The organism is Streptomyces ovatisporus, from assembly GCF_042653885.1.
Lineage (GTDB): Bacteria > Actinomycetota > Actinomycetes > Streptomycetales > Streptomycetaceae > Streptomyces > Streptomyces ovatisporus.
In genome coordinates, this window is sequence record NZ_JBHSFH010000003.1 from 250,079 (window position 1) to 307,749 (window position 57,671).

Below are 57,671 nucleotides of genomic sequence, written 5' to 3' on the forward strand. Positions count from 1 at the left end.
AGGGCCCCCGCCGCCTCCGCGCTGCCGGGGTGCGAGCGGGCCGGACCGGGCGTGCAGGTGTCCGGTCCGTCAGCAGCAGTCCGGCGGCAGTCCCGCGGGGAGGCGTTCACCGCCGAAGACCTGGACGGTGGGTTCGTCGCCGCCGAGCGCGGCGACGGCCAGCAGCAGTGAGCCGGCCGTCCACGTGGTCAGCTCCTCCGGCCAGACGGCGTCGTCCTCGAAGACGTAGCCCGTCCAGTAGAGGCCGTCCTCGGCACGCAGATGCTGCACCCATTTCAGTATCTGCAGCGCCCGGTCCGACTCCCCCATCGCCCAGAGCGCCAGGGCCAGTTCGGCGCTCTCGCCCCCGGTGACCCAGGGGTTGGGCAGTACGCAGCGCACACCCAGGCCGGGCACGACGAACCGGTCCCAGCCCTCGTCGATGCGGGCCCTGGCGGCGTCACCCCGCAGGACGCCGCCGAGCACGGGGTAGTACCAGTCCATGGAGTAGCGGGACTTGTCCAGGAACCGTTCCGGGTGGCTCCGCACCGCGTGGCCGAGCAGCCCCAGGGCCAACTCCCAGTCGGGCTGCGGCTCTTCGCGGTGTTCGGCGATCGCGAGTGCGCAACGCAGCGCCTGGTGCACCGAGGAGGAGCCGGTGAGGAGGGCGTCGGTGACGGGCGTGCCGTCGGGTTCCTGTTTCCAGCCGATCTGCCCGCCGGGCTGCTGGAGCTGCAGCACGAACTCCACCGCGGCGGCGACGGACGGCCACATGCGGTCCAGGAAGGCGTCGTCACCGGTGGCGAGGTAGTGGTGCCAGACGCCGACGGCGATGTACGCGCAGAAGTTGGTCTCGCGGGCCCTCTCGGTGGGCCGGGCGGCGTCCCCGTCGGCGTAGGCGGCGTACCAGGAGCCGTCGGGGAGCTGGTGCTCCGCGAGCCAGTGGTATGCGGCCCGGGCCCGCTCGTGCTCCCCGGCCGTGTCCAGGGCCATGGCGGCCTCGACGTGGTCCCAGGGATCGAGGTGGCCGCCGCGGAACCACGGTATCGCCCCGTCCGGACGCTGCACCGCCAGCAGTCCGTCGACCGTCTGCCCGGCCTGCGCGGCGGTCAGCACGCCGTCCAGCACGAGCCGTTCCGTACGCTCCGGGCTCGTCACGCCTTCCCCCGGCCCGGCGTCCGCGCCTGAGCGGTGGCAGCGGTGCCTGCCTCGGGCACCGCGGTGGTCCCATCGGCCGCGGCGGGCGCCGCAGTTACGTCGGCGGGCAGGTGCGGCTTCGTCGCGTACGCCACGAAGCTCTTGCCGATGAGCGGGTCCAGCGCCCTCTCCGCCAGCCGCGTCGCGAGCGGCTTCTTCATGATGTCCCAGACCAGCAGCTTGTGGTAGGCGCGCACCGGCAGCGCCGCCTCGTCGCCGTCGCGCTCCACGCCGAAGGCGCACTTGAGCCACCAGTACGGTGAGTGCAGCCCGTGCGCGTGGTGCGTGCCGTACGGACGCAGGCCCGACTCCCGCATCTTGCGCAGCAGTTCGTCGGCACGGTAGATGCGGATGTGGCCGCCCTCGACCTCGTGGTACGCGTCGCTGAGTGCCCAGCAGACCCGCTCCGGCCCGTACCGCGGCACGGTCACGGCGATCCTCCCGCCCGGCCGCAGCACGCGGACCATCTCGGCCAGCACGCCCTTGTCGTCGTGGATGTGCTCCATGACCTCGGAGATGATGACGACGTCGAAGCTGTCGTCCGGGAACGGCAGCGCGAGCGCGTCCCCCTCCATGGCCGTGGCGCTCGCTCCCGCGGGCGCCTCCCCCGCCTCGGCCATGGCGGCGAACCAGGAGGCGACTTCACGGATCTCGTCCGCGTTGCGGTCCAGGGCGACGACGCGCGCTCCGCGCCGGTAGCACTCGAAGGCGTGCCGTCCGGCACCGCAGCCGAGGTCCAGTACGCGGTCGCCGGGTGCGAGCGGGAAGCGGGAGAAGTCGACGGTCAGCACTGTGTCTGCCTCTGCTTTCGGCGAGTTGGCGGAGCGGACGGGCGTGGTCGCGGACGGGCGTGGTCGCGGAGGGCGCGCGGGCTGGGGACGGGCTGATGACGGGCTGAGGACTCCGGAGCGGCTCAGCGCGGCACGCCCAGCGCCCGCTCCTCCCGGCGTGCGGCGTGCGGGCGTTCGGCGACGGCGGCGCGGTAGTGCGCCGCGGTGCCCCGCGCCGCCTGCTCCCAGGTGAAGCGGCTCAGCACACGTTCGCGTCCCGCGGCTCCGAGCCGTGCGCGGAGCGCGGGGTCGCCCAGCAGACGGCCGAGCGCCGCGGCCAGCGCACCGGCGTCGCCGGGCGGCACGGCCAGGCACGTCTCACCGTCGTCGCCGGCGACTTCGGGCAGTGCGCCGCCGGTCGTCGCAACCAGCGGTGTGCCCGTCGCCATCGCTTCCACCGCGGGCAGCGAGAAGCCTTCGTACAGCGAAGGCACGCAGGCGACTTGGGCCGTACGCACGAGACCGGCGAGCTCCGCGTCGCTGATGCCCTTGACGAACTCCACGGCGTGCTCGACTCCGTAGCGCCGCATCGCCGCCGCCACGGGGCCCTCCGAGGGGCGCTTGCCGACCACGACGAGGTGCGCGTCGTGAACTTCCGTACGCAGCTTGGCCAGTGCGTCGACGAGGTGCACGAGGCCCTTGAGGGGCACGTCCGCGCTGGAGGTCGTCACGATCCTGCCGGGCACCTCGGGAACCGCCGGATCGGGCGAGAACAGCTCGGTGTCGGCGCCGATGTGGACGACGTGGATGCGGTCCGGGCGCACGCCGAGGTGGTCGGTGATCTCCTGCCCGGACGTGCCGGAGACGGTGAGCACCGACGGCAGCCTCCTGGCCACGCGCCCCTGCATCCGCGTGAAGCCGTACCAGCGGCGCACGGACGCGCGGGCCTTGCGGCTGGTGGCCGCGTCCAGCTCCAACTGCCGGTCGACGGTGATGGGATGGTGGATGGTGGTCACCAGTGGGGCGCCGATGTCGCCCAGAAGTCCGTAGCCGAGAGTCTGGTTGTCGTGCACCACGTCGAACTCGCCGCGCCGGGAGGCCAGATGGCGCCGGGCGCGCAGGGAGAACGTGAGCGGCTCCGGGAAGCCGCCGGTCCACATCGTCCCCACTTCCAGCAGGTCCACCCAGTCGCGGTACTCACCTCGGCCGGGAGTACGGAAGGGATCGGGCTGGCGGTACAGGTCGAGGCTGGGGAGCTCGGTGAGGGTGACGCCTTCGTCGAGCACCGGGTAGGGCTGCGCACCCAGCACCTCGACGGTGTGGCCCAGCCGGGCCAGTTCACGGGACAGGTGGCGCACGTAGACGCCCTGGCCGCCGCAGAACGGGTTCCCCTTGTAGCTCAACAGGGCGATGCGCAGAGGTCTTTCGCCGCCGCCCCCGTACGGAGCGGACGCGGAGGCCGGGCCCGGACGCACGGTGGGAGCGGGTCCGGCGGGCAGGTCCGGCTCCGGGACCCGGGCGGGGGATCCACCGGGGCGGGCCCCGGCAGTTGCACCGGTACGGGCGTCCCGTACGGCCTCTGCGGTCACTCACGGCCCCCTTCATGGCTGTGCTTCGCCGGAGCGTAGCCGCCGGCGGCCCCGCACGCTGGCGGAAGGCCGGGCCGGCCGGGCCGCTCCGACCCTCGGGGCAAGAATTTACCGGCCAGTCACTTTCTCCGAGCACCGGGAGCGGGTGATTCGCGCCACCCGGCGCCCACCTGGGGAGATCCGCCGCACCGGCAGGGCGGCGAACATCACGGAAAGGCGGGGCACGGGACGAACCGGCCCAAGCCTTCGCGTGCTCGGCAGGCCGTCCGGCGAGCGCGGCCGGCCGTCCGGCGCGAAGGCGTTCCCGGACACGTCGCGTCCGTCCTGGCGGTCTCCGGCAGGACCGCATCGCCCGCGCCTCGGCGAACTCCTCGAACCGGGCCTCACGGCACCGCCGGAGGGCATGCCCGGGACCGCCAGCTCACACCGGCGGCGGTCCCGACACCGGAGTGAAGCGGACGGGCGTACCGGGCACCGCCTGCGCCACGGCGGCGAGGGCCTCCCGCGGTACGACGCCGATCACCGGATAGCCGCCGGTGACGGGGTGGTCGGCGAGGAAGACGACGGGACGTCCCTCGGGCGGCACCTGAAGGGCACCGGACACCATGCCCTCGCTGGGCAGTTCGGCCTCCTCGGCGCGCTCCAGGACAGGCCCTTCGAGCCGCAGGCCGACGCGGTTGCTGTCGGAGGAGACCCGGTACTCGCCGGTGATCAGGGTGCGCAGCGCCTCTCGCGTGAACCAGTCCGCGCGGGGCCCGTAGACGACGGGAAGCAGCAGCTCCCGGGGCGGGGCGGCCCACGGTGCGGCGTCCGCGTGGACGCCGCCCGCGCCGTAGCGGCGCTCCCCGCGGCCGTCGGGCGCCGGGCCACCGCCGAGCGGCAGGCGGTCGCCGTCCCGCAGAGGCTGCGGGCCGAGCCCGGAGAGCAGGTCGGTGGAGCGGCTGCCCAGGACGGGCTCCGCGTCGATGCCTCCCGAGAAGGCCAGACAGCAGCGCACCCCCCACTCGGCGGGCCCCACGTCCAGCACCGCGCCGGCGGGGAGCCTGAAGGGGACGCCCCAGGGCGCGGGCCTGCCGTCGACGCTGACCGCGCAGGAGGCCCCGGTCACCACGGCCCGGACCGCCGCGGCGTCCTCGGCGACCGCGCGCAGGGCGCAGCCGCTCACCGTGGTCTCCAGGGTTGCGGCGCCGTCCGGGTTGCCCAGCAGCCTGTTGGCGAGCAGATGGGCCGGCTCGTCCAGGGCACCGGACCGGGGCACTCCGAGGTGCGCGTGGCCCGGGCGGCCCAGGTCCTGGACGGTGGTGAGCGCTCCGGCCCGGACGACGTGCAGTTCCACGGCGCTCACCGGCCCTCCCCCCGACCCGGCTCCGGTCCCGGCTGCGGCCGGGGGCCGGGCTCCGGGACGAAGCGGACCCGCGTGCCCGGTGCCAGCAGAGCCGCCGGTTCCCGCTCCGTGTCCCACAGCACGGTGCGTACCGCGGTGCCGATCAGCTGCCACCCGCCGGGCGAGGAGCGCGGATAGACGCCCGTGTACGGCCCGGCGAGCCCCACGGCGCCCGGCGGGACCCTGGTGCGGGGATCGGAGCGGCGCGGCACGTGGTACTTCTCGGGCAGCCCCGTCAGGTAGCCGAAACCGGGTGCGAAGCCGCAGAAGGCCACGCGGAAGTCGGTGGCGGCGTGCACCCGGGCGACCTCAGCGGGTGCGAGTCCCCACATCGCGGCGACGTCGGCCAGGTCCGGCCCGTCGTAGCGGACGGGGATCTCCACGGCGGACTCGCCGCTGCGGACGAGCGGAGGGATCTCCCAGCCGGGCAGCTGAGCCGCGAGCCGTTGCGGCTCGGCCAGCCCGTCCAGCAGCACGGTGCGCGCCCCGGGCACGATCTCCGTGATCTCCGGCAGCCGGCCGGCGTCGCGGCGGCGGAGCACCTCGGCGTGGAACGCCTCGGCCACCTCCCCGTCCGGAAGTTCGACGAGCAGTGCGTGCCGGCCCACGGGGAGTACGAGCGGGCGGGGCGCGGCGCCGGCCGGGCGGCTCCCCTCCCCGGCGTCTCTCGCGTCCTTCGCGTCCGGGCCGGTCACGCGAACGCCCGCACCGTTATGCCCGCGCCGTCCAGCTCGGCCCGGATCCGGCGCGCCAGTCCGGCGGCGCCGGGGGTGTCCCCGTGCAGGCAGAGCGAGCGGGCGGGCAGCCGCAGCGGCTCGCCGTCGACGGCGGACACCTCCTCGCCGCGTGCTATGGCGAGGCAGCGCGCGACGACTCGCTCCGCGTCGTCCAGCAGCGCGCCCGGCTCACTGCGGGGCACGAGCGTGCCGTCGGGGCGGTAACCGCGGTCGGCGAACGCCTCGTTGATCGCGGGGAGGCCGGAGGCAGCGGCGGCGGCGTGGAGTTCGGAACCGGGGAGCCCCAGCACGGGCAGGGGCGTACCGGCCAGGCGGACGCCCTCGACGACGGCTGCCGCCTGCCCGGGGTCCCGTACACAGCGGTTGTAGAGCGCACCGTGCGGCTTGACGTAGCCGACGGCGGCGCCCGCCGCGCGCGCGAAGATCTCCAGGGCGCCGATCTGGTAGGCGACCTCGGCCGCCAGGTCGGCCGGGGGCACGTCCATGGAGCGGCGGCCGAATCCGGCCAGGTCCCGGTAGGAGACCTGGGCGCCGATGCGTACTCCGGCAGCTGCCGCGTGCTCGCAGACCCGGCGCATGATGACGGGGTCGCCGGCGTGGAAGCCGCAGGCGATGTTGGCGCTGGTGACCGAGGTGAGCAGAGCGTCGTCGTCGGTGAGCTGCCACCGCCCGAAGCCCTCTCCGAGGTCGGCGTTGAGGTCGATCATCCCAGCTAACCTAAGGGATTGTTGAACAATACGGCAAGGGGGTTGTTGTCTTGCCTGCTCTTGTGGGATTCACTGGGGCCGACCAGCCGCACGAAAGAAGATCACCATGACCGCCGACTCCGGCTCCGGCCTGGAGCTGTCCGAACTCGCCGCCGACCGGGCCCTGTTGGGCCGCACCAGCACGGCCGAGCGCGTCGCAGGCATTCTGCGGGAACGTATCGCACAGGGCTTCTTCCTGCCCGGCGTGCGGCTCTCGGAGGAACGCATCGGCGGCGCCCTCGGCGTCTCCCGCAACACTCTCCGTGAGGCGTTCCGGCTGCTGACGCACGAGCGGCTGCTCGTCCACCGGCTCAACAAGGGCGCGTTCGTACGCGTCCTCTCGGCGGCCGACATCGCGGACATCTACCGGGTGCGGAAGCTCGTCGAGTGTGCGGCCGTGCGCGGGCTGGGCGAGCCGCCCCACCCGCTCAAGGACGTCTCCGCCGCGGTCGAGGCGGGAGAGCAGGCGGCAGCCCGCAGCCGGTGGAACGACTGCGGCACCGCGAACATCCATTTCCACCAGGCCCTCGCCGGACTCGCGGGCAGCGAACGCACCGACGACCTGATGCGCGGCGTACTGGCCGAACTGCGCCTGGCCTTCCACGTGATGGACGATCCCCGGCGTTTCTACGAGCCCTACCTCACCCGCAACCGCGAAATCCTCACCGCACTCGAGGACGGCGACGCGACGGCGGCCGAGCGCATGCTCGGCTACTACCTGGAGGACTCCCGGCGCCAGGTGATCGAGGCGTACCCGGAGCAGCCGCCGCACGGCTCCGGGGCCGGGGTTCGTTGAACGATCCACCTGGCGGGCGGCTGCTGCGTCCGCCCGTGCGTCTGCTCGCGCGCCGTGGCCGCTTCCCGCCGGACGGGCCGCCGCGTCCTCGTCCGACCGCACGCGTCCGACCGCACGCGTCAGGCGGCACACCTCCCGCGGCCTGCGGCACGTCGTGGACGGGCCGCCGTCCGTCCGACGCCGAACTCGCCGACGGGCCGGACGAGTTCGCCGAGGCCGCGGACGTACGCCCCGACGGCGGGCTGCACTTCCCCGGCCGCTTCGCCTTCGCCGAGGGAAGAGCCGCCCCGGCGGCGGGCGGCGGGGCCCGGGAGGCGGACGGCTAGAGTGTCGGTGCAGACATCGCCGCCGATCGAGGGAAGCCGGTGGAATTCCGGCGCTGACCCGCAACCGTGAACGGCGCCCGAGAGCACGGGAGACCGTGCGGGCCCGTGAGCCGGAGCACCCGGTCGGCGGCAGGGCTCGCGGAGCTGTGGCATCCGGCCGGGGACGGCGGGAGCGGCGGCTCCCACCGTCGAGGTTTACGGAGCTGAGCCGGGTGTGCCGCATGACGGAGCGCGCAGGAGTACGCGCCCGGCGGGCGGGGCGGCCGAGCGCGGCTGCGTACCGCTCACCGAAAGGCACCCCCATGTTCGTGCGCCGGAGCTTCGCCGTCATAGCCGCAGCGTCAGCGCTCTGCGCCGTCACGGCGCCGGCGGCATCCCCCGCCGCCGCCGCAGGAGCCGGCGCGGGAGCGCGTGCTTCGACCGCCTCCGCCGGCAAACTGCCCGACGGCCTGTACGGGAAGGCCGACCCGAAGTACGACGGCGTCTGGCGCCAGTCCGTCGCCCTCCTCGCCCAGGACGCCGCCGGCGCGAAGCCCGCGGCGAAGGCGGTGGAGTGGCTCGCGGAGCAGCAGTGCGACGACGGCTCCTTCACCGCGTACCGCGCAGACCCCGGCGCCGGGTGCGACGCGAAGAAGACCCCCGCCGACACCAACGCCACCGCTCTGGCCGTGCAGGCGCTCTCCGCCGTGGGCGGCCGGAGCGCGACCGTCCGCGAGTCGCTGGCGTGGCTGGGATCGGTGCAGAACAAGGACGGCGGCTGGGGATACAACCCCGGCAGTCCCACGGACGCCAATTCGGTCTCGGTCGTCATGGGCGCCTACTCGGCGGCCGGCCGCGAGCCGGAGCGGATACGCAAGGGCGGCGCCTCCCCGTACGACGCGCTGGAGACGCTCCAACTGGGCTGCGACGCCGAAGCGTCCGGGCGCGGCGCCTACGCCTATCAGCCCGGCAAGAAGGGCGAACTCGCCGCGAACGACGACGCCACAGCCGCCGCCACGCTTGCGGGGTTCGGCTCGGGCCTGCTCGTCGGCGACGGCGGCCGGAACGGAGCGGCGGACGGCGAGTCGCGGAAGTCGCGGCCCGTCGAGCCGTTGAAGTGCGGCGACGGCGACGGGAAGCAGCCCGGCGGCCGGACCGAGGCGGCGGAAGCAGGTGCCGCGTATCTGGCCTCCGTGCTGAAGAAGGGCGGCGGTCATCTGCGCGCTGTGACACCGGGAGCAGAGGGAGGCCCCGACTACGCGAACACCGCCGACGCCGTCATCGCCCTCGCCGCCGGCGGTCACCGGGCCGAAGCGGAGAAGTCCCTGGACTGGCTGGCCGGCGAACTCGGGAAGTGGGACAAGTCCCGCAACGACCCTGCCGCGATCGGCGGCGTCATGCTGGCCGTGCACGCGACGGGGGGCGACGCCGCGAAGCTCGGGGGTGTCGGCCTGCTGAAGCGCCTCAACGCCACGGGCCCGCAGCCCGCCCGCGTGCCGGAAGAGAACGGGGGTGGTGACGAGGACGGCCAGGAGGGCAGCAGCTCTGTCGCCACCTGGTCCCTGGTCGGTGCCGGGCTCGCGGCCGGTGCGGGCGTCGGGTTCCTGCTCAGCGGGCGGCGGAAGCGTCAAGGACTGTGAGGGGGCGGGGCTCGGGGCGCGGCGCACGCCTCGTCCGACTCGGCCTCGTACTGGCCGCGTCGTTCCTGGCCGGTACGGGACCGGCCGCGGCGGCGGGCGCCACTCCCGTGCAGGACGAGGGCAGTTACCGGTACTGGTCGTTCTGGGAGCAGAGCAGCGAGGGCAGTTGGAAGTACGCCACGAAGGGGCCGTCCGTGCTGCGTCCCGAGGACGGTGCTGTGCTCGGTTTCCGGTTCGCCCTGAGTGAGGACTCGCAGGACGCGGCAGAGCCACGCGGCCGGACCGGATTCGGCGCGGCCTGCGCCGACACCGACGCGCGGCAGGGCCGCAAACGCATCGCCGTACGCATCGACTTCGGCACCGCCGCTCATGCGCCGGACGGCGAGACCCCGCCGAAGTCCCGGACCGCCTGCGCGCGGGTCCCCGGGGACGCGAGCGCCGCCGAGGCGCTCGCCGCGGTGGCCGAGCCGTTGCGCTACAACTCGGTGGCGCTGCTGTGCGCCGTCGAGGGCTACCCGGAGCGTGGATGCGGCGAACAGGTCCGGGGAGGGGAGCAGTCCACGGAGGACGGCCGACCGTCCGGAAGTGCCGCCGCCGGCAAGGGCGATGCCGGCAGCGGCGACGGGGGAGCGGGGGCCGGTGCGGGAGGTCTCGGACCTCTCGCGGGGATCGGCGCGGGTGTCGCCGCGGTCGCCGTCCTCGCCGCAGCAGCCGTACGGCAGTCACGCCGCCGCAGGTGACGCGATGACCGGGCCGCACCCCTCCCCGCAGCCGGTCGTCCCGGGCGGCCTGCCGGACACCGGCGTCGGTGCCCTGCTGCACCGGCTGCGCGCACCCCGGGCACGGCGCGGTGCGGCCCTGCACCCCGGGGCGTGGTGGCTGTGGGCGCTGGGCCTGGCCACCGCGGCGTCGCGCACGACCAACCCGCTGCTGCTGATGCTGCTGTGCGCGGTGGCGGGTTACGTCGTCGCCGCCCGCCGTACGGATGCTCCCTGGGCACGCTCGTACGGTGCGTTCCTCAAGCTCGGACTCGCGGTCCTGGCGATCCGGCTCGTCTTCGCCTTCTTCCTCGGCTCCCCCATCCCCGGCAGCGTCGTGCTCGTCACCCTGCCCGAAGTGCCCCTGCCCGCCTGGGCGCAGGGCGTACGCATCGGCGGCAGGGTCACGGCGGAGGGGCTCGTCTTCGCGCTGTACGACGGCATGAGGCTGGCCGCCCTGCTCGTCTGCGTGGGTGCCGCCAACGCGCTCGCCAATCCGGCACGTTTGCTCAAGTCCCTTCCCGGCGCGCTCTACGAGGCGGGAGTGGCCGCCGTCGTCGCCATGACGTTCGCGCCGAACCTGATCGCCGACGTGCAGCGGCTCCGCGCCGCACGCCGCCTGCGCGGTCGCGCCGACAAGGGCGTACGGGCGCTGCTGCAGGTCGGACTGCCCGTGCTGGAAGGCGCGTTGGAGCGTTCCGTCGCGCTGGCTGCCGCGATGGACTCGCGGGGCTACGGACGCAGCGCCCCGGTGTCCCGCGCGCTGCGACGCACCACCGCGGCTCTCACGCTCTGCGGGCTGCTGGGCGTCTGCACCGGCATGTTCGCGCTGCTCACCGCCCAAGGAGCCGCCTACGGACTGCCGTTGCTGCTGGGCGGGGTCGCTCTCGCCCTTGCCGGGCTGCGCCTCGGTGGACGGCGCAGCATCCGCACCCGCTACCGGCCCGAGCGCTGGGGAGCACGCGCGTGGCTCGTCGCCGGTGCCGGTGCGGCAGTCGGCGCCGTACTGGTGACGGCGGGGAGCGCCTTCCCGGAGGCGCTGGAGCCGCCCGCAGTGCCCCTTTCGCCGCCGCCGCTGCCGCTGTGGCCTGCGGCGGGACTCCTGGTGGGCCTGCTGCCCGCCTTCGTGGCCCCGCTCCCGGCCCCGTCACCGGCGGCGGCCTCGGCGCTGCCCTCCGCGGCGGCCACGGCGCTGCCCCCGGGCGGGGCGGCGCACGGGGGAATCCCTGCTCCGCCCGGTGCCCCCGCCCGCACCCCGGCCGCTGCTTCCGCCGCCTCCCGACTCCGCCCGTCCGCACCCGAGGAGCCCGCCCCGTGATCCGCTTCGAGCAGGTCTCCGTCCGCTACGAGGACGCCGCGGCACCCGCCGTGGGACCGGTGGACGTGGAGGTTCCCGAAGGCGAACTCTGCCTGCTGGTCGGCGCGTCGGGAGCCGGCAAGTCGACCCTGCTGGGCACGGTCTCCGGTCTCGTACCGCACTTCACCGGCGGCACCCTCCACGGCCGCGTCACCGTGGCGGGCCGTGACACCCGGACGCACAAGCCGCGCGAACTCGCCGACGTCGTCGGCACCGTGGGACAGGACCCGCTCGCGCACTTCGTCACCGACACCGTCGAGGACGAACTCGCTTACGGCATGGAGTCGTTGGGCCTGCCCCCGGCCACCATGCGCCGCCGCGTCGAGGAGACCCTCGACCTGCTGGGCCTCAACGAACTGCGCGACCGCCCCATCGCGACGCTCTCCGGAGGGCAGCAACAACGCGTCGCCATCGGCTCGGTGCTCACCCCGCACCCGCGCGTCCTCGTCCTCGACGAGCCCACCTCGGCCCTCGACCCGGCCGCCGCCGAAGAAGTGCTCGCGGTGCTGCAACGGCTCGTGCACGATCTCGGTACCACCGTGCTGATGGCCGAACACCGGCTCGAGCGCGTCGTGCAGTACGCGGACCAGGTGCTGCTCCTGTCCGGGCCCGGCACCACCGCCCGGCTCGGCACGCCTCCCGAGATGATGGCCCTCTCCCCCGTCCGTCCGCCGGTGGTCGCGCTCGGCAGGCTCGCCGGCTGGTCGCCGCTGCCGATGTCCGTGCGGGACGCCCGCCGCAGGGCCGAGCCGCTGCGGCAGGACCTCGCCCGGCTGCGGACGCCCGGCGAGGTGCCGGGCCCCCGCGGCGACCGCCCGCAGGACGACCGCCCCTCCGGCGACCGCCCCGCCCACACGGCCGGGCCCGCCTCCACCACGCCTGCGGGCCGCCCGGGTGGCGGCATCCGCTCCCGCCTGCGCACGGCGCTGCGCCGGGCACCGGACCGTACGGACGCCGCGTACACGCCCGAAGCCCCGCGTACGGAGGGAGGTCCGACACCGGAGCCGCTCGCCCGTGTCACCGGGCTGACGCTGACCCGGGGCACCGTCACCGCGCTCCACGAGGTGGACCTGACACTCCGCCGCGGGGAGACGGTCGCCCTCATGGGCCGCAACGGGGCGGGCAAGTCCACACTCCTGGGAACCCTCGTGGGCCTGCACACCCCGACTGCCGGCACGGTCGCGGTCGGCGGGGCCGAGCGGCTGGCTCCCGTCCGTACCCGGCCACGCAGACTCCTCCGGCACGTCGGCCTCGTCCCGCAGGAACCCCGCGACCTGCTGTACGCGGACACGGTCGCCGCCGAGTGCGCAGCCGCCGACGCCGACGCGGACGCCCCCGAGGGCACCTGCCGTGAACTGGTCGCCGAACTCCTCCCCGGTGTCGGCGACTTCACCCATCCGCGCGACCTCTCCGAAGGACAGCGACTCGTCCTCGCTCTCGCGGTCGTCCTCACGGCCCGGCCACCGCTGATACTCCTCGACGAACCCACACGCGGCCTCGACTACGCGGCCAAGTCCCGTCTCATACGCATACTCCGTGCGCTGGCGGACGACGGTCACGCGGTCCTCCTCGCCACCCACGACGTGGAGCTGGCCGCCGAACTCGCCCACCGGGTCGTGATTCTCGCCCAGGGCGAGACCGTCGCAGACGGCCCGACAGCCGAAGTGGTGACCTCCTCCCCCGCTTTCGCCCCGCAGGTGGCCAAGATCCTCGCGCCCGCACGGTGGTTGACCGTCCCCCAGGTACGGGCCGCGCTGCACGCCGCACGAACGGCGGACGTACCGGAGGACGCGGAGGACGAGGCGCGGGCCGACGGCCCCGGGGCGGCGCGATGAACCTCCGCACCCCTCGCGGCCCGGTACCGGAGCCGCCTGCGCACACGCCAGGCCACGAGCCCGGCCGGGCGACGACGGGAACTCCCGGCGCACCGCGGGCCGTCCGTCTCGGCCCGCGCTCCGTCGCCGCTCTCCTCCTGACCAGCGCCGCGGGCATCGTCGCCTTCGGCTGGCCGCTGCTCGCCGACTCGGCGTCGGGGCTGGCCCATTCACGGGACGCGCCCTGGCTGTTCGCCGCGCTGCTCCCCCTGCTGCTGGCCGTGGTCATGGCGACGATCGCCGACACCGGCATGGACGCGAAGGCCGTCGCCATGCTCGGCGTCCTCGCGGCGGCGGGCGCGGCACTGCGGCCGCTCGGCGCCGGAACCGCGGGCCTGGAGCCGATGTTCTTCCTCATCGTCCTCTCCGGCCGGGTACTCGGGCCGGGTTTCGGCTTCGTGCTGGGCGCCCTGTCGATGTTCGCCAGCGCTCTGCTCACGGGAGGCACCGGGCCCTGGATGCCCTTCCAGATGCTCAGCATGGGCTGGGTGGCCATGGGCGCAGGACTCCTCCCCGGCGCCCGACGCCTGCGCGGCCGCCCGGAGTTGCTGCTGCTTTCGGCCTACGGCGCCCCTGCGGCCCTGGCGTACGGGCTGGTGATGAACCTCCAGGGCTGGCCCTACATCGCCGGTCTCGGCTCGGGCGTCTCCTTCGTCCCGGGCGACCCGCTGCCCGAGAACCTCGCCCGGTTCACCGCGTACGTGCTCGCCACGTCCCTCGGCTGGGACGTGCCGCGGGCAGCACTGACGGTCGTACTCGTCCTCACCCTCGGCGGGCCCGTCCTGCGTGCCCTCCGCCGCGCCACGCGCCGCGCCGCGTTCGAGGCACCGGCCGGATTCCGGCCCGGCCCGTCCCCCGGCCGCACCGCCGCCTCACCGGATCGACGGCCGCCGCATGCCGTACGGCAGGATGGAACGCATGAGCATCGTGAAGATCAACGTCCTGAACGTCCCCGCGGAGCAGCGGGAGATCCTTGAGAAGCGCTTCGCCTCCCGCGCGGGCGCCGTCGAGGGCTCGGACGGCTTCGAATGGTTCGAACTCCTCCGCCCGGTCGAAGGCACCGACGACTATCTGGTGTACACGCGGTGGCGTGACGAGGAGTCCTTCCAGGCGTGGATGGAGGGCCCGATGAAGCAGGCCCACCAGGGCGGCGAAGCCGGCTCCGAGCGTCCCAAACCGGCAGCGGCGGGCTCCACTCTGTGGTCGTTCGAGGTCGTCCAGCAGGCCGCGCCGAAGCAGGGCTGAACCCCGAGCCCGAGCAGCGCTCCCCCGGCGGGGCGGCCCGCCCGCCCCGCCGCGTCACCTCAGTCCGCGAAGTGCAGGCGGACCGCGCCGTCCGGCAGCCGCTCCACCCCGACCCGCGTCAGATCGCCGACGTGCGCCGTCGGTCCGTACGCCGCCGCCCGCGGCCCCACTCCCACGACCCGCATCCCCGCGGCCAGTGCCGCCGTGATGCCTGCGCGCGAGTCCTCGAAGGCCACGCATTCCCCGGCGGCGAGCCCCAGTTCGGCGGCGCCCTTGAGGAAGCCCTCCGGATCGGGCTTGCTCGCGCTCACCTGATCCGCGGCGATGCAGACGTCCGGCATGCGTACGCCGGCCGCAGCCATACGGGCCGTCGCGAGACCGGTGTCGGCGGACGTCACCAGGGCGTGCGGTACGTGCTGCACGGCAGCCATGAACGCGATCGCGCCCCCGACGGGGACGATGCCGTCCAGTTCGCGGGTCTCGCGGGCCAGGAGGGTGCGGTTCTCCTCGTGGTTGACCTCCATGGGCCGGTCGGGGAGGACGTCGGCCATCGTCAGGTGGCCCTGCCGCCCGTGGGCGACGCGGAGCACCTCTGCCGGATCGAGGCCCTTCGACACCGCCCAGTCACTCCATACGCGTTCGACGACGGCGTCCGAGTCGACCAGGGTGCCGTCCATGTCGAGCAGCAGACCGCGGGCCGTGATGGACGGTTGAGGGTTCGGCATGAGGCGCGCGCTCCCTGGTCGGGTGATCTCCCGGCGCAGCCGCGCGGTCCGGGGCCGGACCGGGCTGCTGGGTCGTCCGTTGTGCGAGTAGGCCAAGGTGGCTCCGCCCGCCGGTCGGGGACGCCCATCCGTCAGGTCTGGGCTCGGGCGGAACCACTTTGTTCCACCACGATACAAAGAGCTCGGGCAGTGCGCCAGTGGGCGCCGGGTCCGAACTGCGTCCGGCACCTCCGCCGCGTCAGCCCGTCGTCTGCGACTCCAGCGCACGGCGGGTGTTCGGCCCGTACTCGCCGAAGCGGTCGCCCCGCACGCTGTTGCGGACCTGGTACCGGGCGACCGCCCGCTGCACGTCCGCGGAGTAGACGCCGTCCTCCGGCACCTCCTGGTCCAGCGTCCCGGCCTGCTTGAGGCGGCGCTGCAACTCGGAGACCTCGTCGCCCCTGTCACCCGGGCGCAGCGTCGGCCCGCCGGGCTGCGTGGACTCCTGCGGTGGCCGCGGCGGATGGTTCGGAAACCGTCCCGGGCCGCCGTCGCCGTTGCCTTCACCGTCGCCGTTCGAGCTGCCGGAACCGCCGGGCTCGGAGGAGGGCGCAGCCGTCGGGACGGCCTCCCGGTCGGTGTGGTCGTCGCCGCCGCGGTCGGCCCGGGAGGGGTCGTTGCCCGTGCGGGACGGAGCGGCGGAGGGCTTGTCGTCCCGCTTCTGCTTCTCGCTGCCGGACGGGGCCTCGGTCGGGCCGCCGCTGGGGACGTCCGGGAGGGCGCGGTCCTTCTCGCTGAGGCTCCGGTCGTCGCCGGAGTCGCCGTCGGTGAAGGCCTGGGTCGTCAGCAGTCCGGCACCCAGCGCGGCGACCACGCCGGCAGCCGCCATCGCCACGGCACCGGGGCGGCGGCGCCGGGGGGCGTCCCCGACCCGGGGCGCGCCGCGGCGATTTCCGCCCCGTCCCGCACGCCTGCGGCCTGTGCCTGCCCGGAGCGACACGGACGGCTCATGCGCACCGTCCCGGCCGGGATGCTCCTCATGCTCCGCCGGGTGCTCCGCGTGCTGCCCGGAAGGGAGCAGGGCGGGCAGTTCCGCCGTCTCCCCCGTACCGCACCGGGCGAACGGCTCCAGGTCCGGCGTCGACGGACCTGGGTCGAAGGGCTCCGGGAGGTCCACATACGGGCGTATGTGCATCGGGTCGACGTGCTCGGCCGTGAACGGGCCCACGCAACCGCACGACGTCCCGCCGTCCGCGGTCAGTTCGGCTCCGCACCCCGGGCAGCATCTGTGCGCCGTCATCCCGGCCCCTCCCCTGGGTTCACCACCGCACTCCGTGCACGGCCGCTACACCCGAATCGCCAGTGACTGTCCAGCCGTGCACCTTACGCGGCGCGTGGTCCTCACGGTCAACCGGAGTCCGAAATATGCGCGAAGGGTGACGAGTATCATTCCGGACCGCATTGCGACCCACCCGTCCCAACTGTCGCTGTCCGCAACGCATTCGGGGCTCTGCGACGACGAACCGGGGCCTCCCGGCGGGATGCTGCACCCGCCGGGAGACCCCGGGGTCAAACGGCACACAAGACCGAAATCCGTACAGCGGCGGCCACTTCAGCCACTTCAGCCGAATCGGTGACTTGGGATACTCAGTTGGGTTCTTTCGGTCCGGCCGGGCCGGTTACTGCCCGCTCTCCGGCGCCTGCCAGGTGAGCGTCTTCGCCCCGGAGCCCTCAGGGGTGAAGGCGAGGGCGATGGGCGAGTCGCCCTTGGGGACGAGATAGACCGAACACTCCGTCACCGACGCCTTCGGCTCCACCAGTCCGTCGGGCTTCGCCTTGGGGCACGGCGCGAAGTCCCGGCCGCTGAAGTCGATCAGGGTGAGCCGCTGCGCCGGCCTCCCGCTGACCCCGCGCAGTTCGATCTGCTGGTTCATCTGGGGCAGCAACTTGTTCGAGCCGTTGTTGCGGTAGTCGAACGTGACGTAGTACGGGACCGACTTCTTCTGGTCGCCCCGCAGCTTGAAGCCGCTGAGGTCCGACAGTTTGCCGGTGCGGACGCTCTTGGGGGTCGCCCGCACCTTCACGGTGCGGCCTTCGGCGTCCTCGACGGCGGTGTCGCCCGCCTCCTCGAACGGCAGGACTCCGCTGGGCAGTTCACCCTTGTCCGCGCCGGTCTTCCAGATGACCGGGGCGCTCTGCCGTCCTTCGGCGTCCGTTCCCGTGTAGGAGACGACCACGGGCTCCCGGCCCTGGGGCATCATCACGATGGAGCACACCGTGGCCTTGCCGCCCGGCTTCAGCTCCTCCGGAGCGCTCTTGGTGCATGCCTCGGGCAGACCCGACTTCCCGGAGAGCGGGGAGCCGAACACGGTGATCCGCTTGCCCGCCTGCCCGTCCGCCGCGGCCAGGGTGAAGTCCCGCTCAGGCGACGGGCGTTCCAGGGTCTTGGTGCCCTTGTTGCTGAAGGAGACGGTCAGGTAGTACGGCACCATCTTCTTCAAGTCGCTGTCGAGCCGGACGTCCTTGAGGTCGGCCGCCGAACCGCGCGCCAACTCGCTGGGGCCGGCCGCCAGTACGTGCGACTCCTTCTTCAAGTCGGTCCAGGTGATCTTCCGTTCCGCGCTGTCCACCTTGAGCGGACGGGCCTGCGCCACGTCCTGCTTCGGCGCCTTCCCGGCGGGCTTCGCGCCCGGCTCACCGCCGCTGCAAGCCGTTGCGAACAGTGCGATCGCACACATACCGGCTGCTATGCCTGCAGGCCTCTTCATCGAATCAGTACACCCCGTTGTCCTGTTTCAGAGTTCTTGTCGCGTGGTGCCGCTTCACTGCCGCTTTCATCTGCTGAATCGCAGGAGCAACAGAGTAAGCGCACTATCGCACTTCTCGGACTCGGGTTCGTACCAGCAGTAGCGCCGCGATGACGGCCGGGCAGCGCGGGAGGGCGGCATACGGCTCGACCGACGCCCCGTCACGCCGTCACGCGCACCACCCGGACACCGTTACCGGCAGCACGCGGCCGACGCGCCACCGCGGGTGCCGCCCCGGCCCGTCAGGGCGTGGCCGCCTCGTACAGGCTGAAGGCCGCCAGACCGGCCATGAGCAGCGCCGCGACCCTGGTGATCAGCCGCAACGGGACGAACCGCATCAGCGTGCGCCCGCCGAGAATGCCGAGTGCGGCAACCGCCCACAGTGCGAGCACCGCACCGAGGCCGACGGAGAGCGGATCGTCGTACCGTGCGGCGAGGTTGGCGGTCATGATCTGCGTCAGGTCACCGAACTCCGCGACCAGGATGAGCATGAAGCCGCTGGAGGCGACCTTCCAGAAAGACTGATCGGCAGGCGTCCTGACCTGCTCCTCCTCCTCACCGTCCTTCTTCAGCCACAGCACGAGCGCACCGGCGAGGAACAGCAGACCCACGACCGCCTGCAGCGGGCGCTGCGGCAGCAGGGTGAGCACGCTGCCCGCTGCGACGGCGAGCACGACATGCACCACGAAGGCGGCGGCGACACCGGCGAAGACGTACGAGGCGCGATACCGCGTACCCAGCATGAGCCCGGCGAGGGCGGTCTTGTCGGGCAGCTCGGCGAGAAAGACGACACCGAAGACGACGGCGGCGACGGAAAGGCTGATCACGGGAGTTCCTCCGGGCCGGTGCTGTCGTGCCGTCGCAGCGCATACCTCGGCACGACAGCGTCGATACGTTCAGTACGGACGCTGCTTGCCGAAGGTCTCGCTGGTGCTGCGACTGCGAACCGGCCGCTTCGCTGCCTGTTCGAGGCCCTGCACTCCGGGCGCCGGGGCGGAACACCGGCCGACGGAACCCTCAGGCAGAGGCCGTGCGGCAGGCGGAACGCCCAGTATGTCGACGGTCCGGCGAAGAGCTACTCCCCTTCTGCCGGCACCAAGGCTAGACGACGCGCTGCCCGTACGCGATCGCGCGCAGGCGACCAGACGTGAGCGAAACGCGCTTCGAGACGCCGGAGACGCACCGCCGAGGCGCCGCAGACGCACCGTCGAGGCGCCCGGATGCGCCCGGATGCGCCCGGTTACGCCCGGAGGCTCCCAGAGGCACCGCCGAGGCCGTCCGTACGGGGCACGGAGGCCCGGGGCCGGTACAGAAGGGGGCGCACCACAACGTACGGGGCGCGGAAGGCCGTTCGCACCCCCCTGCACAACAGCCAAATGTGCCAGGGGGCTTGATGTGACGTGGACACGTCGTCACGCTGTTACCTGACGCCTGCCTCCCGGAAACCTGCGGTCGGCATCGTCGAACCACGAGGTGCACGCCTCGCAATAACCCCCCACACCGGAGGAGTTCGTATGCAAGAGGGCATACGCACAAAGCTCTACGCGCGTCGACGCAAGTCGGTCATAACGGCCGCCCTCGCCGCTCCCTGCGCCGGACTGCTGCTGTTCATCGGTGCCCCCGCTCAGGCCGAACCCCCGGCCCCGCCGAGCGCGTCCGAGGCGCAGACGATGCTCGAAGGCCTCAGCGAGCAGACCGAAGGCTCGATGGACGGCTACGACCGCGAGAAGTTCCCGCACTGGAGCGACCAGGGCGAGGGATGCGACACCCGCGAAGCCGTCCTCAAGAGGGACGGCACCGGTGTGGAGACCGGGAGCGACTGCTACCCGACGAGCGGCACGTGGAAGAGCCCGTACGACGGCGGAAGCTGGACTGACCCCTCCGACGTCGACATCGACCACATGGTGCCCCTCGCGGAGGCATGGACCTCCGGCGCCAGCGAGTGGACGGACGACGAGCGCGAGAAGCTCGCGAACGACATGGACATCGCGCAGCTGGTCGCCGTGACGGACAACGTGAACCAGTCGAAGAGCGACCGCGACCCGGCCGAGTGGATGCCGCCGGAGACGGGCTACCACTGCACCTACGCCCGGATGTGGATCTGGGTGAAGGACACGTACAAGCTGACCGCGGACTCCGCGGAGAAGAGCGCCCTGACGGAGGCCCTGGGCACCTGCTGAGGCAGGCGTTCACCGCTCCAGTCGTAGAGCACTGCTCCGGACGGCACCGCTCCCCCTCGGAGGGACGGATCGCCGACCGGAGCAGTGCTCTCTTCGTGGGGCGGGGCGGGGCGCAGAAGCAGCGCTCTCGTCGTGGAGCGGTGCAAGCCGATAGATCAGCGCTCTCGTCGCGGGGCGGTGCGGGGCGCAGAGCGGCGCTCTCTGCTCGCTCCCCCGCTCTCTCTTCCTGGAACGGGCGCGGCCGTCACAGCGGGATCAGCACTCACGTCGTCACGTACGGCAGGGGCCCGGTCCGAACAGCACGGAAGAGACGGGCACGCGAGAGCAGTGCTCGCAGGGGGAGCACGCGAGAGCAGCGCTGCCTCTGCGGAGCAGGGCACCCCCCGAAGAGCAGTGCTCTCGTCGCGGAATGGGCGAGGACGGCTCCGCAGAGCAGTGATCACCTCACAGAGCGACGCCCAAAAGTCACGAAAAAGTACAGAGCAGCGTTCTCAGCGTAGGAAACTCGCCGATCTCCTTCGTCGTTCCGTAGCGTGCAGGGCGACGGAGGGAGAACTTCCATGGTCAGGCTGCGCCTGGGACCACTGCTGCGCTACCTCGACGAGGACACGGCGACGATCTGGATCGAGACCGACGGGCCGTGCGAGGCAGAAGTGGCCTGCGAGAGCGGCAGTGCGGGCGGCAGCGCCCGCACCTGGCAGATCTCGGGCCATCATTACGCCCTGATCACCGTCGTGGGCCTCGAACCGGGCACTGTCACGGCCTACCGCGTGCTCCTCGACGGCGCTCAGGTGTGGCCGGAACCCGGCTCCTCCCTCCCGCCGAGCACTATCCGCACGCCCGCACCCGGCACCGGCACCCTCGACATCACCTTCGGCTCCTGCCGCTGGGCGGCCCGCCCCTCCGCCAGCTCGCACGACCCCGCCGGCCCCGACGCTCTCGACGCCCTCGCCCAGCGCGCTCTCGCCGGCGGGGACCGCCCCGACGTCCTCCTGCTGCTGGGCGACCAGGTGTACGCGGACGAGACCTCGGAGCGTGTGCGGGCGAAACTCGCCGAGCGGCGCGACCTGTCGGAGCCACCATGGGGGCAGGTTGCCGATTTCTCCGAGTACACGCTGCTCTACGACGAGTCCTGGCTCGACCCGGAAGTGCGCTGGCTGCTCTCGACGGTGCCCAGCTGCATGATCTTCGACGATCACGACGTGATAGACGACTGGAACACCAGCGATTCGTGGCGCCGCCAGATGCGGGAGACCGGCTGGTGGCGCGAACGCATACTGAGCGGACTCGCCTCGTACTGGGTGTACCAGCACCTGGGCAATCTCTCGCCGGGCGAGCTGGCCGAGGACCCGGTCTTCGCCGCCGTCCAGGAGGCGGAGGACGGTACGGCGGTGCTGCGCGAGTTCGCTGCCCGCGCGGACACGTATCCCGAGACCGTCCGCTGGAGCTACCGCCGTGATCTCGGCCGCGTCCGCATGATCATGATCGACACCCGGGCGGGGCGTGTACTGGACGAGCAGAAGCGCGCGATGCTGGACGAGAAGGAAATGGCGTGGCTGCGCGAACAGATGCTGACCGCGCTGGACGGCAACGTCCCGGGATACGACGCGGGGCATCGCGCGCCGGGCGCACCGGACGCCACGGAAGCAGGCTCCGGACACGCCTGCGACCACCTGCTGATCGGTACGTCGCTTCCGTGGCTGCTGCCGCCCGCCATCCATGACGCGGAGGCGTGGAACGCCGCCCTGTGCCGTGGCTCCCGCGGGCCCCGCTGGGCCAGGCTGGGCGAACGGCTGCGCCGCGAAGCGGACTTGGAACACTGGGCCGCCTATCCGCAGTCCTTCGACGCCCTGACGGAACTCCTCCACGAGGTCGCCTCCGCCCGTGAGGCGCCGGCGACGCTGGGTGTCCTCTCCGGGGACGTGCACCACGCCTACATGAGCGAGCCCCGGTTCGCCGGAACGGTCAACTCGCGGGTCCTCCAGCTGACTTGCTCACCCATGCACAACAGCATCCCGGCAGTGATGCGTTGGGGTTTCCGCTTCGGCTGGAGCCGGGCCGGCCGCTGGGTGGGCCGTGCGCTGGCCCGGCACGGACGCGCGGGCCGCCCGCCGGTGAAGTGGCGGCGCACGGGCGGTCCGTGGTTCGGCAATCAGCTCATGACGCTGCGGCTCCGCGGCCGTTCCGCCGAGCTCTCGCTGGAGCAGGCGCACGCCGTTCCGGAGGGCGCCGACAGTCCCGGCGGAGTCCCCGGTCAGGGCCGCGGCAGCAGGTCGCGGCTGGAGTGCGTGCTCCGCCGGCCGCTCGTCACGGACCCCGAGGAGCACCCTCCGGGCCTGTGACCGCCCTGAGACAGACCCGAGATCATTCCCGCACGCCCCGGCCACCACACCGGCAACATCCACGCGTACGCTGTCCCAACGCAGTTGAACGCTCGGGGGACGAACGCAAAGGGGACGAACGGGGGAGACAGTGCTGGAAGTCCTGGGGTCTGTGACCGGATCCCCATGGATATACGGGGTGATCGCACTCTCCGTCCTGCTGGACGTCTTCGTTCCAGTGCTGCCGAGCGGGGTGCTCGTCGTCGCTGCGGCAACCGCCGTGGCCGGTACGACTGCCGCCGATGCGGCCGCGGACCTGCCCGGCCACGCCCGCCGCGCTGCGGAGAGCCCGCATCTCCCCGAGATCGTGGCCCTGGTGCTGTGCGCTGCGACCGCCTCCGTGGTGGGTGACCTCGTCGCGTACCGCCTCGCCCGGCGGGACGGGGGACGCTTCGGCCGTGTGCTCTCCCGCTCGCCCCATCTGCGGGCGGCCCAGGAGAAGTTGGGACATGCGCTGGCGAGCGGCGGAGGCGCACTGGTCATACTGGCCCGTTTCGCCCCCGCGGGACGTTCGGTCGTGAGCCTCACCGCGGGTGCCGCACACCGGCGTGCGAAGGACTTCGTGCCCTGGTCCGCGCTGGCAGGGCTGACCTGGGCCGCGTACAGCGTGAGTCTGGGGTACTTCGGCGGCCGCTGGCTCGGGGCCTCGTGGCTCGGCACCGCCGTGTCGGTGCTGGCGCTCTTCGCAGCGGGCACCCTGGCGGCGTACGTGCTGCGGCGCAGGCCGCGAGGGCAAGGCGACCGGCCGGGAGAAGGCGGCGAGAACGCAGCGGAGGGCGAGGAGTTCCAGGCAGTCCAGCCGGTGTGAACGGCGTCCCGGACCGGAAGCCGCCGGACCCGGCGCCACGGCGCTGTGAAAACCACGTGCTTCCGCCGCGGCCGAGGCACGACGATGAGCCGCATGAGCACACCATCGGGCACCTCACCGGGCCCTGCCTGGCCGGCCCGCACCGAACGACGCGAGGACATCTCCGCCGTACGGCGCGTCAACCTCGCCGCCTTCGAGACCGCAGCGGAAGCCGACCTCGTGGACGCACTCCGCGGGGACCCGGACGCCTGGCTCCCCCACCTCTCCCACGTCGCCCTCGCCGGCGACGAGGCGGTCGGCTTCGCCCTGCTGACCCGCTGCCACATCGGCGACGCTCCCGCACTCGCCCTCGGCCCCTGCGCCGTGCTGCCGGAGTACCAGGGGCGGGGCGCCGGCAGCGCCGCCGTCCGCTCCGCGCTGGAAGCGGCACGGGCGGCGGGCGAACGCGCAGTCGTCGTCCTCGGCCACCCGCCGTACTACCCGCGCTTCGGCTTCACCCCCTGCTCCGGCTTCGGCATCGCTCCGCCGCCCGGACAGGAGTGGCCCGACGACGCCTTCCTCGCGCTCTCCCTCGACGGCGGCGCTCTGCCGCGCGGTTCGGTGTGTTACGCGCCCGCCTTCGGCATCTGACCGTCCGCACGACGCCGGAGAGGCGTCCCGCCGTACTGCTGCGGGACGCCTCTCCGCCGCCCGGCCCGTCCGCTCAACTCCCTTGCCGGGAAACGCTGTCGGCGCCTCTCCGGCATGCCTCCGCCAAAGATCCGCCTGCGGACGCCGTCATGGAGGATCGCGCTGAAGTCCGTTGCTCACCGCCCGTGTTGAGCCAGAACGCGGGTGTACTGCCACGGCTCCTGGATCATCCCGGAGCACGAGTCCTCGGCCGGATACGGACGCGCTCCGCACGGACGGTCCCGGTTGACGGACCAGAAGGTGAGCCTGCCCAGCCCGTGCTTGCGCGCGTGGGAGGCGATGGTGCGGAAGTCCTCCGCCGTGATCGTCTCCCCCTCCCCGGTGATCCCGTTCATCGAGGAGACACCGCTGCGCGCGTACGCCTCCTTCTCGGTGTAGCCGTAGGCGCTGCGCAGTCTGTCCTTGAGCCCGTCCACCGCCCGCGTGCTGATGAGGCCCATGTCCTCCCCCTTCGCGGACGGCACGAAGGAGAACGGCATGATGCTCCACGCGTCCGGCTCCACCTTCATCGCGGCCGCTCGGTCGATGAGTGAGCGGTCGGGTCCGGAGCGGTGGCTGGGCAGCGTGACGTAGACGACGAGGCCGGGGTTGGCCTCCTGGACGAGGCGGAGGGCTCCCAGCATCTTCCGCCGGGCCGCGTCGCTGCGGTACGCACCCGCTTCGATGTCGATGTCGATCGCCTTCAGTCCGTACGCGTCGATCACCGTCTGGTACGCCCCGGCCAGCGCCTCGGCGTCCGCGCAGCTCTGCTCCAGCTTCTTCCCCAGTCCGCCGCCGAACGACGGCATCACGTCACCGCCCGCCTTGCGCACAGCGCGCACCGTACGCTCGTCCACTCCGCCGGTGAGCGGCCGGTACCCGTCCCAGCGCGGGGTGCACTCCCCCTGGCTGAGGACGAACGCGAGCGTGAACCAGCGGACGCCCGTCGCCGCCATGACGGTCTCGGGCTTCGGCGGGCTTCCCCAGCCGAGGGAGAGATAGGGCGCCACCGCCATCGGCGCAGGCGCCTGAGCCTGCGGCTGCGGCTGCGGCTGCGGCTGCGGCTGCGGCTGCGGCTGCGGCTGCGGAGGAGCGGAACGCGAGGTCGCGGCCGTCGCGGAGGCACCGAGCGTGGCGACCGCGAGCGCGACGACCACGCCCGTACGGACGGGGCCGCCGCATCTGCCCATGCGCCTGCGCAGCGTCCGGACGGCCGCCTGGAAGGGTTTCGCGCTTTCGGATCGCTGCTGCGCAGCGGAGGTCTGGCGGGTGGAGCGAAGGTGAGTCAGAGTCAGCGGTCTCATCCGGTCCCTCATCTCGGCCTGGGTTGCCCTCCCCTACCGAGATGGTGATCACACCGGACGGTCGATGCCCGTATCCCGCCCCGGGCGTGTCCGGTGCCGGACAGGCCCCGCCGAGGACAGCCCCTCGCCGGCCGCCGCCGCCCCGCCTGCCCTGCCCGCCCTGCCTGCCCCGCCTGCCCTTCCTCCAGAGCGTGACGGCGCGCGGACCGCGATCGTCACTGCTCCTCGGGCTCGTCGATCTCCGAGAAGCCCTCGCTCTGGTCCCAACGCAACGTGTACAGACCGAAGTCGCTGTTGTAGACGAAGAGGACCTTGCTTCCCTCGCTGGTGATGGAGCTGTCCTCCCAGCCGTCGAAGCCCTCGGTGATGTCGATGTCCCACTCGGTGAGGTCCTCCGTGCCGACCCCGGCGATGGACTCCATCGGAGGCTCTCCGTCGTAGCAGAACCGCCCGAAGTCCGCGATCAGGGAGACGGTTCCGTCCTTCTCCTGGAGATCGACCCCCTGACAGCGGTCGGACTCCGTCTTGTAGAGCGTCTGCCACTTGCTCCACTTGTCCGACCCGGCAGTGGTGTGACGCTCCTGCGCACCCGTCCCCTCGACCAGGCGCACGTGCACCTTGCGGCCGTCGCTCAGTTCGAGGGTCGACTCGAAGTCGTCGGCGGCCTCGTCCCTCTCCTTCTGCTGTCCGGCCTCGGGCCTCTCCTGTCCGGCCTCGGCCGGCCGGACGCCGGTCCCGGCGCTCGCCGTGCCGTACCCCGCTGCCAGCAGACCCAGCGCGGCCAGTGCGGCGAGCCCGGCCCTGCGCGTCTTGCGTATCTCCACGGTGCGCTTCCCCTCTTCGACGGTCGGTGGTGGTCCCACAGGTCCGCGGCTCCCGTACGGGGCAGGCCAGTGCCCCCGTCACCCGCAGACATCTCCGGAGGACGCACCCCGCCCGCCCCCGGTTCCCGGTTCGGCCGCCCCGTGGGTCGGCCCAACCACCGGGCCGCGCCCTGGACTTCCGCCCGCCGCGGTGGCCCGGCGGCACCGGCTCACGCAGAGCCCCGCAGCGGTGCGCGGCTCATCCGATCGAGCATTCCTTCTTTGTCAGCGCCTCCCCCGGTCCGGCCTGCCGGGAGCAGAGGATCTCGCGGTCGTTGCCGCGTCCGTCCCTGTTCGTGACCTTCACCACCGAGATGGCGAACCGGTCACCGCCTTGGTCGGCACCCTCGGTGAAGTTGATCCGGCCGGTGGCGAGGCTGGTGAAATCGGTCTGCCGGAGAGCGGCCCAGGTCTCGGCGCGGCTCCGTGCCTCCCCGTCGCTCTCGGCCGCCTGGTGCAGCACCTCGGTGGCGTCGTGCGAGAGTGCCGTCTGACCGTTGTCCAGCTTCGGGGAGACACGGTCCTCCCGAAGGGCCTCGTCGATGGTGAGGCCCAGCTCTGTGCCGCCGTCCTCCGCGAGCCTGTCGAGACGCCCGAGGAAGAGCGACCCCGGCAGGGACTGCTCCAGCGCGGTCAGGGTGAGGTGGTAGATGGTGACGTTCTTCGCGACGGTCGTCCCGTAGCCGAAGCGCGCTTTGGAGAGGTCGTCGCCGGCGAGGACGGCGATCTTCTCCTTGTTGCAGCGGTCGTTGGAGGCGATGCCCCGCATGAGCGGAGTCACGTCCTCGGACCGGCCTGCGAAGTAGACGGCCAGGGGTACGTCTTCCTCGCCGCAGATGGCTTCGATCTGCGTGTCGAGAACGGGGCGGCCGTTCCTGATCCCGTAGTCGTGCAGACGCTCCACCCGGTAGCCGGCATCCTCCAGCATCGCCTCGCCGTACTTCTTCTGCTCCTTCGTGTACTGGTCGTGGCTGTTCCTCCCGTGGTCACGCGCGAGGACGACGGCTCTCTCCTTCCCAGGCGCGGAAGTCAACTGATCGGCGACGAGCCGAAGTTGGTCGTTCTGCCATTCATCGGTCGCTGCCAGGCCGAAGAAGTTGGGGTAACGGGTCATGTGAGTACCGGAGTTGGTGCTGGAGACCACCGGCAGATCTGCCTCGCGGAGCATCTCCTGCACGTCGTCGCTGTCGGTCATGTCGCGGCCCATGCCGACGACCCCGACGATCGACTCGTCCCTGCGGGCCAGGTCGGTGATGTGCCGCGCCATGGTCTTCTGCGCGTACATGTCCTGGCCGCCGTTGGCCACCAGGACCCTCAGCTTGACCGAGGACTCCTGGTTGATCGACCTCTGCGCGAGATGGACGCCGCGCAGCTCCTCCAGGCCCTTCGTCAGCTGCTCCGCCGAACTGCCGCTCAGTGGACCCGCGTAGACGATCGTCACGTGGTCCTCATTCCTGCCGATCTCCGCGTTGGCCGTCCTGATGAGCTTCTGCACCTTCGGGGCGACGGGGAACGAGACCGTGCCGGTGGCGACGCCCACGCACTCCGCTTCCTCGTCGCCCGCGATCCGCACGCGTTCCGAGTCGCGGTTGACACCGCTCAGGCCGCCTGCGCAGTAGCGCTCGCCCAGTTCGGAGTCGTAGATCCACAGGCCCACTGCCGCGGCGCACAGCAGAAGAACCAGAGCAGGCGAGGACCAGAGCCATGTCCACCGTGGCCTGACGACGGGCGAGATGCGCCGACGGCCGGTCCGGGCCTGGCTCAGCCAGTCGTCCGTCAACGGCACTCTGAGCACCCAGGGCAGCGTGCTCCCCCGGGTGCTGGGGGACTGGTTCACCCGTCGGCTGCGGTTCCAGTCGGCGTACTCGGGGATGTCCGAAACCGGCCCTGTCATCGGGTGCGCGGGGAGCGGGGCCTCGAAGCTGCTCTGGAGCTCCTCGACGTCCTGCTGCCGGACTGCGGCGATCACCAGCAGCGGGTCGAGTTCACTGCGGACGCTGCGGATGTCGCTGATCGCCTTGATCAGTTCGATGGAGCCGCCGGCCTTGTCGGCCGGAGCCAGAACGAGTACCGGAGGCGTCGGGCGCTTCCGGCCGCGCAGATCCAGCGACCAGGCCGCATGTGCGTCACGCAGGTCCTCGCGCAACGCGTGCACCCGCAGCTGGAGATGCCGGCGTTGAGCGTCCACCGAGGCCTCGTCCGGCCCACCGTCCGCCAGCAGCCGGCTGTCCCGGAGATCGCGTGCGACCGCGTCCACCCGCTGACGGACCGAACCGGGCGGCCACAGCCGGAGGAACCGCCAGGTCCCGCGTTCACCGCGCTCCGCCCGCGGACCCTGATTGAGGTAGGTCGTCCCGAGGAACCAGCGGATCTCACGGCGCAGTCCGAGAAGGAGCGGCGCTCTGCCGGGAAGGACGCTCAGCGCGATCACCACGGCGAACACGGCCGCCACGAACCCCAGCGTGACGAACCACGGCTTGCCCGCGACCACCACGGCGATCACCGCGATCAACAGCGCCGGCAGTGTCTTCGACGCGTTCGTGACCTCGCCGCGCAGCCTTGTCGCCCAGTGGGTGCCGCCGGGGCGCCATCCCTTGCTGTTCAGGTACTTCAGCAGGCCGTCCGTACTCCCCCGCCTGCCCTCCTGTGCGACCGCGTCCTCGATGGTCGACAGCAGGTCGCTCCGCGGGAACACGTAGGGCACGTACTGGCCTCTGCCGCCCCTCCAGGGATCGGGCTCCACGCACGGCTCGCGGCCCTCCACCGGCTTCTTGCCGCACAGCTCCTGGACCAGATGCAACGCGCGTACCCGCGGGTGGAGTTCACCGTCCTCACCGTCCTGCGACGACTGCTTCACGCTCGCGCACCGGATGCCACGCTCCGCCAGTTCCTCGCCGAGTTCTTCGACGACCCCGAGCACGTGATCGTCGGCCGCGGCGTCCTCCGAGTCCGGATGGACGACGAACAGCGGCACGGCCATCGACCTGCGTCGACGGAACTCCCGGAAGAGCGAGTCCAGCATGCCGGTCACGTGCGGTGTCGTCTCGTACCGTCTGCGGTTGTCCGCGTCGGCTCCAGGCATCGGTGTGGTCCCCCATGGTTGCATCCGGAACGAATGTCTCGAACGTGAGTCTGTTGCATCGTCAGATGCGGGAGAAGATGTCTACCGAACCATCACACGATCACAAGCGGTTATGCGCCACTTCCGTTGGCGTCACCGCGCCAGCGGCAATTGCCGACTGACAGCAGGCGCGGAGAACCCTCCGGACAGCGCTCCCTGCGACGTACTGCGATATGCGCGGCTCCGGCTGACGCGGCTCCGGCAACCGCGGCTCGGGCTGACGCGGCCGACCGCATCGAACAGGCAACTCCGAACTCGGCTCTGTTAGTTGACGGACGAACGGCGACGCCGCCGAGCTGAGGCAGTGGGCGTGCTACAGGCAGTGGGCGTGCGGCAGATCGGCCGACGTACGACCCCGGCTGCCCGCGCCCCGCTGATCAGGCGTCTTCCGCCGACGTTCCCCCCGGCTTGCGACGGGGCTGCCCCATCATCCCGATCGCTATGCCGATCGGGAGACCCACTCCGAAACCGAGAGCGATGTTGTCGAAGATCAGCAGCCCCAGGACCGAGCCGAGCATCATGCCGATCACGATGCCGGTCATGTAGCCGCTGCCGCTGCCGGACTTCGAGGTGCCGTCGCCGTTGCTGTCAGCCATCGGACCATGGTGCAGCAACAGGGCCTTGCGGGGAAGGAATCGAGGGCGTCACGGGACCCGTGGGCACCCAGGACCCGCATCCGGCCGGGTCCTGCCCAGGCGGTGCGCGCGGCGCGGCCCTCAGTCCAGCGGCGGCAGTCGCAGCGCCCCGCGCCCGTCCCGTATGCCGCTCACCACCGTCGGCTCACCCACCAGACGGCCCTCCAGGTCGACCGTCAACGCCAGTGCGCTGTTCCCGAGGCAGCGCTTCCCTTTCTCCCCAGGGCTTTCGCAGAACAGGACCCAGCCGCGCAGCCGGTCCACCCGGGCCGGCAGCAGACTCCATGCGCCGCCGTAGCCCTGCGCCAACTCCGCGCGCGGGTGCGGGCCCTTGAGCCACTCGGCAGCGGAGGCGTGGACCTTCCTCTTGAACTCCTGGCGATCCTCGAAGGGCCGCACGATCCGCGCCGTCCCGGATTCCGGCCGCACCACGCCATCGCGCCACGTGTAGGTCACCGCGTAGGAGGAACGGCCCGCGAGTGCCGCGTGGAGTCCGGGAGCCGTCCTGCGCAGCAACGCCGGGTCGCCCTCCCGTCCGGCCGGGAGTTCGCGGACCTGGGACGGGTCCGCGAGGTGGACCGTGACACTCGTACGACCGGCATGCTGTTCGGCCGGCAGTGCGCGCGAGTAGCGCCGCAGGCAGTCGCCGATGCGTGCGAGGACGTCCTCGACGTTGCCGTTGGACAGCGCCTGGGCGATCCACGGATCGGTCACCGTGCCGCGTTTCACGGACGCGGCGTGCACCTCGTACCCGCAGCGCGCGAACTCGCCCTTCAGCACCCGCCATTCAGCAGCCGCGGCTTCGCCCCGCCCCCTGGCGTCCCGCAGCGCCTGCGCACACGGCTGACCGCCGCACCTGTCGTGACCGGCTTCCACACGCAGCCGCACGAACGCGTCCGGATCGTCGCGGAGCGCGTACGTCACCTCCGAGCCCGTGGTCTCCGGGAACAGGGTCCGCGCGCCGACGACCCGCAGCTCTCCGGGGTACACGGCCTCGGCCAGTTCCTGTGCGCGCTGCTGGTCCTCCTTCGTCGACAGGACGCCGCAGCCGCTCGCCAGGAGCGCGAGCACCGTCAACGTCATGCCACGTCGCCACTTCACATCGGCCCCCCGGTCTCCTCGCCTCGGTCGCGAGCGTAGGAGGCGGAGGGCGGCACCGGATGAGTACGCGTACCCGGGCGACGTACTCAGCCGTCGGGCGACCGGCCACGGGTCGTCCCGCCGACAAGTCGTCCCGGCAGACAGACGTCCCGGCAGACACGGGGATGCGGGTGCGGCGGCCGCTCGCCCGCCGCTGCCGCTGTCACAGCGGCGGCAGGCTGCGCAGGGTGAGGCCGAGTCCGACGGTGAAGACGGCCAGCGCGGTCAGGAGGGTGCCGTAGCGGGTGTAGCGGGACCATGCGGGGAGTCGTCGTTCAGTGAGCGTGGTCAGGCGTTCGCCACCGCTGGACAGCAGCAGGCCGGCTGCTGTGAGGGTGACCGCCATGCCGAGTCCGTACCCGAGGACGAGCAGGACGCCGAAGAACGTGCGGCTGAGGGAGAGGGCGCCGAGCAGTACGACGAGGGCCGAGGGGCTGGGCACGAGCCCTCCGGCGAGTCCGACGCCGAGGAGTGAGGGCAGGCGGAGGGGGGTGCGGTGTGCGTCCTCACGGGAGCGAGGACCGCTGTGGCTGTGCGTGTGGGCGTGGTCGTGGGAGTGGTGGTGGTGTCCGTGATGCCGGTTCGCCGGCGGGCTGCCGGACTTGAGGGCGCGTACAGCCGTGGTGAGCAGCCATGTGCCGATCACCGCGATCAGCAGACCGCTGACCGTGCCCAGCCAGCCCAGCAGTTGCTCTCCCAGAAGTCCGCCGGAGAGAGTCAGCACGAGTCCGACGATCAGCACTCCTGTGGTGTGCGTGGCAGTCACGGTCGCGCCGACTGTCAGCGCGGCCCTCACGCCGCCTGTGCGGCGGGCGAGGCACGCAGCGACGGCGAGTTTCGCGTGACCGGGGAGGGCCGCGTGACCCGCGCCGAGGACAACGGTGAGCAGGACGCCGAGGAGCCCCACCGGAAGGGTGAGGTCGCGGCTGGTGGTGAGTGCGGTCAGTTCCCGCTCCACGGAGGGGAAGAGGGAGGCGCCGGCTGCGACGGAGGGGCGGGCGCCGGACGCGGCGCCGTCCGTTTCGCCGGAGGGCGTGCCGTCGGAGCCGGGTCGTGTGCGGAGTCTTGCCGTGGTCTCGTTCAGCGGCTCGTCCGCGGCGCCTGACGGATAGTGGCGCAGCCCCGCGCTCGCGCTCCGCTCCGGGGCGGACGAGGCCGTCAGCCGCACCCCGTTTCCGGCCGTCGCGGTGATCTCCTTCCAGCCGGTGCGGGTCCGGTCCGCCCCCGAGGCGAAGGTGACGTCCGCCGGCCCGGAGAGGTCGGCGTCGGCGTGGAGACGGCAGGTGAGCCGGGCGATCGGCAGACCGGCTGTGCCCTTGCCGTACGTGAGGCGGCTGGAGCGCACACGCCAGTCGCTGCGACGGCTGCCGACCGTCACCCTTGAGGCTTCGGCGAGCCGGGTGCAGCGTTGCCGGGCGCGAGTGGCGGCCTCGGCCCGGGAGACATCGCCGTCGTCGTCCGTATCGGTCCTCTCACGGTCCTGGGCGGTGGGGATCTCCGCGCTGTCCACGACGGCGGTGTCCTCGATGTGACCGGACGACAGCCGCAGTTCGTCGTGGTGGTTGAGGCTGAAGTTGCCCAACGGGTGGGCGTGCGCAGCGGGGATCGCCGCAACACTGATCAGCAAGGCGAAGATCATCGCTACCAGGACGCGGAGCGGGGTACGGACACGCTGGATCACCGGCGGTCACCGTTTCTCTTCGGCGGAGGGGCTGCCGGGTCGGTGGAGCAGCCGGGCGGCGCGGGGAGCGTGGTAGGGCGAGAAGTGCGGGTTGAGCCGGAGCGCCTGCCGCAGGTGGCGGTCGCCCGCGCCGTCCTGTCCGAGCCGGTGCTCGATGACCCCTCGGTGGTAGTGGAAGAGCGCGTTCTTCCATCCGGTGCGGCCTGCGGCCCGGGCGTACTCCAGCGCCTCGGCGTCGCGTCCGGCGCGGTGCAGGGCCCAGCCGAGCGCGTCGGCGACGATGACGCTGTGCGAACGCTTCCACTCCCGTCGCATCAGTGCGACCGCGGTCGCGGGGTTTCCGTGATCGGCTTCGTACAGCGCGAGGTGGGGATCGACGGGGCCGCCCGTGGCGCGCAGCATCCGCGCCTGCGCCTTCAGTCCGGCCAGCGCTTCCCGGCCCCGCCGGTCCGGCCGCAGTTCCGCCGCCTCCAGCAGGAACTGCGGCAGCGGCGTCCGTTCGATGAGCTGGTCGTACATCCTGAGCGCCTTCGCCGGGTGTCCGCGTACGGCCTGGAGCCGGGCGCGGCCGGCGACAGCGTGGGGATGGTCCGGCACAGCGGCCACGGCGCGCCGGAAGTGCCGCTCGGCACGCCTCAAGTCGCCCTGCGACCAGGACAGTTCACCCAGCCGGGACTCGGCGAAGGCCGTCTCGTCGGGTGTCTGTGCGCTCTCCGCGGCTCGTTCGAGGGCGACGGCGGCGTCCCGGTCGCGGCCATGGGTCTCGAGGTCGTACGCGGCACGGCTGTAGGCGGCAGTCGTCGGCTTCAGGTCGAGCATGCGCTGCACGGCCGCCCGTGCGGCGCGGTAGTGCCCGAGCTGGATCTCGGCGTCCGCGAGTACGCCGTAGCCCTCCGCGCGGTCGGGCGCCATCCGCGTACTGCGCAGACCCCACCTGCGCCCCGCGCCGAACTCATGCCGCGCGTTGGCGAGTTGCCCCATGCCCGCCGTGGCCGGGTAGTTCCCCGCGCGTTTCAGCTCGAGCGAGCGCCGCAGCGCTTTCCCGGCCGCCTCCAGGCGGCCGGCGTCGAGTGTGGTGCGGGCTCTCTCGATCTCCGCCTGGGCCAACTCCGACCACGCGACCGGGTCTTGCGGCGCCTCGTCCACCGCTCGGCGCGCCACGCGAAGAGGCTCCTCGGCCAACTCGGCGGCGTCGGCCCGGGACGTGGGTGTGGCGCGCGGTCCCGGAGGCGGCCCGGCGTCGCCGTGGAAACCGGCCGGGCCCATGGCCAGCAGTCCCGCGACGCAGACTCCGACGGCGACGGTTCCGCCGACTGCCGCGTGCCGGCCCTTCACGGGTCTCACAGCGCCGCGTGCGGCGGGTTGAGATAGGGGAAGGTGTCCTGGGCGTCGGCCGGCTGAAGCTTGAAGTCAGGGGTGGGCAGCAGGTGTTCGGCAGACGGGCCTGCGGGCTCGCCCATCAGCATCCGTACCAGGGGCCCGTCGATGGTGTCGTTGAGACGCCGCCCGTTGGGGAAGCCCTGCCGGTCGCCGTCGATGACGCCGTCGGACTTCGGGTCCCGCGTCACGGGGGTGGTGAGGTTCAGCCGCAGTTCCTCGGCCGGGACGATCTTCGACGGGTCGGCGTCGGCGTTCATGGCGGGCGTGTTCAGGTCGTAGCCGAACTTCGCCCCGTTGTCCTTTCCGATACCCCGCATGAACAGCGCCTCGATGTCCTTGCGTGGCGTGGCGGGAGCCTCGAAGCGGTGGGCCCGTTCGATGCGGTGCGGCGGTACCGGGTCGTTCACGGCGGCGAGGAAGTCCCGCTCCAGGTGGTCGTCTTCGGGGTTGCGCTGCTGGAAGCGGTCCTCGGGCCCGCCGGGCCGGGCCATTCCGACGGTCGAACCGAAGACGCCGAACGCAACGTGCGGGTTGCCCTGCCGGGAGACCTGCTGGAACGTGGCTTTCTGCCCGGAGAGGCTCCTGCTCAGGTCGGCGCCCGGACGGGAGACCGAGGCCCAGACGCCCACGACGGGGTTGCGCCGCGGATCGTTGCGCAGGGCGATCGCCTTCTTGGGCACCTGGACGACCAGGCTGTTGACGTTCAGTGCCGACAGGGGCTGCGCGTCGGGCAGCCAGCCGCGTACCGGCCCGGCCGTGCCGACGGTGTAGAGCCCGAACACTTCACTGTCGGCCTTGAACGCCTCCGCCGACTGCCCCGCCAAGGTCCGTCCGCCGCCCGGCAGTTGACGGGTGGCCTCCTCGCGCAGCCTGCGGTAGTCGGGCATGAGGGCCCGGCCCGCGTGTGTGGGGGCGGCGACGCCGTCGTCGACGAGCGTCTCGGGTTTCCCTCCGTCCCGGACGCGCTCCAGCGTGTACGTCTGCCGTACCCGGAGGGACGAGTCGTCCAGTGAAGTCACCTGGCCGGGCCCGACCTTGGGGCCCATCTTGAGGGGCCTGCGATCGTCCTTGGCGAAGGTCCAGCGGTAGGTCGTGTCCGGAGTCCCGTCGCCGTCGGCGTCCGTGTTGATCTCGTATCGGGCGCCGTCGGCGAACGGATGGTCGGCGATCGAGCTGGTCGCGTTCCCCGGAAGCTGGAACGGCCGGACGTTGGCGATCAAGGTGACCATGTCGTGGTCGTCGGTGCTGGTGAAGGCGTAGACGTCTGTGATGTCGGCGGCCGAGTCGGCCAACGACGAGGGAGCGTCCACATGACCCCCGGCCTGGCTGCTGGACAGGAGAGGACCTGACAGGGCCGCGCCGGCCACAGCGGTCGCGCCTGTGACGAGAGCGATCCGGCGACGGTGCAGAGGAGTTGACCAGGTCCTGCGGAACCAGTTCATGCGTGCTCCAGGCATTCGGGGCTGCGTCCGGAACCACAGCGTGCCGCGCGGCGAGATCACCGCGGGCTGTCCCCGGCTGACGCCACCCGCGTGAGGTACGTGGTCCACCGGGAGGACTGACTCCCGGCACCTGGCATTGACGGCCCGTCAAGCACGCTCGTGCGGAGGCATATCGAGTGCGGCTCGACCCAAAGCGCCTCTGTGCAGCGGTTATTGACGCCTCAGCGGTCGAACACCGAGGGCCGGGAAGGCAATCGCGGCACACGAAATAGCTGGTTTCCCTGCCATTCATGGCTATCCGGACCAGAAGCGCATATCCATGGACTGTGCGGACGGGCGAGTGGACCGCTGCGCAGTCGGCGCGGCTGCGCAGCGGTCCGCCAACTCCCGTTTCACGAGGGCCTGTTCAGGTGGTCTCTCGGTTCCCGGCATGCCGTGGCCCCGGCCGTCCGGCACTGGCTCAATGTGTCCCGCTTCTCGGAAAGGTTCACTTCATGTTCAAGCACGGACTGCGTCGCCGCTTCGCCCTGCTGGCCTCTGCAACGGCGCTGCTGATGCCGCTCGCGATCGCCCAGGCAGGCGCCGCTTCGCCTGCCGCGGCCGGGACCACGTCAGCCGCGGCACCGATCCCCGGCGCCTACATCTCGCCCTGGGGCAGCGCGGACGTCGAACTCTCCCCGGAGGCCCAGCAGTGGCTCGACCGGGAAGGCATCACCGTGGAGGCCATCAGCCCCTTCAGGATGCACGCCGACGGCAACGGGTTCAGCATGCCCATCGGATCGACGGCCGGCGACGGCCTCGATTCCAGGGGCCGTATCTACTACCCCGGCGGTCTGAGGCTCCACCACACCGAGTCCGGCCAGACGGCGACCCTGAAGCCGACGTGGATCCGCGTCATGCCGCGGCCGGGATACTCCGCGGGCGTAGAGCTGGACGGCCGGACCCTCTCCGAGGAGACACAGATCGCCGACACCGACTACTTCGAGGCGATGAAGGGCGCCCGCCCCAGCCCGACCGGCTTCCGCCTGGAGAAGATCCCCTTCTACTTCACGCATGACGCCGAGAATCTGATCGAAGCGCACAGCGACATCGACGCCCTGGAGGGAGGCGAGCCCCTCGGTACGCTGACGCCGCACTTCGACTACATCCCCGGCACGCCGTCCTTCCCCGGCCTGCCCGGCTGACGCGTGCCACTCGACACCCGTCCCGGCGCAGCGCGGGGCCGAAGCGGCGTACGCAGTCTTCGCCGGCGAGGAGAGGGGAAGAGGCGGCCGTGACGTAGTCACTCACGGGCACCGGCTCCCCGTCCGGCTCCCGACTGCGACAAGCGCTCGAAGGGCCGTCCCCGCAGCTGCGCGGACGGCCCTTCGACTGCTGTTCGGAGCATGTACCGGCTGAGTGGGCACAACCGGGAACGAACCAGTGACATCGCGCTCCTGAGGCGATCCGGGCCGGACCGCGAGCTGAGGGGGAGGCCCGCCCGAGCAGCGCCTCCAGAAGCCGCCCGGCTCCGTGGGCCGCAGTCGGGGCTCACCACCGCTCCCGCTCCAGCGCCCCGCGCAGTTCCGCCGCGCTCGCGCAGCCGATCTCGGGCTGCTCCCGCAGCGCCGCGTCGATGATCTCCGCGAGGCGTCGTGGGACGGCCGGGTCGCGACGGCGGATCGGGATCGCCGGCTCCTGCAGGACGACCTGCCAGGGGTCCTTGGCGCGCGGGAACTCGCGCGGGGTCCTTCCGGTCAGCGTGTGGTAGAGGCAGGCGGCCAATGCCCAGACGTCCACGGCGGGGGTGGCCTTGCGGAAGTCGACGACCTGCTGGCGCGGCATGAACATCGGTTTGCCCGCCGTGGTGCCGGTGCGTGTCAGCCCGCTCAGGCCCGCCTGGTCAAAGGCCTTTCCGATGCCGAAGTCCGCGATCTTCGCCGTCGTCGAGCCGTCGGTCTCCCCGTGCAGCAGGATGTTGGAGGGGCTCAGGTCGCGGTGGACGACGCCCTGTCCGTGCGCGTGTTCCAGGCCCTTGAGCGCCTGCACCGCGAGGGGCACCGCTTCCTCGACCGGGAGGCGCCCGCCGCGTTCGGCGACGAGCCGGTCCAGGCTGCCGCCGGTGCAGAACTCGGTTGTCAGATAGAAGGTTCCGTTCGCGAAGCCCGCGTCGTGCAGCGCGGCGATGTGCGGATGCCTCATCGCCCGGGTGAGCGCCACCTCGCGCAGGAACCGGGCGCGCGCCGTCTCGCTCGCCGCCACCTTCGGCAGCATCACCTTCAGCGCCACCTCGACGCCGGTGGCCTCGTGCCGTGCCAGGTAGACCGCGCCCATGCCGCCACGGCCGAGCTCCCGGATCACCGAGTAGCCGCGGATCGCCTTCAGATCGGCGCGGCCGCCGTGCGCCAGCTCGAGAAGCAGCTTGAGCACGGCGTCGGGCCGGGCCTGACAGGCGGCGCACAGCACCTCGCCGGGGCGGCCGCCCGCCTCGTCGCCCAGCTCGCGCTCGCACTTGGCGCAGCGCGCGAGCCTCAGCGTGGCGACCCGCGGCCGGGTGATGTCGACGCGGAACACAGTGTCACCGAGGCGGATCCGGTCGCCGTCCTGGAGGTCGTGCTCGGGGTAGGAATGCGCGACGGCCTCCTCGGGGGTGAGGCCCCGGCGCCGCTGGCCGATCTTCTCGCCGTTGACGTACGTGCCGTTGAGGCTGCCGAAGTCGCGGATGCGGATGTCCGGCGGGTTGATGTCGAGCAGGCAGTGGTGGCGGGAGACGGTCTTGTGGTCGGCGTCGTCGGGCAGTTGCGGCGAACAGTCGGCGGAGCGGCCGAGTACGCAGGTGGTGCGCTCCTCGAAGACGTACGCGCCGGGCTCCACCCGGCCCTCGACGAGGGTGAGCGTGACGGTGGCCGGGGGCGTCACAGAAGATCGTCTCCTTGTGTGTGTGGGGGCTTCGGAGGACGAGACGGTGAACGTGAGCGTGCCGTCCGCGGCGGTGCCGGACGGTACGCACCCCGCTCACCTCAGTCGGCCACCAACTCCCAGTCGAGGTCCCAGAGCCGGATGCCGTCGTCTCCCGCCGAGACCAAGTTGCGCAGGTCGGGGGTGAGTTCGAGGTGCCGGATGCGTTCTTGGTGCCCTTCGAGCACGTGCAGGCACCGGCCGGTGGCGACCTCCCACATCCGTACGGATCTGTCGTGGCCGGCCGAGAAGGCGAACCGGGCGTCGGGGGTGAACCGCACGGCGGAGACCCAGCCCTCGTGGCCCGTGAACTCGCGTACGGACCGCCCGGCGCCGGCGTCCCACAGCCGGATCGGTTCGTCCTCGGCGCCCGAAGACATGACCTGGTGTGTCGACATGGCCAGGCGGCCGTCGGCGCTCAGGCACGCCGACAGGATCGGTTCCCGGGGGCCGGTCCACTTCCGCAGGCAGGCGCCGGTGTCGAGATCCCGCAGCCGGACCACGCCGTTGCAGTCGCCGACCGCCGCGAGCCGCCCGTCCGCGGACGTGGAGATCACGTTGACCGGACCGTTCCGGGTGATCGTCGCGACGCAGCGGTCGTCGTCCAGGTCCCATCGGCGCAGGACACCGTCGCCGCTGCCGAACCAGGCGTACCTTCCGTCGCCGGTGAACCTGATGGTCCTTCTCATGTCCCGGTCCGGAGCCAGCCGACGGCACTCGCCGTCCGCCAGTCGCCGCCGAGTGATCGCGAGTGGCTCGGTGCCCTCGCACAGGACGTACCGGCCGTCGTCGCTCAACGCCACCTCGCCCACCCTGCCCCGGTGATCGTCGAGGACCCGCGTGCACGCGCCGCTGTCCAGATCCCAGATCCGTACGGTGCCGTCGCTCTGCCCGCTGACGGCGAGCCGGGCACCCGCGGCGACACCGATCGCCGTGATGGCGCCGAAGGAGAGGTGGCCGGCGTCCAGTGGCCGCGACCAGGCGGAGCGCAGCCGTACGTGGCGCGCCGAGCGGCCCAGTTCGTGCCAGGCGGCCAGGACTTCGGGCGCGCGCTCGTACCCCGGTATCTCCCGTGCGCGGGTCAACAGGCCGAGGGCTGAACGGTGTCGGCCGTTCGACATCGCCTGGCGTGCGTCGGCGAGCAGCTCCTCGGCCAGTCCGCCGAGCCGGCTGACCTCCGCGTACTCGCGCGGCTTGATCACGTGCGGCTCGGCGGCGTAGTCGGTGTCGGGCAACCGCCAGCGATGTATGGGCAGTTCGGGATGGCCGCCGACGGAGCAGCCGAACCGGCCGTCGCTGTCCGGGAATCCGACGTGGTGCATTCCGTACGCGTCGGCGGTGAAGGTCCGCAGACACCGGCCGCTGCTCAGCTCCCAGACCTGGACGGTGTGGTCGCCGGTCGTTCCGGACAGCAGCAGCCGCCCGCTGTCGCCGAAGGCCAGGTGGCCGGCCGCGGCGGTCAGCCCCGTCAACGTACGGACCTGCCGGCCGTCCTCCGCGTCCCACAACCGGATCACCCGGTCCTCGCCGGCCACCGCGACCATCCGCCCGTCGGGACTGAAGCACATCGCATGCGTCGCCGAGCCGGCGGCCAGCACCCGGCACCGGCCGTCGGCCACGCTCCACAGCCGCGCCCCGTCCTTCTCGGCGGTGAGCACATGGCGCCCGTCCGCGCTCACCTCGTACTGCGAGCCGTCCAGATAGTTGTCTCTGAACGCTGCCCCGAGCGACCACCGGCGTGTTCCGGTCCGCGGTTCCCAGACCTGGACGCGCCCGTCCGCGCCCTGCCACACGCCGATGCGCCCGTCGGCACTCAACCTGACCGGGCACCCCGTGGCGCGTGCGGCGGAGCGGATGACACGGGTACACCTGCCCGCCCCGAGGTCCCAGAACTGCACCGTGCCGTCGTGGCTCGTGGACAGTGCGTACGAGCCGTCAGGGGTGAGGTCGACGCCGAGCACCTGTGTGCGGTGGCCCTCGACCGCCGACCGCTGTGCGCCGGTCGCCGTGTCCCACAGCCGGAGCACGCCGTCCCAGTGGCCGCTCAGCGCGAGGCGTCCGTCGGGAGTGAACCGGATCGGCAGGTAGCCCATCACCTCGTGCCGGGCGAGCAGTTCCACCGGCGCGAACGGCAGCGCGAACGGCTCCCGAAAGACGCGGGTGCTGGTGCGGCGGGCATCGGCCACCGTTCCGGAGGCCGCCACCCGCAGCGCAGCCCGTACGTCGGTGTCGTCGGGCCGTTCGCGCGCGAGGGCGTCGAGCAGGTCGCGCGCCGCCGCGAGGTCGCCGCGTTCGAGGTGGACCCGGGCCAGAAACAGCTGCACCTGCCAGGACGACGCGCCGGACCCACGCGGGATCGCCTCCAACCGGGCGACGAGTTCCCCGTCGGTGATCGCCCCCGTACGCCACCGGAACAGGCCACCGTTGTACACGGCCCCGACGTGGTGCGGGTCGACCGCGAGCGCCTGGCCGAAGGCCTGCTCGGCGTCGGCGGCCCGGTCCAGGTCGAGGAGCGACAGGCCACGGTTGTTGAGCTCGTCGGCGCGCAGATCGGCGGCCTCCGACGCGGGACGCGGATACGCCGAGCCGGTCACCTGCTCGTAGATCCCGGTCAGTACATCCGCGATGTCCGCCATCGAGGGCGGCCGGTGGGCCGGGTGCTGCCGCAGGCAGCGCCGGAGCAGGTGGGCGAGTTCCGGCGGCGCCGCGACCGGATTCGAGGGGTCGGCCAGGTATTCCTCCAGCGCGAGACCCGCGACCGGACCAGCCGCCCAATGCACACCGCCGGTGAACATCTCCAGGACCGAGACGGCGAAACTGTAGACGTCGCTGCGCCGCCCGACGGGCTCGCCCGCGAGCTGCTCCGGGGACGCGTAACCGACCGTCATGCCGCCGGTCGGCACCAACACGCTGACATCCGGGGCCACTTGGAGGTCAGCTGGGGCCGTGGTGGCCTTGGACCGGGCGAGACCGAAGTCGGTGATCTTCGCGGCGCCCGTGCCGTCGAGCAGAATGTTGGCCGGCTTCACGTCCTGGTGCACCAGATCTCCGGCATGGGCGTGCTCGAGCCCACGGGCCGCTTGGACTGCCGTGTCGAGAACCCGGGCGAGGGCTTGCCGCGCGTCCCCGGCGTGGAGCCGCCCGTCGCCGATCCACTCGGACAGGCTGCCGCCGTCGACGTACTCGGCGAACACGCGGGGGACACCGTCGATCACCCGCACGTAATGGCAGGCGCAGACGTTCGGATGGAGCCCGAGCGACACCCACGCCTCGGCCTCCCTGACGAACAGCTCCTGATCGCCGGGGCTCCGGAACAGCTCGGGCCGCGAACTCTTCACCGCCATGTCGATGCCCCAGGCGAGATGCCGTACCCGGTGCACGACGCCCATCCCGCCCCGGCCGAGCTCGCCGATCACCCGGTACCGGCCGTCGACGGTCTCGCCGGCAACCCAAACGGCCGGCGACGTAGGTGCGTTCACTGCGATTCCCCATCGTGATGGCGCCAGAAGTCGCTGTCCTGGAAGGCTGGACGCAGAAGACCGAAGACAAGACCCCGTTGTCGGAATTGAACGAGCATCAGTATGTGACGCCGTCGATCCTGGTGTCACGGACTCGAGTTCGCCTCACGGGCCGGGACGGAACTGGCCGCTCGCCACGTGCGTCGTGCGTCGGACTCTCCGCACTGTGCTCCGCGACGCCCCCGGTGCAGCGGAGGATGCGTGGACACCGCGCGAACTGCGCGACAGCTTCGTGCCGTTGCTCCCTGTGCCTGCGTGGGACTGCGATGCGACGATCACCTGGACCGGCCGGCGTGGGGACTGACGTCGTGCGGTGCGGACTTGATGCCCGAGTTCGTTGGAACCGTCGACTCGCGGCGGGTAGGTTCCGGCTATCGGTGAAGTCCGGTTGTCCGCAGCGGATGTGACGATCGGTCAGTCACTGGGAGGGGCGGGGGGATATGTCACCGGGTAGGAAGATCGCTGTCGTCGTGGTTGCCGGGGTGCTGGCCATCTCGACACCGTTCTTCTGGCTGCTGGACAGCCCCGGCACCGGCCAGCTGGTCGGCGCCTCGGTCCAGGGCGCCACCGGCATCGCCGCCCTGGTCTGGGCGCTGCTCCAGTCCCCGGCCGCTCCCGCTCCCAAGCCGGCGGATACCGCCGTGTCCACCGGGAGGGCCAGGGCTACTGCTGGAGGCACGGCGGTCACGGGCGTGCGGCGCCCCCGGGGGGCGGGGCGCGGGTCGGCGAGCGCGGAGCGGACCGGGGACGCGACCGCAGACGGCGGCGGCAGCAGCGCCGCTTCCGGCATCGACTACAGCTGAACCGGCAAGGCACTGCCACAGCACGGGAAACGGGGGCATGTCCGGGATGAGGTGGCGCAAGGACCGGCCTGCACCTGCTCAGGGCTCCGATGCCGCCCGGTCCGAACCGGCTGACAGCAGCGCCGTGGAGGAGCCGGTGGTCGATGCCGTGAACACCGGTAACGCTACGGCCGGCACTGGCGCGACGGCGGTGACCGGTTATCACGGGCCGGAACCGGGTCCTGAAGCCCGGGTGCAGGTGGCCGGTACCGGACCCGCCTCCGCGAGCGAGGGCGGCATCGCTGTCAGCGGGTCCCTGGCGGTCGGCAGTCTCAAGATGGTGCAGCCCCCGCGGACCCCGGCCACGTGGCCGCACCAGGTCGGCGTGCTCCCTCCCCGAGCCTCCTCCTTCCAACTACGGGCCACAGTCGAGGAGTTGCGGGCAGCAGTGGCGGAAGAGGGCACGGCACTGATGGGCCGAGTGCTGACCGGGACCGGCGGAGTGGGCAAGACCCAGCTGGCCGCCGACTACGCCCGCACCGCCTGGGAGAACGGCGAGGCGGACGTGCTGGTGTGGATCAGCGCAACCACCCGTGCAGCGGTCGTGGCCGGATACGCGCAAGCCGGCGTGGAGTTGCTGGGCGCTTGCCCGGACGACCCGGAGGCGGCCGCCAGGACGTTCCTGGCCTGGTTGGAGCCCAAGGCCGGCAAGGAGATGTGCCGCTGGCTGGTGTTCCTGGACGACGTCGACGACCCGGCCGCGCTGCGCGGGCTGTGGCCGCCGAACGACCCGCACGGCCGCACCCTGGTCACCACCCGGCGCCGGGATGCCGCACTCACCGGGCAGGGCCGCCGCCGGGTGAACGTAGGGCTGTTCACCCCCGCCGAGGCCTCGGCCTACCTCTCCTCCGTACTGGCCGCACACGGGCACCACGAGCCAACCGGTGAGATCGACGGCCTGGCCGCCGATCTGGGATACCTGCCCCTAGCTCTGTCGCAGGCCGCCGCGTACATCATCGACGCCGCCCTGACCTGCGCCGCGTACCGGCGGATGCTGGCCGACCGGGTCAGGACGCTGGCCGACCTGCTTCCCAAGCCGGGCGCGCTGCCCGACGGACAGACGACCACCGCGGCCGCCGCCTGGTCCCTGTCCGTCGAACGAGCCGATCAAATCCGCCCGGTGGGACTGGCCAGGCCCATGCTCCAACTCACCGCGATGCTCGACCCCAACGGCATCCCCCAGACCGTCCTCACCAGCGAACCCGTCCGCACCCACCTCACTGCCCACCGCGCGGTCGCCCATCGGGAGACGGCCGAGGTGACGACGGAAGACACAGCCCACGCACTACGGGCACTGCACCGCCTCAGCCTGATCGACCACAACCCCGACGCTCCCCACCAGGCCGTCCGCGTCCATCAGCTGATCCAACGTGCCGCCCGCGACACCGTCACCACCGAGCAGCTCGCTTCCCTCGCCCACACTGCTGCCGACGCCCTGATCGCCGCATGGCCCGCCGTCGAACGCGACACCGCCCTCGCCCAGGCCCTGCGCGCCAACACCGACTCCCTCATCCACGCAGCGGAAGACGCCCTGTACCGGCCCAAGGTCCACGCCGTGTTGTTCCGCACCGGCCTGAGCCTCGGCGAGTCGGGGCAAGCCGCCACCGCCCGCGGCTACTTCCACCACCTCACCGCAGAAACCCGACGCCGTCTCGGCCCGGACCACCCCGACACCCTCACCGCCCGGCACAATCTGGCGCACTGGCGGGCGGAAGCAGGTGACGCAGCCGGTGCGGCAGCCGCCTACGAGCAGCTGTTGAGCGACCGACGACGAATCCAGGGCCCGGACCACCCCGACACCCTCACCACCCGAAGCAACCTGGCGCACTGCCGCGGGCAGACAGGTGACGCAGCCGCCGCCGCAACCGCCTACCAGCAACTGCTGGCCGACCGGCTGAGAATCCTGGGACCCGACCACCCCGACACCCTCACCACCCGGCACAATCTGGCCCGGTGGCAGGGAATGGCCGGCGATGCGGCCGACGCCGCAACCACCCTTGAGCAACTGCTGGCCGACCGGCAACGAATCCAGGGCCCGGACCACCCCGACACCCTCACCACCCGGCACGAACTCGCTCATTGGCGAGCGCGAACCCGACGACAGAGATTCACAGGCGGCGACGGTTGAGGGCGTGGACGAACTTCCGTGAGCGGAACCGCGATCCGCGTTCTGCATGGACGATGCAGCCGGCCACCACGTCCCCTCTCCTCGCGACTGCGTTTCTCCAGCGCGTCGACCGCGAGGCGGGCTTCTTCGCCCCCGGGGAAGCCGAGGAAGAGTCCACGTAGCTGGGCCGCACCCGCCGGTGGCTCCCCTATTGGCTCCCCACCTCGCGACAAGCGCGCGAAGGGCCGCCCGCGCGCTGGCGTGGACGGCCCTTCGGCTGCTGCTAAGAGGGTTGCTGCTGTGGTGGGCACAACTGGGATCGAACCAGTGACATCTTGCTTGTAAGGCAAGCGCTCTACCGCTGAGCTATGCGCCCGAGTGGGACGAGGCCACAGACTACCCTGTCCCGGCCCGCGCGGTACAAACGCCGACCGCCCCTCCGGGAGCCCCCGCCGTACCGGCGTACCGGCGGATCGTGAACGATCCGCCTCGTGTGTTCGTTGGCACGGAGTGGGACAATGGCCTGTGATCCACTGGTGCGGCATGGGGATACGGGGAGAGGTTCGGTGGCGGCTATGAACGGCGGCGGCACACGCCGTTGGGGCTGGGGCAGTGGCCGTACCGAACATCAGCGGGCCGGTGCGCAGGAGGCCAAGGACGCAGCCGCAGCCGCCTTCTACGACCTGGACACCGCCCAGCGTGATCTGCGGATCTCCATCGAGACCCTCAGCGCCGTCGACGACTCCCCGGCCGCCCGCAAGGCCGTCGCCGACTTCCAGCAGTTCGGCGCCCGTATCGACCAGGTCAGCCACGAGTACATCACCGCGGTCGACGCCCACGACCTGGACCGCGACGACCTGGATTCCGGTACGGCGGCCCGGGCCCGGGCGGAGCTGGACAAGGCCCGGCAGGACCTGGAGCGGGTGAAAGGCGAGCTGGAGCGGTTCGGGCAGAGTCTGGGTTCGCTGCTGTCACAGGCCGAGACCCAGCTGGCGCGCCTGGCCCCGGCCGTAGAACGAGCCCGGCAGGGGCTGCTGGCGGCGTCGAACGCGCTGGACGCCGTACGCGACTCGGGGCTGAAGGCCGACGACCTGGCCGGACGGCTCGCGGCGCTCTCCCCCGAGTTGACGAAGCTCAACGAGGGCGCCGGCCGGCACGGCGTGCAGGAGACGCTGCACCGGGCCGACCGTGTGGTGCGTGAGGCGGAGGCCGTCCGCGAGGAGGCGCAGCGCCTGCCCGAGCGGGCAGCGGAGATCGACAAGCGGCTCGCCTCGCTGCGTACCCGGACCCAGGCGCTGCATACGCGGGCGGGCCAGGTCGAGCCCGTCCTCAGCGAGCTGCGGCGACGCTTCAGCGCCGCGTGCTGGCAGGACCTGCAGCAGGTGCCGGAGCAGGCGGCGCGGTCGGTGCGCCAGGCGGAGGAGAAGCTGGCGGAGGGCCGCAAGGCCCGGGACGATCAGCGCTGGCCGGACGCCGCGGCGCAGCTCTCGACGGTGCGGGCGCTGCTCAACACCGCGGACGAGGGGATCAAGGCCGCAGCGGACAGGCTGCAGCGGCTCAACGAGGTCTCCTTCGACAAGACGAAGGAAGTGGAGCGGACGAGGTTCGCGATCCGCGATGCGCAGCGGCTTGCGATGGCCGGCCGCAGTACGCCCGACCCGAGGCACGCCGGGCCGCTGGACGACGCCGTGACGCGGGTGGACCGCGCCGTCGCGTCGCTGTCCGGACGCCATCCGGACTACTGGCATCTGCTGACCGAGCTGGACGCGGTCAAGGAGACGGTGCAGCACGTCGTCGAGCAGATCCGGGAGGACCGGGCTGCCGGACGGTGAGCCCGTCTGCCGTCCGGTGACCCACCGTGGACGGTGGTGACGCGCCCCCGGCAGCGGTTCCCGCCGCCGGATACCATTCCGCCATGCCTCGTTACGAGTACCGCTGCCGCCAGTGCGACACGCAGTTCGAACTGACCCGTCCCATGGCGGAATCCGGCGCCCCCGCGAGCTGCCCGGACGGACACGAGGACACCGTGAAGCTGCTGTCGACCGTCGCAGTCGGCGGCGGCTCGTCGTCCGCTCCCGCAGCGGCCGCTGCTCCGGCGGGGGGCGGCGGAGGCGGGTGCTGCGGCGGCGGATGCTGCGGCTGACCCCGGCTCACCAGCTCCCTGGCCCCTGCCCACTGCCCACTGCTCCCTGAGGACGGCCGCCGAGGTCACCGGAGGACATCCGCCGAAGCCGGTGGACGCGACGCGACGGCGCCCCCAGGGTGCCGACGGAGACTCCGGCGACGCTTACGCGCCTCCTGCGTGCGCCCAGTGCGCGGGCCTGCCGAGTCCCGCCGGAATCCTGGTGGAGCTGTCACCCCGCGCCGAGTCGAGCTGCGGCTGTGTGAGGAAGAGGCTCCCGGCGAGGTCCGCGCCGCTCAGGTCGGCATCGCGGAGGTCGGCACCGATGAGGTCCGCGTCCCTGAGGTCCGCGCCGGTAAGGCGGGCTGCGATGAGGCGTGCTCCCCGCAGTGACGCGCCCCGCAGCTTCGCGTTCGCGAGTACCGCGCCGGTCAGGTCGGCGCCCCGGTGGTTCTTCTTCCGGCCCGGAACGCGCGACCTCACCGTCTCGCTGGCCCTGAGCAGCAGGTCGCCGACCGCTTCGCGGTGGGCCGGGACGTCCACGCCCAGTACCTCCTCGGCGCTGCCGCGCGTGAGGCGCTCGGTGCTCTCGTAGGCCGTACGGAGCTCCCGCCGCAGTGGACGGCCGACGGGGAGTCCCGAGGCTTCGGCGAGGTGGCGGAGCAGTTCGTGGAGCTGGAGCATGACGGCGAACACCTCGAACATCTGCCGTGCGACGCCGGGCGTCTCGCGCCAGTTCCGTCCGCCGAAGGTGACTTGTGAGACCTTCTGGCCCGCGCCGAAGCAGTCGAAGACCGTGCAGCCGGGGAAGCCTCGTTCGCGCAGCTGTGCGTGGATGCCGCAGCCGAAGTCCTGCCGGAGGTTGCTGCACGGCTGACCGGCGTCCTTGTCGACGGCGAAATCCGCCGAGGCCGAGAAGGGCAGAGCGACGCAGCACAGCCCGGCGCAGTTCGCGCAGTCCGCCCGGAGTTCGGGACGGCCGGGGTGTACGTCGCCGGACGGGACAGGGCTGTCCTGGGTCACGTCGGGTGGTCTCCTGCTGCGGGGTCGGCGCCGCCTTGTGCCGGGTGACACGGGCGCGGTATTCGTCCGTCATTCTCGCACCGGCCGCCGGAGGACCGGCCCGCGTCCGGCAAGCAGGCGGACAGGCGGACAGGCGGGCAGGCGGGCAGGCGGGCAGGCGGGCAGGCACAGCATCCGTCACGGACACACCCGGCACCCGCGCAGCACAGACCCCGCCTACCCGCGGATCCTGGCCACCGCCCCGTAGGAGCCCACCCGCGGATCGTCGTCCGCGAGGTCCTGCTCGGTACGGTCCGAGCCCCACCGGTGTACGAGCACGATCCCTGGCTCCACCAGCTCCAGCCCGTCGAGCAGCGCGGCCGTCTCCTCGTACGTCCGCAGCCGGAGCGGTACGCCGGACTGTCTGCGGTACTGCTCGCGCACTGCCTCCATGTCGTCCGGGCAGTGGTCGGCGGTGAGCTGGGTGAGCGTGAGGAAGCTGCCGGGGGCCAGCACGGCGGTGAAGCGGTGGATCATCTCGTGCGCCAGCTCGTCGTCCGTGATGCAGGGAAGCAGCGCGACGACGGAGAGCGCGAGAGGCTGCTCCAGATCGAGGTTGCCGCGGACCTCGGGGGACGTGACGATCTTGTCCGGTTCGGTCGCGTCCGCCAGGAGGAAAGCGGTACGGCCCTGGGGGCTGCTGGCGAGGAGCGCCTGGGCGTGGGCGTGGACGACGGGGTCGTTGTCGACGTAGACGACCCGCGCGGACGGTTCCTCGGACTGGACGACCTGGTGCAGGCTCGGTTCGGTGGGGATGCCCGCGCCCAGGTCGAGGAACTGCCGCACGCCCGCCCGGCCTGCGAGGTACCGCGCCGCGCGGAGCATGAAGCCACGGTTCTCGCGGGCCATCATGGCCACCGCGGGCGCCGCTTCCACGGCCTCCTGTGCGGCTGTCCTGTCGGCGGCGAAGTTGGTACGGCCGCCCAGGAAGTAGTCGTACACGCGTGCCGGGTGCAGCCGGTCGGTACGGGGTTCGCTCTCGGCCGCGGTCTCGGCGGCGGTCACGCCCTGCCGGCCGCTGCCCGCGTCTCCCCGCGTCAGGCTGGTGGGCCGGACGCGTCCGGTGACGTACAGCGCCCAGAGGAGGTCGTGCACTGCCGACGGCCTCTCCTTGGTCAGGGGCAGGTGCGTCAGCGTTCCGGCCTCCCGCAGCCATCCCACGAGCGATTCGCCGGTGATTCCCAGTTCGCGGGCAGTCTCCTGGTCGTCGAGTTCGTGGTGCACCCACGTCGTGACGGCGGACAGCAGCCGTGGGGAGAGCCCGGCGAGCACGCCGCCGCCCCACATGGCCGCGCCCTCCTGGGCGAGGACGGCGCGGACGCCCCCCGCCGGGGGCACCGTTCCCGGTACGGGCGGCGGAAGGTTCGCCAGCCGCAGCGCGAGGTCGAGGGTCGCGCGGTCCCCGAGCCGCGTGCGGTCCAGTCCGATCCGGTACGTCAGTTCGTCGAGCCTCGCCGCGACGGTCTCCCGGTGCAGGCCCAGCAGCCGGCCGGCGCCCGCCGTTCCCATCGTGATCGCTGCCTGGCACACCTCGAGCAGCCGACGCCGCTCGACCGCGGCCAGGTTCTCGTCGAGCGGCGCGAGCAGCTGCCGGGCCCAGGCGCGCGCCGAGGCGTCCAGCAGCTCGGCGAGCGGCGGGCGCCCGTCGTGCACCGCCACGCCGCCCGCTGTGCGCCGGGCCGCCTCCACGCTCACCGCCGCAGCCTCGTACAGGCGTGCGGCGTGCTCGAGGGGCCCGCTGCCGCTCACTCCCACGGCCCGTGCCGGCTGCGCCTCCGCGACGGGTTCCAGAACGGTCTGGACGGGAGCCTGCGCGCCGTCCCAGATGACGATGATCTGCTCCTCGTCGACGGGGCACAGCACAGTCAGCGACCGGCCCCACTGAAGCGCCTCCTCCACTTCTGCCGCGACCTCTCCGCGGTCCTCGCCGGGCGCGATCTCCACCACGGCGAGCTGCACGACGCCGGCTGCCGTCAGCCCCGGCGCGAGAGGTTCCACGGCCCGCCCGGCGGACGTCACGTCCCCCACCATCAGGTACTGGAATCCGGACGTCCGGGCGGCCAGCACCGCGGCACGCAGCCGGTGCTCGCGCTCGGTGACCTCCTGTTCGCGCAGCAGCCCGGCGACCATCACCGCCGTCTCCGCCAGGCCCACCCTCCCCCGGCCGCTCCATGGCCTGGTGTGGGAGACGATCAGCAGCCGGTGCGGCGGGCCGACGCCCACCGGCCACACCTCGACGTAGCGGCCCTGCGCGGTGCCCCGCACCGGTCCCCGCTCACGGCCGTGGACGAGTTCCCGCAGCAGTCCCGCCTGTTTCATCACCTCTTCGGGCCACGTCTGCTCACGGTGACCGTCGACCACCATCACCCTGGCGCCCGTCTCCCGCTCCACCCACTCGAGGACGGAGTCCGGCCCGCCGCCCTCCGCCATCGCCTCCGCCGCCAGGTGCACGTACTCCTCGACCTGCCGGATCTGGTTGTGCAGTGCCGCGACGTGCACACCCGACAGGGCTTCCGCGACGCGCACGGGTGTGCCGGGGAACGTCGGCTTCAGCACCGGTACGAGGCCGCATTCGTGCGTGTCCGGGTCCTCGCCGTCGCCGCAGAGGACCACCCCCGCGGCGTCCTCGGCCCGCAGCCGCACCCAGGCCAGGCTGTGGCCGCCGGGGACCACCATCAGGGCCCGCGCCGTGCGCTCCCCGATGGGCGGTCCGTCCGGACCGCAGCGCATGACCTTGTCGACCACGCGGCTGGGGTTCTCGGGCGCATCGTCACGGCAGGTCCACCGCAGCAGCGGCCGCTCACCCGCAGTCAGATGGCCCAACGTCAGCATGGCTCCAGCGTCCTGCTGACCACTCGTGACCGCACGTCGAGTGTCGCTGTCCGGACATCCTTACGCCCTGCCCCGTCCGCGCCCGCCCCGGTGAAACGGGCAGCTGAGGCCCGATGAGGGCCGCGCACAGATGCGCCGAGCGGAACATCGCGCTCATCCGGGCCGCTGACGTGTCCGGCCCTGAACGCATGCGAGCGCCTTCGCCACGCCGGACCGGCCACTGACGACAGAAGGACGTCCTGTGGCCACCCCTCCCGCCCGGCCCGCTGTTCTCACCGTCGGCGAACTTCCCCCGGGCTCGGCCATGCGGACGTCATCGACGTGCGCACCCCGGGCGAATACGGCTCCGGGCACATCCCCGCCGCCTCACTCGACGGGGGAACGAACACCCGGTCCGACTCACTGCGGGGTCGCTGGTCGTGCTGAGCTCCGCGCGGCAGGGGCGGGCCTAACCGGCCGCGTCCCCTGGGCCACGGGTTCCGTGACCGCCAGCATCTCGCGCAGGATCCGCTCCCCCGCAGCCACGCCCCGCTCCGGCAGAGCCGTGACGTGCGCCGCCGCCCAGCCGCTGTCGGCCAGCTCACCGTGTCCGGGCATCCAGCCGTGACCGGCACCCAGCAGCAGGTCGGCGTCCAGCAGCGAGTCGCCGGCCGCGTAGGTGCGCGCCGCTCCCGTGCGCCGTGCGACCTCGGCGACGGCCGCGCTCTTCGTCAGCGGCCCCGGCACCGCGTAGATCTTCCGCCCCTGCAGCGAGACCGTCCACCCGCACACCCCCGCCCACTCCGCCAGCTCCTTCACCCACGCCTCGGGCAGACGTGCCCGGTCGACGACGAGATAGGCGAACAGCTCGTCGGCCACGCGCTGTTTGAGCACCCACTCCCCGTCGCCCGCCGCACGCCGCAGGTGCTCGCAGACCTGCTGAAGGGGCGCGCAGCTCTCCAGCTCGCGGCGCACCCGGGCGTGCCAGTCCGGGTCGGACTCGCCGTCGAAGAGGATGTGCCCGCCGTTGGCACACACCGCGTACCGTGCCGGGCCGCCGGGGAGGCTGATCCGCCTGTACTGTTCGCGCGTCCTTGTCGTGGTGGGTACGAAGACGCACTGTCCGTGCAGACGCTCCAGCAGTCGTGCGGCGGTCTCCGTCATGTACGACAGCGGCTTCTGCTGGTACGTCTCCACGCACAGCAGACGCGGCGCTTCGGCGTCCGGCATGGTCAGCCCGAGCGCGGCAGCGGAGTAGATCAGCGTCCGGTCGAGGTCGCTGGCGATGAGGACGCTCACTTCGCGGCCCGCCCGTCCGGGCCCGTGGCGCCACGTGTGTAGCGGGGGTGGATCAACCCCACGCAGCTGTACGGCAGTTCCCCGACCTCCTCCACCGGTACGCCGCGCTGCTCCGCCAGCAGCCGTACGTGGTCCAGGTCGGAGCCCGCGCCGCGCCTCGCCAGCACCTTCCACGGCACCCGCCGCAGCAGTACGCGAGTGGTCTCCCCGACGCCCGGCTTGACGAGGTTGACGTCGCCGATGCCGTACTCCTCGCTGATCCTTTCCACAGCCCGCCACCCCGCCCACGTGGGCGCGCGGTCCGATGCGAGCAGCGCGGCGGCATCGCCGGCGACGGCGGTGCGTACCTCGCCGAAGCGGGCCTCGACCGTGTCCAGGAAGAGGCGGGAGACGTCCGCGTCCACAAGCTCCCGGTAGTACTTCCCGCCGTGGTAGTCCTGCGGACCGACCAGGTCGCCCCGCAGGACGGTCCGCGAAATCAAGCCGGAGACCGTGGAGTTGAGGCAGGCGGACGGTACGAGGAAGTCCTCCCGCGTGCCGTACGTGCGTACGCAGCCGCCCGGGTCGGCCAGCACCGCGAGTTCGGGATCGAAGCCGTCGAACGGTGCGAGTGCGTCGGCGAGTTCGCGGGTGATGGCACCCTTGCCCGTCCAACCGTCGACGAACACGACGTCGGCCGGGTCATGACGGGCGGCGATCCAGCGGAGGGCGTTGGCGTCGATGCCGCGGCCCCGCACGATGGAGACGGCGTAGTGCGGCAGGTCGAGTCCGTGGACGTGCCGCGCCCAGCGCCGCATCAGTATGCCGACGGGTGTCCCGGCACGGGCGAGGGAGACCAGCACGGGACGGCGGGGCGCGACCCGCCCTTCGCCCTCGTCGCCGCCTGAGGGACGGGAGCCCGCCGCAGCCCGCTCCGCCAGTACCGTTTCGGTGACCGTGCCGACCGCCCGGGCGACGCGGGCGGCGGAGGCCTCCAGCGCACTGTGGAAGAGCTGTTCGTACTCGGCGCTCGGCTGGTACTCCACCGGCAGCGACTCGGCGTAGTGGGCACCCCCGCTCTGGATCGCCTCCTCGCGCTCCTCTGTCGGCGCTTCCAGCTGCGTGTGCGACATGTCCTGGAGCAGCCATCCGACCTCCTCCGGCGCGTAGGAGGAGAAGTCCGGTCCACGCAGCGGCTGTTGCAGCGGAACGTAGGAGGGCACCACGGCGAGCAGCACCTGGTCCGTGTGCTCTGCGAGCCTGCTCAGCAGCCCGCCGGGGGCGTGCAGGGCGGGGGTGTCCGACGTCGAGTCCGTGACGAGGACCACGGCGTCGAAGCGGCGCCGCGGGTCCGCGCCCGGAGCGACGTTGTAGGCGTAGCGCGTGCCCTGGGCCGTCTCCCCCGCGGGCTGCTGCTCCGCCGCCACCGCGTCGTGCGCGGGGAAGGCGATGCTCGTGCGGACCGCGTACGCCGGGTCGTCCAGCGCCAGCACCGGCGAGCGGGTCGTGGTGGAGAAGCGCACTTCTGCCGCCTCTCCGAGCCGCTGCTCCAGGGCGACGGCCAGCCGCAGCGGTGCGTACATCAACTCCTCGCAGCCGAGCAGGAGTACGCGCGGCGGCGTCGAGCCGCCGGATACGGCGCCGGTGCGGGGCACGACGCCCGCGCGGTCCAGAGCGTCGGCGAGGCGGCCCGCCATACCGGGCAGCGCGTCGTTCAGCCGTGCGCGGTGCGTCGCTGTGAAACCGTGCCGGCCGCCGTCCGGAAGCCCCTGGGGCCAGCCGAGTTCGACGCGCGTCGCCTCCGGCTCACCCCCGGCATCGTCCGAAGAGGACTGCCACGCGGGGGACTTCGCCGCCGCCTCCGCTTCGGCCACGAGGCGCTGCCCGCGCTCCAGCACATCGCCGGGCAGCGAGACGCGGCCGCTGGCGAGGGCCACCACGTCGACGCCGGCGCCGAGTTCGGCCGCGAACTTCTCCAGCGCCGCCGCGTCGTCGGACGAGCGCATGTCGGTGAGCGCCACCACCACGTACTGCCCCCGCGGGTGACGACGGTGCAGCGCCGCGATCGTGTTGCGCACGGTGCGGCCCGTCGAGAACTCGTCGTCGACGAGGACCAGCGGCCCGTCGCCCTCCAGCAGCGCCGGGTCCTCGGGGAGCAGCAGATGGGACGTCGCGTGGCTGTGCTCCTCCTCGAAACCGCCCGCTGCGGCGACTCCCGCCACGCGACGCCGTGTCGAGTGCAGACAGCTCACCCCGCCGATGCCGTCCGCGACGCTGTGCCCGAGCCCCGTGGCCGTCTCGGCGTATCCGAGCACCACCGCCGCGTCGGCCCGGCTGTCGCCCAGCAACTCCCTTACGCGGCGGCCCAGTCGGAGACCGACGCCGTACACCGTCCCGGGCCTCTCCGGTATGTGCTTGCCGAGGACCCGCGAGACGAGGAGATGGGCCCGCTTCGGGTTGCGGCGGAGGGCCAGGCCCATCAGCTCCCGCAGACCGTCACCGCTCAGCCGCACGTCCAGCCGTTCGGCGACCCATTCGCCGGACCACACCACGTCGCTCATTCCGCCGCCTGTCCCTCTTCCGTACCTCGCCGCTGCACTCCGCCCACTGCCCTCGCCGTCGTGGTCGTCGCCTCCCGTTGCCGTGTCCGCTGCGCCTGCCTCATCCGGTGCGCCGGTCCCCGGTGCGTCTGCCGCGTCACGCCGGGGCCGCCGTCGCGACGTCCGCCGCGTCCCCGGCCCGTGCCCCCGCCGCCAGCACGTCGACGAATCCCACGCCTTCCCGCGCCACGCCGAAGAGTTCGGCGCGCAGCAGCGTCCGCTCGGCCCACGCCCGGTGCGGCTTCACCTCGTTCATCTTGTTCGTGTACGCCGAGCGCACCACCCCGCCGCCGCTCCGTTCCGGCCTGAGGATGTCCGTGGCGTCGCTGTACTCCTCCAGGCTCACCACCGAGAGCGCGTGGACGGGCGCGACGTGCGAGGGGTGGATGCAGGTCTTGCCCAACAGCCCGTTCGCCCTGTCCAGTTCGATCTCGCGCAGCAGTCCGTCGATGTCGTGGTCGATGAGCGCGGTACGGAGTTCCTCCGCGCGGCCGGTGAAGATGCTCTGCCGCAGCTGAGGCTTGAAGATCCGTTCCTGCAACCGGAAGTACTCCCACACCGGCCCCGTGACGGTGTAGCCCGTACCGTCCGCCCGCCCCAGCCTGTTCACCACGTCACCGATGACGGACGCGACGAGCTGCACGTCGTAGGCCGTCATCTCCGGTGTACGCCGCAGACCGTAGGCCGAGCAGAAGTCGGTGACGCCGAGCCGCAGGGCCAGCACCCGCTCCCGGTACTTGTCGACGGCACGGGCGATCCCGGACAGCGTCGCCGCACGCGTCTCCAGATGGAGAAGCTCGGGCGACTCCAGCACAGGCATCGCGAACAGCCGGCGTCCCGCCGCCGCTTCGGCCTCGGTGAGCGCTTCGAGGAAGGGAATACCGCGCTCCTCGGTGAACTTCGGCAGCACGAAGCCGGAGAGGAGCTGAGCGGCGGGGCCCAGACGCGCGACGAGATCCGCTATCTGGCCGGGCTCGCGCACCCGCACGAACAGCAGCGGGATCTCGTCGCCCCCGGTCTCCCCGTCCGGCGGCGTCCCTCCCCGTCCGGCGAGAGTCTCCAGCTGCCGTACGAGGTTGTCCTCGCCGGCGGCGACATCGCTGTCGCCTATGGAGTCCTCCAGGCACAGCACCATCGACACCACTCCGAGCCGGGCCTGTTTGACCACGTCGGCAGCGAGACTGGGACGGGTGGCGGGACAGTAGAGCGTCGCGCCGAGCGCGGCCGCGAGCGTACTGCCCGGGGCTTCCGCGGTGAACTCCACCGGTTCGTACTGGAAGAGCCGGTGCCGCACTTCCTGTGGAAGATGGCCGAAATGCCGCATGCTTGCCCCCGTTTCCCCGACGCGCGGTATCCGGCACAACCGGCGCGACCGTTGCGAATGGTGCCTCCTTCTGGGCCCGGCGGCCCGGGCCGAGTCCCAGGCCCCCACGAAGACAACGGCCCCGCGGCGAGAACCAGCCGCTCATCGTACGTACGGCAGGGGGCAGATAGTTCCACTGAAGGGTGAAAATCACGTTACCGACAGGTACACGGCCCTGCGCTCGCGTTGTACCCGAGCCGGAACGGAAGGCAGGATGACCTCCATGACGCACGCCATGGTGAAGGGCTCGAACGTTCAGCTGGAGACTGCCGCGGTGCGCGCCGCCCTGTGCTGGACGACCGGACCGGGAGTGCCGGACGTCGACGCATCCGCCCTGCTGCTCGACGACAGCGGCAAGGTGACCTGCGACGAGGACTTCGTCTTCTACAACCAGCCGCAGCACCCGTCCGGCGTCGTACGCCATCTGCCCAAGTCCCAGGAGTCCGGCGGCCTCCGCGACACGATCGAGGCGGACCTTCCCGCTCTCGCCCCCGAGGTCGACCGCGTACTGATCGCCGCATCGGCGGACGGCGGGACCTTCGCGGACGTCCGGCAACTGCGGCTGGTGCTCTTCCCCGCTGCGGGGTCCGCGGACGGCGAGCCGCTGCTGCGTTTCGACATCGAACCGGAGACAGGCGCGGAGACGGCGCTGATCTGCGGCGAGATCTACCGCCGCGGTGAGGGATGGAAGTTCCGCGCCCTCGGCCAGGGTTACGACACCGGGCTCGTCGCTCTGACGACGGAGTACGGCGTCACCGTCGAGGACGCCGACCCGGCCGGGCCGGAGAGCGGTACGGGCCGGCCGGCCGGAACCGCTTCGCCGGAGGGCACCGCCCCCGCCCCGCCGGCCACACAGCCGGTCCCGCGGCCCGCGCCGGACGACGCGACCGTACCCGCCGTCATGATGCCGCAGCCGTCCGGAGAGCCGGAGCCCGACTTCCCGCTGGTCGCGCCCGCACCCGCTGCTGCGCCGCAGCCTGCCGCCGCACCGATGGCGGCGGCGGGACCCGGCCCCGCGGCCCCGCCGCACTCCGGCTACGGACATCCCCAGCCGCCGCAGCAACCGCCCGCGACCCAGCCCGCCTACGGCTACCCTCAGCCCGCCTACGGCTATCCGCAGCCGGACCCCAACTTCACGCTGCCGCCCCAGGGACCCCAGTTCCAGAACCGCTGACCGTCACGCCTTCCCCGTCTTGTAGCCGCGTCCCCACTGCAGGCCCCAGCCGTACAGCCGGTCCAGTTCGGCCTGGAAGCCGTAGACGTAGCGCACCTCGCGGCGGACCGTCAGCTGGCCCTTCTCGTGCTGCATCAGCAGCACCGCGCACGAACGCGCCTGCGGTGCACGCCTGTCGAGGCTGACCTCGACGCGGGGGCCGCTGCTGGGAAAGAGGGTGAGGACGGCGTGCGTACGGTCGAAGGCCGGGGTTCCGTCGTAGATGTAGACGAAGAACAGCAGCCGCTTGATGTCGTCCTTGTGGTCGAGGTTGACGTAGATCGTCTCGCCCGACGGCGAACCGAAGCGGTCGTCCCCCGTGAGTT

The 57,671-nt window shown here is 72.2% G+C and carries 44 protein-coding genes, 1 tRNA gene, 1 pseudogene and 1 riboswitch (1 of these 47 cut by a window edge); of the genes and pseudogenes, 18 read left to right on the forward strand and 28 right to left on the reverse strand.

The features are described from left to right. Nucleotides 1-69: 69 nt before the first annotated feature. The 6 genes from ACFPA8_RS02755 to ACFPA8_RS02780 all read right to left on the reverse strand — a co-directional run bounded on the left by ACFPA8_RS02755 (nt 70) and on the right by ACFPA8_RS02780 (nt 6,363). Nucleotides 70-1,137, reverse strand: coding sequence for a prenyltransferase/squalene oxidase repeat-containing protein (locus tag ACFPA8_RS02755; protein WP_386441667.1), 1,068 nt, complete (start codon nt 1,135-1,137; stop codon nt 70-72). After that, nucleotides 1,134-1,967 (reverse strand): class I SAM-dependent methyltransferase, encoded by an 834-nt coding sequence (locus ACFPA8_RS02760; RefSeq protein ID WP_386441670.1) that lies wholly within the window; start codon nt 1,965-1,967, stop codon nt 1,134-1,136. Before ACFPA8_RS02760 ends, ACFPA8_RS02755 begins: the two co-directional genes overlap by 4 nt. Nucleotides 1,968-2,089: 122 nt before the next feature. Next, nucleotides 2,090-3,421: a glycosyltransferase family 4 protein gene (locus ACFPA8_RS02765; protein ID WP_386442791.1), complete on the reverse strand. Its 1,332-nt coding sequence runs from the start codon at nt 3,419-3,421 to the stop codon at nt 2,090-2,092. A 535-nt stretch (nt 3,422-3,956) separates the two neighbouring features. Further along, on the reverse strand, nt 3,957-4,880 hold the full coding sequence (locus ACFPA8_RS02770) for a 5-oxoprolinase subunit C family protein (protein ID WP_386441673.1): 924 nt from the start codon (nt 4,878-4,880) through the stop codon (nt 3,957-3,959). Further along, nucleotides 4,877-5,614, reverse strand: coding sequence for a 5-oxoprolinase subunit B family protein (locus ACFPA8_RS02775; RefSeq protein WP_386441676.1), 738 nt, complete (start codon nt 5,612-5,614; stop codon nt 4,877-4,879). Before ACFPA8_RS02775 ends, ACFPA8_RS02770 begins: the two co-directional genes overlap by 4 nt. Next, complete coding sequence (locus ACFPA8_RS02780; RefSeq protein ID WP_386441678.1) at nt 5,611-6,363, reverse strand: LamB/YcsF family protein; 753 nt, start codon at nt 6,361-6,363, stop codon at nt 5,611-5,613. Before ACFPA8_RS02780 ends, ACFPA8_RS02775 begins: the two co-directional genes overlap by 4 nt. A gap of 106 nt (nt 6,364-6,469) precedes the next feature. Here ACFPA8_RS02780 and ACFPA8_RS02785 point away from each other — a divergent pair, with 106 nt between their 5' ends. The 8 genes from ACFPA8_RS02785 to ACFPA8_RS02820 all read left to right on the forward strand — a co-directional run bounded on the left by ACFPA8_RS02785 (nt 6,470) and on the right by ACFPA8_RS02820 (nt 14,377). Then, the gene (locus ACFPA8_RS02785) at nt 6,470-7,198 is read left to right on the forward strand and encodes a GntR family transcriptional regulator (RefSeq protein WP_386441681.1); all 729 of its coding nucleotides are present in this window, start codon (nt 6,470-6,472) and stop codon (nt 7,196-7,198) included. Next, a complete protein-coding gene (locus tag ACFPA8_RS02790; protein ID WP_386441684.1) occupies nt 7,195-7,524 on the forward strand; it encodes a hypothetical protein in 330 nt (109 codons plus the stop codon). The genes ACFPA8_RS02785 and ACFPA8_RS02790 overlap by 4 nt, the downstream gene beginning before the upstream one ends. A 30-nt stretch (nt 7,525-7,554) precedes the next feature. After that, a riboswitch (cobalamin riboswitch) is annotated at nt 7,555-7,619 on the forward strand. 126 nt (nt 7,620-7,745) lie between these two features. Further along, nucleotides 7,746-9,143: a prenyltransferase/squalene oxidase repeat-containing protein gene (locus ACFPA8_RS02795; protein WP_386441687.1), complete on the forward strand. Its 1,398-nt coding sequence runs from the start codon at nt 7,746-7,748 to the stop codon at nt 9,141-9,143. Continuing rightward, entirely contained in the window at nt 9,140-9,883 is a 744-nt protein-coding gene (locus tag ACFPA8_RS02800) for an SCO2322 family protein (RefSeq protein ID WP_386441690.1), read from the forward strand. Before ACFPA8_RS02795 ends, ACFPA8_RS02800 begins: the two co-directional genes overlap by 4 nt. Nucleotides 9,884-9,887: 4 nt before the next feature. After that, complete coding sequence (locus tag ACFPA8_RS02805; protein WP_386441692.1) at nt 9,888-11,219, forward strand: energy-coupling factor transporter transmembrane component T; 1,332 nt, start codon at nt 9,888-9,890, stop codon at nt 11,217-11,219. After that, nucleotides 11,216-13,093 carry an ABC transporter ATP-binding protein gene (locus tag ACFPA8_RS02810; protein ID WP_386441695.1) on the forward strand — a complete coding sequence of 626 codons (1,878 nt, stop codon included), beginning with the start codon at nt 11,216-11,218 and terminating at the stop codon, nt 13,091-13,093. Before ACFPA8_RS02805 ends, ACFPA8_RS02810 begins: the two co-directional genes overlap by 4 nt. Beyond that, nucleotides 13,090-14,109: an ECF transporter S component gene (locus tag ACFPA8_RS02815; protein ID WP_386441698.1), complete on the forward strand. Its 1,020-nt coding sequence runs from the start codon at nt 13,090-13,092 to the stop codon at nt 14,107-14,109. Before ACFPA8_RS02810 ends, ACFPA8_RS02815 begins: the two co-directional genes overlap by 4 nt. Continuing rightward, nucleotides 14,051-14,377, forward strand: coding sequence for an antibiotic biosynthesis monooxygenase family protein (locus ACFPA8_RS02820; RefSeq protein ID WP_386441701.1), 327 nt, complete (start codon nt 14,051-14,053; stop codon nt 14,375-14,377). The genes ACFPA8_RS02815 and ACFPA8_RS02820 overlap by 59 nt, the downstream gene beginning before the upstream one ends. A gap of 59 nt (nt 14,378-14,436) precedes the next feature. Here the strand turns inward: ACFPA8_RS02820 and ACFPA8_RS02825 are convergent, their stop codons facing one another. The 4 genes from ACFPA8_RS02825 to ACFPA8_RS02840 all read right to left on the reverse strand — a co-directional run bounded on the left by ACFPA8_RS02825 (nt 14,437) and on the right by ACFPA8_RS02840 (nt 18,715). Then, nucleotides 14,437-15,102 carry an HAD-IA family hydrolase gene (locus ACFPA8_RS02825; RefSeq protein ID WP_386441704.1) on the reverse strand — a complete coding sequence of 222 codons (666 nt, stop codon included), beginning with the start codon at nt 15,100-15,102 and terminating at the stop codon, nt 14,437-14,439. 238 nt (nt 15,103-15,340) lie between these two features. Further along, nucleotides 15,341-16,381 (reverse strand): peptidoglycan-binding domain-containing protein, encoded by a 1,041-nt coding sequence (locus ACFPA8_RS02830; protein ID WP_386441706.1) that lies wholly within the window; start codon nt 16,379-16,381, stop codon nt 15,341-15,343. Between the two features lie 379 nt (nt 16,382-16,760). After that, nucleotides 16,761-17,849: a hypothetical protein gene (locus ACFPA8_RS02835; protein ID WP_386441709.1), complete on the reverse strand. Its 1,089-nt coding sequence runs from the start codon at nt 17,847-17,849 to the stop codon at nt 16,761-16,763. Between the two features lie 281 nt (nt 17,850-18,130). Beyond that, entirely contained in the window at nt 18,131-18,715 is a 585-nt protein-coding gene (locus tag ACFPA8_RS02840) for a TMEM165/GDT1 family protein (RefSeq protein WP_386441712.1), read from the reverse strand. 687 nt (nt 18,716-19,402) lie between these two features. On the opposite strand from ACFPA8_RS02840, the gene ACFPA8_RS02845 reads away from it, so the two are divergent. The 4 genes from ACFPA8_RS02845 to ACFPA8_RS02860 all read left to right on the forward strand — a co-directional run bounded on the left by ACFPA8_RS02845 (nt 19,403) and on the right by ACFPA8_RS02860 (nt 23,887). Further along, nucleotides 19,403-20,068, forward strand: coding sequence for an HNH endonuclease family protein (locus tag ACFPA8_RS02845; RefSeq protein WP_386441715.1), 666 nt, complete (start codon nt 19,403-19,405; stop codon nt 20,066-20,068). Between the two features lie 560 nt (nt 20,069-20,628). Continuing rightward, on the forward strand, nt 20,629-22,410 hold the full coding sequence (locus tag ACFPA8_RS02850; RefSeq protein WP_386441718.1) for an alkaline phosphatase D family protein: 1,782 nt from the start codon (nt 20,629-20,631) through the stop codon (nt 22,408-22,410). Nucleotides 22,411-22,540: 130 nt separating this feature from the next. Then, a complete protein-coding gene (locus ACFPA8_RS02855; protein ID WP_386441721.1) occupies nt 22,541-23,257 on the forward strand; it encodes a DedA family protein in 717 nt (238 codons plus the stop codon). A gap of 93 nt (nt 23,258-23,350) precedes the next feature. Next, nucleotides 23,351-23,887, forward strand: a complete 537-nt coding sequence (locus tag ACFPA8_RS02860) for a GNAT family N-acetyltransferase (protein ID WP_386441723.1) — start codon at nt 23,351-23,353, stop codon at nt 23,885-23,887. Nucleotides 23,888-24,063: 176 nt separating this feature from the next. On the opposite strand, the gene ACFPA8_RS02865 is transcribed toward ACFPA8_RS02860, so the two are convergent. The 8 genes from ACFPA8_RS02865 to ACFPA8_RS02900 all read right to left on the reverse strand — a co-directional run bounded on the left by ACFPA8_RS02865 (nt 24,064) and on the right by ACFPA8_RS02900 (nt 35,492). Continuing rightward, nucleotides 24,064-25,116: a chitinase gene (locus tag ACFPA8_RS02865; protein ID WP_386441725.1), complete on the reverse strand. Its 1,053-nt coding sequence runs from the start codon at nt 25,114-25,116 to the stop codon at nt 24,064-24,066. A 329-nt stretch (nt 25,117-25,445) separates the two neighbouring features. Further along, on the reverse strand, nt 25,446-26,093 hold the full coding sequence (locus tag ACFPA8_RS02870; RefSeq protein ID WP_386441727.1) for a hypothetical protein: 648 nt from the start codon (nt 26,091-26,093) through the stop codon (nt 25,446-25,448). A 199-nt stretch (nt 26,094-26,292) separates the two neighbouring features. Beyond that, a complete protein-coding gene (locus tag ACFPA8_RS02875; protein ID WP_386441730.1) occupies nt 26,293-29,175 on the reverse strand; it encodes an ABC transporter substrate-binding protein in 2,883 nt (960 codons plus the stop codon). Between the two features lie 416 nt (nt 29,176-29,591). After that, entirely contained in the window at nt 29,592-29,810 is a 219-nt protein-coding gene (locus ACFPA8_RS02880; RefSeq protein WP_386441733.1) for a hypothetical protein, read from the reverse strand. Nucleotides 29,811-29,930: 120 nt separating this feature from the next. Further along, nucleotides 29,931-30,950, reverse strand: a complete 1,020-nt coding sequence (locus ACFPA8_RS02885; RefSeq protein WP_386441736.1) for an SCO7460 family lipoprotein — start codon at nt 30,948-30,950, stop codon at nt 29,931-29,933. A gap of 202 nt (nt 30,951-31,152) precedes the next feature. Next, nucleotides 31,153-32,670: a nickel transporter gene (locus tag ACFPA8_RS02890; protein WP_386441739.1), complete on the reverse strand. Its 1,518-nt coding sequence runs from the start codon at nt 32,668-32,670 to the stop codon at nt 31,153-31,155. Between the two features lie 6 nt (nt 32,671-32,676). Then, entirely contained in the window at nt 32,677-34,005 is a 1,329-nt protein-coding gene (locus tag ACFPA8_RS02895) for a tetratricopeptide repeat protein (RefSeq protein ID WP_386441742.1), read from the reverse strand. Nucleotides 34,006-34,010: 5 nt separating this feature from the next. Further along, on the reverse strand, nt 34,011-35,492 hold the full coding sequence (locus tag ACFPA8_RS02900) for a DUF4331 domain-containing protein (protein WP_386441745.1): 1,482 nt from the start codon (nt 35,490-35,492) through the stop codon (nt 34,011-34,013). Nucleotides 35,493-35,986: 494 nt separating this feature from the next. Here ACFPA8_RS02900 and ACFPA8_RS02905 point away from each other — a divergent pair, with 494 nt between their 5' ends. Next, on the forward strand, nt 35,987-36,676 hold the full coding sequence (locus ACFPA8_RS02905; RefSeq protein WP_386441747.1) for a hypothetical protein: 690 nt from the start codon (nt 35,987-35,989) through the stop codon (nt 36,674-36,676). Nucleotides 36,677-37,022: 346 nt separating this feature from the next. On the opposite strand, the gene ACFPA8_RS02910 is transcribed toward ACFPA8_RS02905, so the two are convergent. Beyond that, entirely contained in the window at nt 37,023-38,390 is a 1,368-nt protein-coding gene (locus ACFPA8_RS02910) for a protein kinase domain-containing protein (protein WP_386441750.1), read from the reverse strand. Nucleotides 38,391-38,491: 101 nt separating this feature from the next. Beyond that, nucleotides 38,492-41,908: a WD40 repeat domain-containing serine/threonine protein kinase gene (locus ACFPA8_RS02915; RefSeq protein WP_386441753.1), complete on the reverse strand. Its 3,417-nt coding sequence runs from the start codon at nt 41,906-41,908 to the stop codon at nt 38,492-38,494. Between the two features lie 479 nt (nt 41,909-42,387). Between ACFPA8_RS02915 and ACFPA8_RS02920 the strand changes: the two genes are divergently transcribed. Both ACFPA8_RS02920 and ACFPA8_RS02925 read left to right on the forward strand, forming a co-directional pair. Further along, nucleotides 42,388-42,750, forward strand: coding sequence for a hypothetical protein (locus ACFPA8_RS02920; RefSeq protein ID WP_386441756.1), 363 nt, complete (start codon nt 42,388-42,390; stop codon nt 42,748-42,750). A 238-nt stretch (nt 42,751-42,988) separates the two neighbouring features. Beyond that, the gene (locus ACFPA8_RS02925; RefSeq protein WP_386441759.1) at nt 42,989-44,917 is read left to right on the forward strand and encodes a tetratricopeptide repeat protein; all 1,929 of its coding nucleotides are present in this window, start codon (nt 42,989-42,991) and stop codon (nt 44,915-44,917) included. On the opposite strand, the pseudogene ACFPA8_RS02930 reads toward ACFPA8_RS02925, so the two are convergent. After that, nucleotides 44,901-45,042, reverse strand: a pseudogene (locus tag ACFPA8_RS02930) (IS3 family transposase); the annotation flags it as partial. The gene ACFPA8_RS02925 and the pseudogene ACFPA8_RS02930 sit on opposite strands and share 17 nt — an antisense overlap. Before the next feature lie 155 nt (nt 45,043-45,197). Continuing rightward, nucleotides 45,198-45,272, reverse strand: a tRNA-Val gene (locus ACFPA8_RS02935). Between the two features lie 199 nt (nt 45,273-45,471). Between ACFPA8_RS02935 and ACFPA8_RS02940 the strand changes: the two genes are divergently transcribed. Together ACFPA8_RS02940 and ACFPA8_RS02945 are read left to right on the forward strand one after the other, a co-directional pair. Next, complete coding sequence (locus ACFPA8_RS02940) at nt 45,472-46,728, forward strand: coiled-coil domain-containing protein (RefSeq protein ID WP_386442794.1); 1,257 nt, start codon at nt 45,472-45,474, stop codon at nt 46,726-46,728. An 83-nt stretch (nt 46,729-46,811) separates the two neighbouring features. Beyond that, entirely contained in the window at nt 46,812-47,039 is a 228-nt protein-coding gene (locus tag ACFPA8_RS02945) for an FmdB family zinc ribbon protein (protein ID WP_386441762.1), read from the forward strand. Nucleotides 47,040-47,183: 144 nt separating this feature from the next. On the opposite strand, the gene ACFPA8_RS02950 is transcribed toward ACFPA8_RS02945, so the two are convergent. The 5 genes from ACFPA8_RS02950 to ACFPA8_RS02970 form a co-directional block, all read right to left on the reverse strand. Continuing rightward, the gene (locus tag ACFPA8_RS02950) at nt 47,184-48,041 is read right to left on the reverse strand and encodes a pentapeptide repeat-containing protein (protein ID WP_386441765.1); all 858 of its coding nucleotides are present in this window, start codon (nt 48,039-48,041) and stop codon (nt 47,184-47,186) included. Between the two features lie 216 nt (nt 48,042-48,257). Beyond that, on the reverse strand, nt 48,258-50,912 hold the full coding sequence (locus tag ACFPA8_RS02955; protein ID WP_386441767.1) for an SAM-dependent methyltransferase: 2,655 nt from the start codon (nt 50,910-50,912) through the stop codon (nt 48,258-48,260). 399 nt (nt 50,913-51,311) lie between these two features. After that, the gene (locus tag ACFPA8_RS02960; protein ID WP_386441770.1) at nt 51,312-52,190 is read right to left on the reverse strand and encodes an HAD family hydrolase; all 879 of its coding nucleotides are present in this window, start codon (nt 52,188-52,190) and stop codon (nt 51,312-51,314) included. Continuing rightward, a complete protein-coding gene (locus tag ACFPA8_RS02965) occupies nt 52,187-54,730 on the reverse strand; it encodes a phosphoribosyltransferase (RefSeq protein ID WP_386441772.1) in 2,544 nt (847 codons plus the stop codon). The genes ACFPA8_RS02960 and ACFPA8_RS02965 overlap by 4 nt, the downstream gene beginning before the upstream one ends. A 136-nt stretch (nt 54,731-54,866) precedes the next feature. Next, on the reverse strand, nt 54,867-56,093 hold the full coding sequence (locus ACFPA8_RS02970) for an HpcH/HpaI aldolase/citrate lyase family protein (RefSeq protein ID WP_386441775.1): 1,227 nt from the start codon (nt 56,091-56,093) through the stop codon (nt 54,867-54,869). 262 nt (nt 56,094-56,355) lie between these two features. Between ACFPA8_RS02970 and ACFPA8_RS02975 the strand changes: the two genes are divergently transcribed. After that, entirely contained in the window at nt 56,356-57,306 is a 951-nt protein-coding gene (locus tag ACFPA8_RS02975; protein ID WP_386442796.1) for a TerD family protein, read from the forward strand. 3 nt (nt 57,307-57,309) lie between these two features. Here the strand turns inward: ACFPA8_RS02975 and ACFPA8_RS02980 are convergent, their stop codons facing one another. Beyond that, nucleotides 57,310-57,671, reverse strand: the 3' end of a protein-coding gene (locus ACFPA8_RS02980) for a TerD family protein (RefSeq protein WP_386441778.1). It continues 397 nt past the right edge of the window; 362 of the gene's 759 nt are visible here — the last part of the coding sequence; the start codon falls outside the window, past its right edge; the stop codon is at nt 57,310-57,312.

Coding starts and splice junctions, on each gene's coding strand:
- ACFPA8_RS02850 (WP_386441718.1), top strand. CDS start 20,629: ATGGTCAGGCTGCGCCTGGGACCACTGCTGCGCTACCTCGACGAGGAC.
- ACFPA8_RS02785 (WP_386441681.1), top strand. CDS start 6,470: ATGACCGCCGACTCCGGCTCCGGCCTGGAGCTGTCCGAACTCGCCGCC.
- ACFPA8_RS02905 (WP_386441747.1), top strand. CDS start 35,987: ATGTTCAAGCACGGACTGCGTCGCCGCTTCGCCCTGCTGGCCTCTGCA.
- ACFPA8_RS02920 (WP_386441756.1), top strand. CDS start 42,388: ATGTCACCGGGTAGGAAGATCGCTGTCGTCGTGGTTGCCGGGGTGCTG.
- ACFPA8_RS02865 (WP_386441725.1), bottom strand. CDS start 25,116: ATGGGCAGATGCGGCGGCCCCGTCCGTACGGGCGTGGTCGTCGCGCTC.
- ACFPA8_RS02820 (WP_386441701.1), top strand. CDS start 14,051: ATGAGCATCGTGAAGATCAACGTCCTGAACGTCCCCGCGGAGCAGCGG.
- ACFPA8_RS02945 (WP_386441762.1), top strand. CDS start 46,812: ATGCCTCGTTACGAGTACCGCTGCCGCCAGTGCGACACGCAGTTCGAA.
- ACFPA8_RS02805 (WP_386441692.1), top strand. CDS start 9,888: ATGACCGGGCCGCACCCCTCCCCGCAGCCGGTCGTCCCGGGCGGCCTG.
- ACFPA8_RS02780 (WP_386441678.1), bottom strand. CDS start 6,363: ATGATCGACCTCAACGCCGACCTCGGAGAGGGCTTCGGGCGGTGGCAG.
- ACFPA8_RS02830 (WP_386441706.1), bottom strand. CDS start 16,381: ATGACGGCGCACAGATGCTGCCCGGGGTGCGGAGCCGAACTGACCGCG.
- ACFPA8_RS02955 (WP_386441767.1), bottom strand. CDS start 50,912: ATGCTGACGTTGGGCCATCTGACTGCGGGTGAGCGGCCGCTGCTGCGG.
- ACFPA8_RS02940 (WP_386442794.1), top strand. CDS start 45,472: ATGAACGGCGGCGGCACACGCCGTTGGGGCTGGGGCAGTGGCCGTACC.
- ACFPA8_RS02970 (WP_386441775.1), bottom strand. CDS start 56,093: ATGCGGCATTTCGGCCATCTTCCACAGGAAGTGCGGCACCGGCTCTTC.
- ACFPA8_RS02845 (WP_386441715.1), top strand. CDS start 19,403: ATGCAAGAGGGCATACGCACAAAGCTCTACGCGCGTCGACGCAAGTCG.
- ACFPA8_RS02835 (WP_386441709.1), bottom strand. CDS start 17,849: ATGAAGAGGCCTGCAGGCATAGCAGCCGGTATGTGTGCGATCGCACTG.
- ACFPA8_RS02795 (WP_386441687.1), top strand. CDS start 7,746: ATGACGGAGCGCGCAGGAGTACGCGCCCGGCGGGCGGGGCGGCCGAGC.
- ACFPA8_RS02825 (WP_386441704.1), bottom strand. CDS start 15,102: ATGCCGAACCCTCAACCGTCCATCACGGCCCGCGGTCTGCTGCTCGAC.
- ACFPA8_RS02900 (WP_386441745.1), bottom strand. CDS start 35,492: ATGAACTGGTTCCGCAGGACCTGGTCAACTCCTCTGCACCGTCGCCGG.
- ACFPA8_RS02875 (WP_386441730.1), bottom strand. CDS start 29,175: ATGCCTGGAGCCGACGCGGACAACCGCAGACGGTACGAGACGACACCG.
- ACFPA8_RS02975 (WP_386442796.1), top strand. CDS start 56,356: ATGACGCACGCCATGGTGAAGGGCTCGAACGTTCAGCTGGAGACTGCC.
- ACFPA8_RS02860 (WP_386441723.1), top strand. CDS start 23,351: ATGAGCACACCATCGGGCACCTCACCGGGCCCTGCCTGGCCGGCCCGC.
- ACFPA8_RS02880 (WP_386441733.1), bottom strand. CDS start 29,810: ATGGCTGACAGCAACGGCGACGGCACCTCGAAGTCCGGCAGCGGCAGC.
- ACFPA8_RS02815 (WP_386441698.1), top strand. CDS start 13,090: ATGAACCTCCGCACCCCTCGCGGCCCGGTACCGGAGCCGCCTGCGCAC.
- ACFPA8_RS02965 (WP_386441772.1), bottom strand. CDS start 54,730: ATGAGCGACGTGGTGTGGTCCGGCGAATGGGTCGCCGAACGGCTGGAC.